This window comes from Bacillus sp. JK62 (assembly GCF_053663455.1).
Map to the genome: position 1 here is coordinate 1 of NZ_JBSJQA010000003.1, position 56971 is coordinate 56971.

The 56971-nt window shown below is 45.7% G+C and carries 56 protein-coding genes, 11 tRNA genes, 2 pseudogenes and 1 riboswitch (1 of these 70 cut by a window edge); of the genes and pseudogenes, 57 read left to right on the plus strand and 12 right to left on the minus strand.

The features are described from left to right. The first annotated feature begins 61 nt into the window (after positions 1 to 61). The 14 genes from ACWJJ4_RS09515 (at position 62) to ACWJJ4_RS09580 (ending at position 8094) form a co-directional block, all read left to right on the plus strand. Positions 62 to 137, plus strand: a tRNA-Phe gene (locus ACWJJ4_RS09515). Between the two features lie 3 nt (positions 138 to 140). After that, positions 141 to 213 (plus strand) — tRNA-Thr (locus ACWJJ4_RS09520). 11 nt (positions 214 to 224) lie between these two features. Then, positions 225 to 309: transfer RNA gene (locus ACWJJ4_RS09525), tRNA-Tyr, on the plus strand. 10 nt (positions 310 to 319) lie between these two features. After that, positions 320 to 393, plus strand: a tRNA-Trp gene (locus ACWJJ4_RS09530). Between the two features lie 29 nt (positions 394 to 422). Then, positions 423 to 498 (plus strand) — tRNA-His (locus ACWJJ4_RS09535). 9 nt (positions 499 to 507) lie between these two features. Continuing rightward, positions 508 to 579 (plus strand) — tRNA-Gln (locus ACWJJ4_RS09540). A gap of 54 nt (positions 580 to 633) precedes the next feature. Beyond that, positions 634 to 708: transfer RNA gene (locus ACWJJ4_RS09545), tRNA-Gly, on the plus strand. Positions 709 to 714: 6 nt separating this feature from the next. Beyond that, a tRNA-Cys gene (locus ACWJJ4_RS09550) sits at positions 715 to 785 on the plus strand. Between the two features lie 7 nt (positions 786 to 792). Beyond that, positions 793 to 881: transfer RNA gene (locus ACWJJ4_RS09555), tRNA-Leu, on the plus strand. Positions 882 to 1127: 246 nt separating this feature from the next. Next, positions 1128 to 1209, plus strand: a tRNA-Leu gene (locus tag ACWJJ4_RS09560). A 323-nt stretch (positions 1210 to 1532) separates the two neighbouring features. Next, complete coding sequence (locus ACWJJ4_RS09565; protein ID WP_454021647.1) at positions 1533 to 2846, plus strand: hypothetical protein; 1314 nt, start codon at positions 1533 to 1535, stop codon at positions 2844 to 2846. After that, positions 2822 to 4243, plus strand: coding sequence for a hypothetical protein (locus ACWJJ4_RS09570; protein WP_454021614.1), 1422 nt, complete (start codon positions 2822 to 2824; stop codon positions 4241 to 4243). The genes ACWJJ4_RS09565 and ACWJJ4_RS09570 overlap by 25 nt, the downstream gene beginning before the upstream one ends. Next, positions 4191 to 4898 carry a hypothetical protein gene (locus ACWJJ4_RS09575; protein WP_454021615.1) on the plus strand — a complete coding sequence of 236 codons (708 nt, stop codon included), beginning with the start codon at positions 4191 to 4193 and terminating at the stop codon, positions 4896 to 4898. The genes ACWJJ4_RS09570 and ACWJJ4_RS09575 overlap by 53 nt, the downstream gene beginning before the upstream one ends. Beyond that, on the plus strand, positions 4879 to 8094 hold the full coding sequence (locus tag ACWJJ4_RS09580) for an AAA family ATPase (RefSeq protein WP_454021616.1): 3216 nt from the start codon (positions 4879 to 4881) through the stop codon (positions 8092 to 8094). The genes ACWJJ4_RS09575 and ACWJJ4_RS09580 overlap by 20 nt, the downstream gene beginning before the upstream one ends. A gap of 292 nt (positions 8095 to 8386) precedes the next feature. Here ACWJJ4_RS09580 and ACWJJ4_RS09585 read toward each other — a convergent pair. Then, positions 8387 to 8675: pseudogene (locus ACWJJ4_RS09585) on the minus strand (sporulation protein); the annotation flags it as partial. A 162-nt stretch (positions 8676 to 8837) separates the two neighbouring features. Between ACWJJ4_RS09585 and ACWJJ4_RS09590 the strand changes: the two are divergent. Then, on the plus strand, positions 8838 to 9041 hold the full coding sequence (locus ACWJJ4_RS09590) for a hypothetical protein (RefSeq protein WP_454021648.1): 204 nt from the start codon (positions 8838 to 8840) through the stop codon (positions 9039 to 9041). A 47-nt stretch (positions 9042 to 9088) separates the two neighbouring features. Here ACWJJ4_RS09590 and ACWJJ4_RS09595 read toward each other — a convergent pair. Further along, positions 9089 to 9265 (minus strand): annotated as a pseudogene (locus tag ACWJJ4_RS09595) (spore coat protein); the annotation flags it as partial. 88 nt (positions 9266 to 9353) lie between these two features. On the opposite strand from ACWJJ4_RS09595, the gene ACWJJ4_RS09600 reads away from it, so the two are divergent. Together ACWJJ4_RS09600 and thiC are read left to right on the plus strand one after the other, a co-directional pair. Continuing rightward, positions 9354 to 10046, plus strand: a complete 693-nt coding sequence (locus tag ACWJJ4_RS09600) for a Type 1 glutamine amidotransferase-like domain-containing protein (RefSeq protein ID WP_454021649.1) — start codon at positions 9354 to 9356, stop codon at positions 10044 to 10046. Positions 10047 to 10114: 68 nt separating this feature from the next. Beyond that, positions 10115 to 10225: riboswitch (TPP riboswitch) on the plus strand. A 121-nt stretch (positions 10226 to 10346) separates the two neighbouring features. After that, on the plus strand, positions 10347 to 12119 hold the full coding sequence (gene thiC, locus ACWJJ4_RS09605) for a phosphomethylpyrimidine synthase ThiC (RefSeq protein WP_069473211.1): 1773 nt from the start codon (positions 10347 to 10349) through the stop codon (positions 12117 to 12119). Between the two features lie 40 nt (positions 12120 to 12159). On the opposite strand, the gene ACWJJ4_RS09610 is transcribed toward thiC, so the two are convergent. Then, entirely contained in the window at positions 12160 to 13515 is a 1356-nt protein-coding gene (locus ACWJJ4_RS09610) for an FAD-binding oxidoreductase (RefSeq protein WP_071392594.1), read from the minus strand. Between the two features lie 254 nt (positions 13516 to 13769). Here ACWJJ4_RS09610 and ACWJJ4_RS09615 point away from each other — a divergent pair, with 254 nt between their 5' ends. The 6 genes from ACWJJ4_RS09615 to ACWJJ4_RS09640 all read left to right on the plus strand — a co-directional run bounded on the left by ACWJJ4_RS09615 (position 13770) and on the right by ACWJJ4_RS09640 (position 19557). Next, the gene (locus ACWJJ4_RS09615; RefSeq protein WP_058906655.1) at positions 13770 to 13949 is read left to right on the plus strand and encodes an FbpB family small basic protein; all 180 of its coding nucleotides are present in this window, start codon (positions 13770 to 13772) and stop codon (positions 13947 to 13949) included. Between the two features lie 2 nt (positions 13950 to 13951). After that, positions 13952 to 15673, plus strand: coding sequence for an ABC transporter substrate-binding protein (locus ACWJJ4_RS09620; RefSeq protein WP_454021617.1), 1722 nt, complete (start codon positions 13952 to 13954; stop codon positions 15671 to 15673). A 68-nt stretch (positions 15674 to 15741) separates the two neighbouring features. Beyond that, the gene (locus ACWJJ4_RS09625) at positions 15742 to 16698 is read left to right on the plus strand and encodes an ABC transporter permease (protein WP_007610211.1); all 957 of its coding nucleotides are present in this window, start codon (positions 15742 to 15744) and stop codon (positions 16696 to 16698) included. Between the two features lie 12 nt (positions 16699 to 16710). Then, on the plus strand, positions 16711 to 17616 hold the full coding sequence (gene opp4C, locus ACWJJ4_RS09630) for an oligopeptide ABC transporter permease (protein WP_058906657.1): 906 nt from the start codon (positions 16711 to 16713) through the stop codon (positions 17614 to 17616). Beyond that, on the plus strand, positions 17613 to 18599 hold the full coding sequence (locus ACWJJ4_RS09635) for an ABC transporter ATP-binding protein (protein ID WP_454021618.1): 987 nt from the start codon (positions 17613 to 17615) through the stop codon (positions 18597 to 18599). The genes opp4C and ACWJJ4_RS09635 overlap by 4 nt, the downstream gene beginning before the upstream one ends. Further along, positions 18592 to 19557 carry an ABC transporter ATP-binding protein gene (locus ACWJJ4_RS09640; RefSeq protein WP_454021619.1) on the plus strand — a complete coding sequence of 322 codons (966 nt, stop codon included), beginning with the start codon at positions 18592 to 18594 and terminating at the stop codon, positions 19555 to 19557. Before ACWJJ4_RS09635 ends, ACWJJ4_RS09640 begins: the two co-directional genes overlap by 8 nt. Before the next feature lie 71 nt (positions 19558 to 19628). Here ACWJJ4_RS09640 and katA read toward each other — a convergent pair whose 3' ends face one another. Then, a complete protein-coding gene (gene katA, locus ACWJJ4_RS09645) occupies positions 19629 to 21074 on the minus strand; it encodes a catalase KatA (RefSeq protein ID WP_003155420.1) in 1446 nt (481 codons plus the stop codon). Between the two features lie 256 nt (positions 21075 to 21330). On the opposite strand from katA, the gene ACWJJ4_RS09650 reads away from it, so the two are divergent. From ACWJJ4_RS09650 to rpsN, 6 genes are all read left to right on the plus strand, one after another. Next, positions 21331 to 22260 (plus strand): amidohydrolase family protein, encoded by a 930-nt coding sequence (locus tag ACWJJ4_RS09650; RefSeq protein ID WP_454021620.1) that lies wholly within the window; start codon positions 21331 to 21333, stop codon positions 22258 to 22260. A 222-nt stretch (positions 22261 to 22482) separates the two neighbouring features. Continuing rightward, positions 22483 to 23250 (plus strand): ABC transporter ATP-binding protein, encoded by a 768-nt coding sequence (locus ACWJJ4_RS09655; protein ID WP_146283692.1) that lies wholly within the window; start codon positions 22483 to 22485, stop codon positions 23248 to 23250. A 15-nt stretch (positions 23251 to 23265) separates the two neighbouring features. Continuing rightward, positions 23266 to 24255, plus strand: a complete 990-nt coding sequence (locus ACWJJ4_RS09660; protein WP_454021621.1) for an aliphatic sulfonate ABC transporter substrate-binding protein — start codon at positions 23266 to 23268, stop codon at positions 24253 to 24255. Beyond that, positions 24255 to 25088, plus strand: coding sequence for an ABC transporter permease (locus ACWJJ4_RS09665; RefSeq protein WP_146276391.1), 834 nt, complete (start codon positions 24255 to 24257; stop codon positions 25086 to 25088). Before ACWJJ4_RS09660 ends, ACWJJ4_RS09665 begins: the two co-directional genes overlap by 1 nt. A gap of 24 nt (positions 25089 to 25112) precedes the next feature. After that, positions 25113 to 26249, plus strand: a complete 1137-nt coding sequence (gene ssuD / locus ACWJJ4_RS09670; protein WP_048368061.1) for an FMNH2-dependent alkanesulfonate monooxygenase — start codon at positions 25113 to 25115, stop codon at positions 26247 to 26249. A 174-nt stretch (positions 26250 to 26423) separates the two neighbouring features. Beyond that, on the plus strand, positions 26424 to 26693 hold the full coding sequence (gene rpsN / locus ACWJJ4_RS09675; RefSeq protein ID WP_021494887.1) for a 30S ribosomal protein S14: 270 nt from the start codon (positions 26424 to 26426) through the stop codon (positions 26691 to 26693). A 20-nt stretch (positions 26694 to 26713) separates the two neighbouring features. On the opposite strand, the gene ACWJJ4_RS09680 is transcribed toward rpsN, so the two are convergent. Together ACWJJ4_RS09680 and ACWJJ4_RS09685 are read right to left on the minus strand one after the other, a co-directional pair. Beyond that, positions 26714 to 27181, minus strand: a complete 468-nt coding sequence (locus ACWJJ4_RS09680) for a hypothetical protein (protein ID WP_012117138.1) — start codon at positions 27179 to 27181, stop codon at positions 26714 to 26716. Further along, a complete protein-coding gene (locus ACWJJ4_RS09685; RefSeq protein WP_003155407.1) occupies positions 27178 to 27381 on the minus strand; it encodes a helix-turn-helix transcriptional regulator in 204 nt (67 codons plus the stop codon). Before ACWJJ4_RS09685 ends, ACWJJ4_RS09680 begins: the two co-directional genes overlap by 4 nt. A gap of 188 nt (positions 27382 to 27569) precedes the next feature. On the opposite strand from ACWJJ4_RS09685, the gene ACWJJ4_RS09690 reads away from it, so the two are divergent. After that, positions 27570 to 27643: transfer RNA gene (locus tag ACWJJ4_RS09690), tRNA-Gly, on the plus strand. Positions 27644 to 27732: 89 nt separating this feature from the next. Here the strand turns inward: ACWJJ4_RS09690 and ACWJJ4_RS09695 are convergent. Then, positions 27733 to 28356, minus strand: a complete 624-nt coding sequence (locus tag ACWJJ4_RS09695; RefSeq protein ID WP_022552809.1) for a hypothetical protein — start codon at positions 28354 to 28356, stop codon at positions 27733 to 27735. An 84-nt stretch (positions 28357 to 28440) separates the two neighbouring features. On the opposite strand from ACWJJ4_RS09695, the gene queG reads away from it, so the two are divergent. From queG to ACWJJ4_RS09785, 18 genes are all read left to right on the plus strand, one after another. Further along, positions 28441 to 29601: a tRNA epoxyqueuosine(34) reductase QueG gene (queG, locus tag ACWJJ4_RS09700; protein WP_029973233.1), complete on the plus strand. Its 1161-nt coding sequence runs from the start codon at positions 28441 to 28443 to the stop codon at positions 29599 to 29601. A gap of 76 nt (positions 29602 to 29677) precedes the next feature. Beyond that, positions 29678 to 30589: an amidase domain-containing protein gene (locus tag ACWJJ4_RS09705; RefSeq protein WP_025852208.1), complete on the plus strand. Its 912-nt coding sequence runs from the start codon at positions 29678 to 29680 to the stop codon at positions 30587 to 30589. 36 nt (positions 30590 to 30625) lie between these two features. Further along, positions 30626 to 31108, plus strand: coding sequence for a tRNA (uridine(34)/cytosine(34)/5-carboxymethylaminomethyluridine(34)-2'-O)-methyltransferase TrmL (gene trmL, locus ACWJJ4_RS09710; protein WP_007610253.1), 483 nt, complete (start codon positions 30626 to 30628; stop codon positions 31106 to 31108). A 137-nt stretch (positions 31109 to 31245) separates the two neighbouring features. After that, a complete protein-coding gene (locus ACWJJ4_RS09715; RefSeq protein ID WP_167340576.1) occupies positions 31246 to 31878 on the plus strand; it encodes a YhbD family protein in 633 nt (210 codons plus the stop codon). Beyond that, positions 31869 to 32582 carry a polymer-forming cytoskeletal protein gene (locus ACWJJ4_RS09720; RefSeq protein ID WP_238703868.1) on the plus strand — a complete coding sequence of 238 codons (714 nt, stop codon included), beginning with the start codon at positions 31869 to 31871 and terminating at the stop codon, positions 32580 to 32582. The genes ACWJJ4_RS09715 and ACWJJ4_RS09720 overlap by 10 nt, the downstream gene beginning before the upstream one ends. Positions 32583 to 32593: 11 nt before the next feature. Beyond that, entirely contained in the window at positions 32594 to 33304 is a 711-nt protein-coding gene (locus ACWJJ4_RS09725; protein ID WP_102422631.1) for a hypothetical protein, read from the plus strand. Positions 33305 to 33662: 358 nt separating this feature from the next. Beyond that, complete coding sequence (gene prkA, locus ACWJJ4_RS09730; RefSeq protein WP_069473222.1) at positions 33663 to 35558, plus strand: serine/threonine protein kinase PrkA; 1896 nt, start codon at positions 33663 to 33665, stop codon at positions 35556 to 35558. Between the two features lie 190 nt (positions 35559 to 35748). After that, on the plus strand, positions 35749 to 36927 hold the full coding sequence (gene yhbH / locus ACWJJ4_RS09735) for a sporulation protein YhbH (protein ID WP_014417268.1): 1179 nt from the start codon (positions 35749 to 35751) through the stop codon (positions 36925 to 36927). Positions 36928 to 37112: 185 nt separating this feature from the next. Further along, on the plus strand, positions 37113 to 37577 hold the full coding sequence (locus tag ACWJJ4_RS09740; RefSeq protein ID WP_003155389.1) for a MarR family transcriptional regulator: 465 nt from the start codon (positions 37113 to 37115) through the stop codon (positions 37575 to 37577). Positions 37578 to 37613: 36 nt separating this feature from the next. Then, complete coding sequence (locus ACWJJ4_RS09745) at positions 37614 to 38279, plus strand: HlyD family secretion protein (RefSeq protein ID WP_007610259.1); 666 nt, start codon at positions 37614 to 37616, stop codon at positions 38277 to 38279. Between the two features lie 40 nt (positions 38280 to 38319). Continuing rightward, positions 38320 to 39915 carry an MFS transporter gene (locus tag ACWJJ4_RS09750; RefSeq protein ID WP_003155387.1) on the plus strand — a complete coding sequence of 532 codons (1596 nt, stop codon included), beginning with the start codon at positions 38320 to 38322 and terminating at the stop codon, positions 39913 to 39915. Positions 39916 to 39939: 24 nt separating this feature from the next. After that, positions 39940 to 40473 (plus strand): NAD(P)H-dependent oxidoreductase, encoded by a 534-nt coding sequence (locus ACWJJ4_RS09755; protein WP_003155386.1) that lies wholly within the window; start codon positions 39940 to 39942, stop codon positions 40471 to 40473. Positions 40474 to 40485: 12 nt separating this feature from the next. Continuing rightward, entirely contained in the window at positions 40486 to 40857 is a 372-nt protein-coding gene (locus ACWJJ4_RS09760; protein ID WP_003155385.1) for a hypothetical protein, read from the plus strand. Positions 40858 to 40976: 119 nt separating this feature from the next. Further along, a complete protein-coding gene (locus ACWJJ4_RS09765) occupies positions 40977 to 41744 on the plus strand; it encodes a hypothetical protein (protein WP_454021622.1) in 768 nt (255 codons plus the stop codon). Positions 41745 to 41746: 2 nt separating this feature from the next. Beyond that, positions 41747 to 42124: a GntR family transcriptional regulator gene (locus ACWJJ4_RS09770; RefSeq protein WP_454021623.1), complete on the plus strand. Its 378-nt coding sequence runs from the start codon at positions 41747 to 41749 to the stop codon at positions 42122 to 42124. Then, complete coding sequence (locus tag ACWJJ4_RS09775; RefSeq protein WP_326375003.1) at positions 42114 to 42830, plus strand: ABC transporter ATP-binding protein; 717 nt, start codon at positions 42114 to 42116, stop codon at positions 42828 to 42830. The genes ACWJJ4_RS09770 and ACWJJ4_RS09775 overlap by 11 nt, the downstream gene beginning before the upstream one ends. Continuing rightward, on the plus strand, positions 42831 to 43748 hold the full coding sequence (locus tag ACWJJ4_RS09780) for an ABC transporter ATP-binding protein (protein WP_003155379.1): 918 nt from the start codon (positions 42831 to 42833) through the stop codon (positions 43746 to 43748). Further along, on the plus strand, positions 43741 to 44688 hold the full coding sequence (locus ACWJJ4_RS09785) for an ABC transporter permease (RefSeq protein WP_454021624.1): 948 nt from the start codon (positions 43741 to 43743) through the stop codon (positions 44686 to 44688). Before ACWJJ4_RS09780 ends, ACWJJ4_RS09785 begins: the two co-directional genes overlap by 8 nt. Positions 44689 to 44779: 91 nt before the next feature. Here the strand turns inward: ACWJJ4_RS09785 and cspB are convergent, their stop codons facing one another. After that, positions 44780 to 44980, minus strand: coding sequence for a cold shock-like protein CspB (gene cspB / locus ACWJJ4_RS09790; RefSeq protein ID WP_003155376.1), 201 nt, complete (start codon positions 44978 to 44980; stop codon positions 44780 to 44782). A gap of 382 nt (positions 44981 to 45362) precedes the next feature. Between cspB and ACWJJ4_RS09795 the strand changes: the two genes are divergently transcribed. Beyond that, entirely contained in the window at positions 45363 to 46193 is an 831-nt protein-coding gene (locus ACWJJ4_RS09795) for a MetQ/NlpA family ABC transporter substrate-binding protein (protein ID WP_454021625.1), read from the plus strand. Between the two features lie 16 nt (positions 46194 to 46209). On the opposite strand, the gene ACWJJ4_RS09800 is transcribed toward ACWJJ4_RS09795, so the two are convergent. Continuing rightward, on the minus strand, positions 46210 to 47289 hold the full coding sequence (locus ACWJJ4_RS09800) for a GGDEF domain-containing protein (protein WP_102422636.1): 1080 nt from the start codon (positions 47287 to 47289) through the stop codon (positions 46210 to 46212). A gap of 151 nt (positions 47290 to 47440) precedes the next feature. Between ACWJJ4_RS09800 and ACWJJ4_RS09805 the strand changes: the two genes are divergently transcribed. Continuing rightward, positions 47441 to 48832, plus strand: a complete 1392-nt coding sequence (locus tag ACWJJ4_RS09805) for an L-cystine transporter (RefSeq protein ID WP_003155366.1) — start codon at positions 47441 to 47443, stop codon at positions 48830 to 48832. 57 nt (positions 48833 to 48889) lie between these two features. On the opposite strand, the gene ACWJJ4_RS09810 is transcribed toward ACWJJ4_RS09805, so the two are convergent. Continuing rightward, on the minus strand, positions 48890 to 49462 hold the full coding sequence (locus tag ACWJJ4_RS09810; RefSeq protein ID WP_454021626.1) for a hypothetical protein: 573 nt from the start codon (positions 49460 to 49462) through the stop codon (positions 48890 to 48892). Between the two features lie 144 nt (positions 49463 to 49606). Here ACWJJ4_RS09810 and ACWJJ4_RS09815 point away from each other — a divergent pair, with 144 nt between their 5' ends. Beyond that, a complete protein-coding gene (locus ACWJJ4_RS09815) occupies positions 49607 to 50146 on the plus strand; it encodes a YhcN/YlaJ family sporulation lipoprotein (protein WP_003155362.1) in 540 nt (179 codons plus the stop codon). 120 nt (positions 50147 to 50266) lie between these two features. Beyond that, a complete protein-coding gene (locus tag ACWJJ4_RS09820; RefSeq protein ID WP_003155360.1) occupies positions 50267 to 51211 on the plus strand; it encodes a hypothetical protein in 945 nt (314 codons plus the stop codon). On the opposite strand, the gene ACWJJ4_RS09825 is transcribed toward ACWJJ4_RS09820, so the two are convergent. Beyond that, positions 51171 to 51836 carry a spore coat protein gene (locus ACWJJ4_RS09825; protein WP_014304688.1) on the minus strand — a complete coding sequence of 222 codons (666 nt, stop codon included), beginning with the start codon at positions 51834 to 51836 and terminating at the stop codon, positions 51171 to 51173. The genes ACWJJ4_RS09820 and ACWJJ4_RS09825 overlap by 41 nt on opposite strands. A gap of 193 nt (positions 51837 to 52029) precedes the next feature. Here ACWJJ4_RS09825 and ACWJJ4_RS09830 point away from each other — a divergent pair, with 193 nt between their 5' ends. Together ACWJJ4_RS09830 and ACWJJ4_RS09835 are read left to right on the plus strand one after the other, a co-directional pair. After that, positions 52030 to 54084: a 5'-nucleotidase C-terminal domain-containing protein gene (locus tag ACWJJ4_RS09830; RefSeq protein ID WP_454021627.1), complete on the plus strand. Its 2055-nt coding sequence runs from the start codon at positions 52030 to 52032 to the stop codon at positions 54082 to 54084. Then, positions 54081 to 54677, plus strand: a complete 597-nt coding sequence (locus tag ACWJJ4_RS09835; protein WP_167860013.1) for a class D sortase — start codon at positions 54081 to 54083, stop codon at positions 54675 to 54677. The genes ACWJJ4_RS09830 and ACWJJ4_RS09835 overlap by 4 nt, the downstream gene beginning before the upstream one ends. Here ACWJJ4_RS09835 and ACWJJ4_RS09840 read toward each other — a convergent pair. Further along, positions 54674 to 55582: an RluA family pseudouridine synthase gene (locus ACWJJ4_RS09840; RefSeq protein WP_003155350.1), complete on the minus strand. Its 909-nt coding sequence runs from the start codon at positions 55580 to 55582 to the stop codon at positions 54674 to 54676. The genes ACWJJ4_RS09835 and ACWJJ4_RS09840 overlap by 4 nt on opposite strands. A 109-nt stretch (positions 55583 to 55691) precedes the next feature. Between ACWJJ4_RS09840 and ACWJJ4_RS09845 the strand changes: the two genes are divergently transcribed. The 3 genes from ACWJJ4_RS09845 to ACWJJ4_RS09855 form a co-directional block, all read left to right on the plus strand. Next, the gene (locus ACWJJ4_RS09845; RefSeq protein ID WP_007408448.1) at positions 55692 to 56087 is read left to right on the plus strand and encodes a DUF5365 family protein; all 396 of its coding nucleotides are present in this window, start codon (positions 55692 to 55694) and stop codon (positions 56085 to 56087) included. A 131-nt stretch (positions 56088 to 56218) separates the two neighbouring features. Beyond that, the gene (locus ACWJJ4_RS09850; RefSeq protein WP_063174151.1) at positions 56219 to 56641 is read left to right on the plus strand and encodes a CBS domain-containing protein; all 423 of its coding nucleotides are present in this window, start codon (positions 56219 to 56221) and stop codon (positions 56639 to 56641) included. A 127-nt stretch (positions 56642 to 56768) separates the two neighbouring features. Continuing rightward, positions 56769 to 56971: the 5' end (the start) of an HAD family hydrolase gene (locus tag ACWJJ4_RS09855; RefSeq protein WP_003155347.1), read on the plus strand. It continues 487 nt past the right edge of the window; only the first 203 of its 690 coding nucleotides appear in the window; it begins with the start codon at positions 56769 to 56771; the stop codon falls past the right edge of the window.

Sequence of the window (56971 nt, forward strand, 5' to 3'; positions counted from 1 at the left end):
GCCTGCCTGTCACGCAGGAGGTCGCGGGTTCGAGTCCCGTCCGGACCGCCATTTATAAAAAGGCTCGGTAGCTCAGTTGGTAGAGCAACGGACTGAAAATCCGTGTGTCGGCGGTTCGATTCCGTCCCGAGCCACCATTTGCCGGTCTAGCTCAATTGGTAGAGCAACTGACTTGTAATCAGTAGGTTGGGGGTTCAAGTCCTCTGGCCGGCACTCTAAATGATGGAGGGGTAGCGAAGTGGCTAAACGCGGCGGACTGTAAATCCGCTCCCTCAGGGTTCGGCAGTTCGAATCTGCCCCCCTCCACCATTTTATAAATAGGGGCATAGTTTAACGGTAGAACAGAGGTCTCCAAAACCTCCGGTGTGGGTTCGATTCCTACTGCCCCTGCCACTATATTATTTATTCATCTTCAGATTATGGCGGTTGTGGCGAAGTGGTTAACGCACCAGATTGTGGCTCTGGCACTCGTGGGTTCGATTCCCATCAATCGCCCCATATTATCATTGGGCTATAGCCAAGCGGTAAGGCAACGGACTTTGACTCCGTCATGCGTTGGTTCGAATCCAGCTAGCCCAGTTGCATTTTTTTAAAAACAACAGCATAAGATGTAATAAGTTCTTTTTACATGTTGCGGAAGTAGTTCAGTGGTAGAACATCACCTTGCCAAGGTGGGGGTCGCGGGTTCGAATCCCGTCTTCCGCTCCAAATTACGGCGGCATAGCCAAGTGGTAAGGCAGAGGTCTGCAAAACCTTTATCCCCGGTTCGAATCCGGGTGTCGCCTTTCTATTGCCGGGGTGGTGGAATTGGCAGACACACAGGACTTAAAATCCTGCGGTAGGTGACTACCGTGCCGGTTCAAGTCCGGCCCTCGGCACCAATTTAACTTTGAGCGAATTATGTTAAATTGGTCATCAATTATATTATTATAAAACATATATGAGAGTGATTTGCATATTGCAGGTCGCTTTTTTTATATAATAAAAGCGTGAAGACTATCAATATAAGTTTCTTGCTTGTATCGTATATACTGCATTACCATTTGAAAAAACTTTACTAAAACCATTGACACTTTATAAAATGCATGTTATATTTATATACGTCGGTTGAACACGACACATTATATGCCGGTGTGGCGGAATTGGCAGACGCGCACGACTCAAAATCGTGTTCCTTCTGGAGTGCCGGTTCGACCCCGGCCACCGGTATACAATCTAAGTACAAAATTTATTAAATACTATTATAGAAAAAGACAGGGAGTAATTCCCTGTCTTTTTTTGTTATAGTTAAAAGATCTATTATAAGTATAAAAGAATTAGTATTGAAAATTTTAATTTACATAAATGTGTTTGCACCGATGGATAAAATAATGGAAGTGAAGAAATGGATGACATGAAGGATATTCGTTCAAATAAAGGTTACGACTTACCATTAAGTGAATTCCTAATATTCCCTTCCTACCCCATCGTACTACCACCTAGACCCATGGTAAAATAAAGGAATAATAGAGGGGGTTTGTACCTTGGTTTCTGTGGAGTTACAAGATTATTTGCAATACCATATTGTATTAAAAAATGAGAGTTTACATGTTAGTGACGCATCGGAAGAGAACGGCATTATTCATATACCGGTAATTAAGCGAACGGCGAGAACAAGAAGGACTGTTGCAAGGCTAATGATTGGGATTAATACGGACTTACAGGGAATAGATAAAATTCCAACAAAACTAACCAACAGTTTTAAAAGTCCGAATACGAAAAAGCAGGTTGATCTTTCTGATGAAACCTATGAATGGATTCGTTTTGGGTGGATAATTCGTGAAATTCGTTTAGAAAAAGATGAGAGAACAGTAAAAACAGAACGATATCGAATGGGCTTTATACTTTATCAACTGAGCTTAAAGGCAGAAGCTGAAGCAGAAAAGGAGAGTAGAAACTGGATACTTGATTGGAATAAGCAGTGGGAAGTTGCCAGGCGTAGCGATGTGCCAGGTTTTGAACAAGACCAGCGCGCAGATGTTGTTTCCCTATTAGCCAAGCACATAGATGAAATTGCAAGTGAGACAGAAAGGGTTTTAGCTGGAGAGGCAAAATTAATTAAGAGTATTCATCCTTCTTGGCGTTTAAGGAAACAAGTAGTATTTCTACATTTTTTGATTGCTTTATACCAACTGGCATGTACTGAAAAACATTTTGATTGGAAGCAAATAGGTGCTACCTACTATCGGATGATAGGTGGATCAAAGCAGTTTGATGCTTATAAAAAGGAATTTATTGAAGAAACAGAAAACCTCCTTCATCGCCCAATTCAATTGTTAGGTCTGGCAAGTATGGGGACAATTACACCATTGTTTTTTACTGGGCCAATGCAAGGGGACTACGTGGATTATTGTTATGGTACTGTCCACGCAACAACAGATCTAGCTGTTTTTTCCGAGACATTTAATACGGATGCAGATGTGTTGTGGCTGGTTGAAAATAGAGGCGTGTTAATACGTATGGCCTACGAGGAAGAATTTTTAAGAGATACGAAAAGCTTTGTATTGGGTGTGGATGGACAAGTTAGGTCTGCACATAGACTACTAATTTCGCAAGTAGTAACGTGTGTCAGTCAAGTTATTATTTGGACCGACGTTGATGAAGCAGGTTATCTGATTGCCGAGCAATTATATAAGTTAACACAGGATGAACATGTCCTAACAAAGTGGATAGTACCACCATTAACCGTGGTGACTGAATGGGAAACTTTTGCAAACAAATACCAACAATCCATACAAATGAGGAAAGAAGAGCAGGAACAAGAAATTGGAGGAGCAGAGCTGTGGAAAAAGTGGATCAATCATTAATTTCGATCTTTGATGTTACAGATGATAAACCTGAGCTACTACAATCGATGCGTGATATTGCACAACTTTCGGGTGTATTAACGGAATTAAGTGATAAGGAATATTTTCAGTCACCAATCCACGTACTTCGTTTCCTCCGAGTGTTAAATATTATTAATCAAGAAGCACTCGGTATCGCAGAACCAATTGAAAACGAGGGAACATTATTTTATCGCTATCGCAATGTATATGGCTATGATGAAGCAATTACGCAAGGTTACATGAAACATCTTGTGTTCGTTTTGGGAAAATTCAATTGGGTAGCAAAAACAGCAAAACGAATTAAAATGCGTGATGTAGGAAAACGAATGATGGATGTACTGATTCGTTTAGCTAATGATTCTCTTGCGTATTATCTTAATGATGATGTGGCAAGGTCTCTCTTTCAAGCAAAAAGAGATGCAGAACTAAGTGAAGCATATGATGATAAAGGGATTTCTGGTGGGAATAAGCTTGCTAGTATGATTAAAAACGTGGAAGAAGCTGTATTGCTTCTCCATGAGAGGGAGCTTGAGTATTTAGCAGACCGAAATGCATTAACACAAGTAGAAGTGATTCATCATCTGATGACAGAGCTAGAAGGTAAGATGGCAGAACGAATGGAAAAATTTGAAACAGTAGATCAAGAGCTTGTGTTTTCCGATATAAAACAACGAGGTACGGCTGCGATTAGTGATGGGACAAAAATTAGCCTTGGGACAATTAATAAAATTCTAAAGTTCGCCCACCTACAAGAAACGGATTTTAATCATAGAATCCGGCCAGAAGAGTTTCGCACGTTCATTATAAAATCGTTTGATCCGCCCCTTGGTTCTGAAATACCGAATGCACATCAAATACTAAGTTTCATGGAACAAGGACAATACGAGGACGAAAAAATAGATGGTCTATGGGCGCCAGTGAAATTTGCCAGCCCGTTATCACCGAGGGCCATTGATGAGGGAATTAACTATATCGAAAACTATGAACCTATTACAGAAGAGATAGAGGAAACAGTGGAAGAAGAATTTCCAGGCACAGAAGAAATAATGGAAGATCAGTTGGATGAAATAATGGGTGATTCGAAATGGCAAATGACGAAACAAATGATACACACAGAGCGAATTGAAGCATATCTGGAGGAAGTAGAAGAAGCTGGCCTTGACGAACTAATTATTCGGTCTGGATCATCCAAATGGAGTGACGTACTCAACGGATTAATTGGTGTTTCAGCACTAGTGGCCAATAAAAAAGCTGACATTGATGAACATGCGAAAAAGAAACTGTCCGATAACAAAGATCAACGTGACTGGAGGTGGGGTGAGGATGAACAAGGAACATATGGAATTAGAAAACGAGGAAGAAATCACGAACGTTAATCCATTAGCAACCCTACAATCGATAAAAGGATTTTTAACTACAGAGGAAGAGCTTGCATTTATGCAAATCCTGTTCTCATCGTCTGCTACAATTCGAAGTGGGAATTTTGGACTTTCACGTAAGGAAGTAGAAAAACTAATTGGAATTACAGATGATGATCAAGCATTTTTTTCTTTTCTCAAGCGAGTAAACCAAGCTGTTAGTCGTTATATGAAAGTGATTTATGATGAGCGGAGAAATCAAGTGGTAGCCCTCATGCGTGTGCCCGCAAAACAAGCAAAAACACTATTAAATAAAGAAAGTCTAGCTATTCTCATGTTTATTTTTTATCACCAAGAAGTACTACAGAATGAATATACACTCTTTTCCCAATTGATTAATAGTTTTGGTCACGAATCATTGCAGGTAACACGAAAAATTCAAGCTAACTTGGATCCGCTGAAAAAGATTGGGGCAATTGAATTATATGATTCGAACTCAGAGGAAGAAGCCTATCAACTTACATCTATCGGTGCTAATTTGTTTTCGAATTCCTTTTTACGAAGATACACCGAGTTTAGTCAATCGAATCAGTTGCACATGGATGATATCTTACGGTTCTTTAAACGCTACAATATGAATGGAGGCACAAGTAATGATACCATGGAGACTTAAATTTTCAGGAATACGGGATTATACGTCGACAGTTATGGATTTCTCTGATAAAGATCACCATATTTTAATATCTGGACCAAATGGTGCTGGAAAATCAACGGTTACGTTTTGTATGGGCGGCGTTCTTTATTCAAGTAAAGTTGATCTTGAAGGGTTAAAGTCAAACAACCTTCCAACAGACCAAACGTGGCGAGCAAAGATTGAATTGCTGTTTAAAAATGATGGGCAAATCAAGGTTGATGCGCCACAGTTTGTGCAGTTTCGATTAGACATTGAACAGAAACCGGGTGATCCGGTAAAAAGAGAATTTTATATTCAAGAGGGGGAAGTCATTGACAAGTGGGAACGGGAAACGAAATATTCTTCTGGAGATCGGAACTTTAACTTTACTGAATATAAAAACCAGATTCTCTATAAATATGCTGTTGATCCGGATGAATTTTATTTGATTTGGTATCAAAAAGAGGTAAACCAATTTGCAGTGATGCATCCAGAAGAACGCTTCCGTATTTTCAGTGAAATGAATGGTATTGATAGAATCCAGAAAAACTGGGAAGAAAGCAAAGAACTTGTAAAAGAAACGGAGCAGACCTTGCAGGAAGCGGAGAGTAAACAAGGTCTTAACAAACTCCAGTTAATCCAAAAGAAAACGGAATTAGACAGGTATTATAATCGAAATGAGCGGTTAGAAGACGGATTCAAGCAGTATCTTTCAGCTCTTAAATGGCTGGAAAAACATCATCTTAATCAAATGAATACTTTAAAAGGTCAAATAGAGACACTGAAAGCAGACAAAGAAGAGAAAATTACAGACAAGCAGCAAGATTTAATTTTACAAGCAGACCAGAGAGAAGAGCATGAAAAGTTTCAGTCAGCAATCACTCAAATGGAGTCCCGTGAAATCGGGCTAGTCGATGAGCTAAATCATTTGCAGAAAGAGATAACCAGTTATAATGATAAAGTGAAGGCTATCTCAAACGAAATCGAGGAAATTGCGAAGAGAGTAGAACGAATGGGCATGACTGAAGAAGAAGTAAATGAAGCTTTGGTTAATGCGGAGGAAAAGTATGTTTCTATTGATGCTTCAATGGAAGAAAAGCAACAGTTGTTGAAAAGAAATAAACAAAAATTAGATGACATAACCCCGCAAATTGCTGAACTAAAAGTGAAGATTGACCAAGACAGTGCTAGGGAACAAGAAATGCGTAAACTTATTGATGCATATAAAAGTAGTCAAGCTGTGCAAGAAGAGATGGAGTTCAATGAGCAACGACTAGAAAATGCAAAAAATGAAAAAGGGAAACTCATAATTAAAAAAGACAATTTAGAAAAAGAACTAGAAAGTCTTAGAATGAATCGCGTTTACAGTTCTCGTCAGGAAGTGTCTATCCAATACTTCAAAAAGCGAAATATAGAAGTCTATCCTTTGCGGGAGCTTGTTGAATTAGATGAAACAGCTAAGCCGAATGATGAAGATTTGTTTGATGCGATAAAGTATACGTTGTTTGTGAACCAAAAGGATTTTCATGCGCCAAGTGATTTATACCATGTCCCATTGCCAAATATTGTTCCGAAAAAAACAATTACACAACTTCCGGGTAAACATTTGCAGATAAAAAATAAATTAAGCAATAATCTTTATCCACTTGCGGTAAAAGCACTCTGGTGGGTTAAGAGCTTTTTTGAAAATGAAAAACCACAGATTCAAAATGGGGTGCTTCTCGATGCGAGAGGGATAAGAGGTCCTCAAGAGGAAAAGCGGATTATTCTAAGTGAAAAAGTTTTGAAAAATTATCAACTACAAGTAGAAGATGAACTTGATCGGGTTGGCAATGACATTAGCATTCTATCCAATGAAATAGATGAATTAACACATAGAAATAGTACACTATTTCGCAGACAAGAATCTTTAAAAGATGCGGAAGCCTTTTTGATAAAAGAAACTGAACGAGAATGGCGAAAGAGTAAGCATTACAATCTAAGTAATGAAAAACTTGAACTCGAGGAAAATAGGGATGAGATTCAGGGAGAGTGGAATAGGCTCAATGAAGAGCGTGCTGACTGGAAGCAAAAGGTAGAAACCTTTAAAAACTATCAGGGAATTTTTATTCAGTATGAAAAAGAGAAGGGAAAAATAACAGAAGTACGCCAATTGAAGCAATACTTAATTGAGTTAGAAAAAGAGAAGAAGAATAAAAATGCACAGTTAGAACAACTTGGTTCTCTTTTAGATGAGAAGCGACGTGAAGAAAAGAAGTTAAATCGGGACATAGAGGATTTGGACGATAGCCTCCTGTACAAAGACCGAGAAATTGAATCAATAGAAAGACAAATCAAACATCGGTCTGAAGAATATTTAACGAATGAAGAGAACTATTCAACAATCAAACATGACATCCAAAGGTTATTAGATTCTGTAAAACAGGAATTAAAAGATTTTGCATTAGAGCTCACAGAACTACCTAATGTAACTAAATCTGAGGCAGAAGACATGCGAGAAAGTGGAAAAATTAAATACTCTCATGCAGCAAATGAAACAGGGATTGATGAAGCTGCTCCAGAAAATTATCAAAAAATGAAAGAAGAGTATGATCGTTCCGCAACAGAAGTGAAGACATCCAAACTATTGTTAGAGGAATATACAGAGCGTATGGAACGTCTAAAAGAAGACTTAGAAAGCACAATTAATAGTAAAGTTATTGGTGTTAATCAAAAGTTTGTCAATTATATGTCTCTGTTTGGCTTTCAAGGGGAGATAGATTGGGATATGAGGACAGACCGACGTCATCAAATGCACTATGCTTTATATATTAAAGCACGTAAAGAAGGACATCGAGGAAAATTAGAGGATGTAAGTGTTAAAGCAAGAGGCGGCAAAGTAGGAAAAGGGGTATCTGGTGGGGAAGAGTCTCTTAGTTCCTTACTATTTGCTTTGGCATTATTACAAACGATTCAAGCAACACCAGGCTATATCGTACTCGACGAGTTTGATAGTGCACTCGATGAAGGACGTAAAGATAAAGTGTTTGAGTTATATGAACAGGAACTACAGCGGAAAATGATAATCTTAACTCCTAAGTCTCATGAAGCAGAGTACCTATATCGTTTTTCTAAAGCATATGTTGTTCATCACAATCCCAATATTCCGCAGAGTAAGATCTTTAAGGTGAAAAGAAGTGAAGAAGTGCTAAAATGATTTACAGTAATTGAAATGATCTCGTTGGCCAGAGCATCTATTGGACAAATATTCAGGAAGATGGTTAGACTCATTTTTGCAATTTAAATTTTATTACTTATGAAAGGACACTATTGTGGGGATTTTATACATAGTGAGTTATTATAAACCAAAAACGTCACTTGATTTAGAGAACGTATTGACAACAATACGAAGCTGCTTTTCATCAATGTGTGTATAACGTAGAATACAGTCCGCCGGTATATTGAAAAACCCGTTTCTTCATATAAGAAACGGGTTTTTACATTTGATCCCCTACAGTGATCGGTGTATCAAGAGGGAGGGTGAATGAGATCGGAAATTGATGCTCTTCTCCAGGCTGAATGGTGAATGAACCAGTGACTCGGAAAGAATGGATTGTAGCGTATTTCCGGTGCTCTTCATCATCTTTTACAATGACGTACCGTGTGTTAAGCTGTAAATCAATATAGCGGATGTCCTGAGAGATTTTCCCGCCGTTGACATGTACAAGTTCCTCTTACTTCTTCTCCTGGATAATATGCGTCTTTCTCTAAAATTGTATCTACTTTTGCGGCACCGATTCCTGCACTTGCCGCAAGTTTTTTAAAATGACATGTTAAATTTTCCCCTTTTTCTTTTTCTCAACAGATATACGTAAGAAGGAGGAAAAAAGATTCATTTAATTCATGCTTTTTTTCTATTATTTGTCCGCCTTCGGACAGACTAAGAAAGCAAAGGAGCGGATTGAAACGGATAAAGAAAGTATGGTTGCTGATGAATTACATAGAATGTTTTTGGCCGGTGAGCTGCAAATTACGGTAGAGGAGGATATAAACAATATTTCTGAAAGGCTGAGAAACGGCGATCTCAATTTAGAGCGATTAAGCGGTGAAGACGCGATTATAAAAGAAACGGTAAATGAGGCTTTAAGAAGAGTGGAGAAATAAAACAAAGAGACGGGATCTCAAGACATCGTCTTTTTTGTATGACTTTGTTACAGTTCTCTGCAAGATAAAAGCGAATCGATCTGAAATTGTTTATCCAGGAGCCAACCTTTTCCCAACAGGAGTTCTGACAGTTCTCCATGCAGATGAACAGCTGCATCTAATTGATCATGCAACGCTGTTCTAAGGCCGGGATTTGTGGTTTCTGTTATTGCGGCAGTATACTTTTTTACGCTGGTCTGTTAAGAAAATACTTATCTCTGCATGTATACAACTGCTATAATGAATAACAAATTTTCCGGGGGAAGCGGGATGATGAAACAGATTATTGCGATGGGCGGCGGAGGATTCTCGATGGAGCCGGAAAATTTATCCCTCGATCAATATGTCATCAAGCAATCAGAGCGAAAGTCGCCTCGTATTTGTTTTTTGCCGACGGCGAGCGGGGATTCCCAAAACTATATTCAGCGGTTTTATCGTGCATTTCAAACACTTGATTGTGTGCCGTCTCATTTATCGCTGTTTAAGCCGCCGTCAACAGATTTAGCTTCGTTTCTAATGGAAAAGGACGTGATTTATGTCGGCGGGGGAAATACGCGGAATATGCTTGTGTTGTGGAAGGAGTGGGGATTGGATCGTATTCTGAGAGAAGCATGGAAGAGCGGTGTGGTGTTAGCCGGATTAAGCGCAGGTGCAATCTGCTGGTTTGAAGAAGGAGTGACAGATTCAGCCGGGCCGCTGACCAGTATGAAAAGTTTAGGTTTTTTGCAAGGGAGCTTTTGTCCTCATTATGACGGGGAAAAGGATCGGAGACCGGCATACCACCAGCTGATAGCTAACGAATTCTTGTGCAATGGCTATGCGGCGGACGATGGAGCGGCTCTCCATTTCATAAATGATCAGCTGTTTCAGAGAGTGAGTTCAAGACCGTACGCAAAGGCATATCAGGTGATGAGGGGTGAACATGGGATATCTGAAATCCCGCTGCCTGTCAAATATTTGGGTTGAATTAGCTGAATATTTTCTATATTTCACTTTTTTTTCGATTGGTTTTATGTTAAGATGAGTCCGAAATCAATAGTTACTGGGGGTGCCCGTCTGAGCGGGCTGAGAGAGAAGCGGCGGCTTCTTAACCCTTTGGACCTGATCTGGTTCGTACCAGCGTGGGGAAGTAAAGGTTTTATTATTGTTGATGAAAACAATAATAGTTTCTTTCTGACTGCAAAACCGGGTTCTTCTTTGAACCCGGTTTTTTTGTGCTGGTGCTGAGCTTGGTTCTGTTATTCAAATGATAAAGGAGAGATTTGTATGCAAAATCAATCAGTACAGCAAGCGAACATTTCCATTATGTCGAGCTTTTCCGGCAGTAAAAAGGTTTATGCAGAAGGTTCTTCGCCCGACATACGAGTGCCGATGCGGGAAATCAGCCTTAGTCCGACAACGGGGGCGTTCGGGGAAGAGGAGAATGCGCCGGTCCGTGTTTATGATACGAGCGGACCGTATACAGACCCGGATGTACAGATTGATATTCATGAAGGTCTGGGGGCGCTCCGCACAAAGTGGATTACCGGGCGTGGAGATGTAGAAGAATATAACGGCCGGACCGTGAGACCTGAAGACAACGGCTATAAAAAAGAGGGCCGTGCCGCCGAATACCCCGGCCTGCAGCGGAAACCGCTTCGGGCCAAGCCGGGGAAAAATGTAACACAATTGCATTATGCGAGAAAAGGCATCATTACGCCGGAAATGGAGTTTATCGCAATTCGCGAGCATGTGTCTCCCGAATTTGTCAGAGACGAGGTAGCCAGCGGCCGGGCGATTATTCCTTCTAACGTCAACCACCCGGAAAGCGAGCCGATGATTATCGGCCGGAATTTTCATGTGAAAATTAATGCCAATATCGGCAACTCGGCTGTTACATCTTCTATCGAAGAAGAAGTCGAAAAAATGACGTGGGCGATTCGCTGGGGCGCCGATACGATGATGGATTTATCCACGGGAAAAGACATTCATACGACGCGTGAATGGATTATCCGCAACTGCCCCGTGCCTGTGGGGACGGTGCCGATTTATCAGGCGCTTGAAAAAGTTAATGGCATTGCCGAGGATTTAACGTGGGACATTTATCGTGACACATTGATTGAGCAGGCGGAGCAGGGCGTGGATTATTTCACCATCCATGCCGGCGTATTGCTTCGTTACGTCCCGTTAACGGCCAAACGCACGACGGGAATCGTATCCCGCGGCGGGGCGATTATGGCGCAATGGTGCCTGGCTCATCATCAGGAAAGCTTTCTGTACACGCATTTTGAAGAAATTTGTGAAATCATGAAGACCTATGATATCGCTTTTTCACTTGGTGACGGGCTTCGTCCCGGTTCGATCGCGGATGCCAATGATGAAGCGCAGTTTGCGGAATTGGAGACTCTCGGAGAATTGACGGAGATTGCGTGGAAGCACGATGTGCAAGTGATGATCGAAGGACCGGGTCATGTGCCGATGCATAAAATTAAGGAAAACATGGACAAGCAGCTGGAAATTTGTAAAGAGGCGCCTTTTTACACGCTCGGCCCATTAACGACGGATATCGCTCCGGGCTATGACCACATTACTTCAGCGATCGGCGCGGCGATGATCGGCTGGTACGGGACGGCGATGCTTTGCTATGTCACGCCGAAGGAGCATTTGGGGCTGCCGAATCGTGATGATGTAAGAGAAGGCGTCATTACGTACAAAATCGCGGCACATGCCGCAGACCTTGCTAAAGGGCATCCGGGTGCACAGATCCGTGACGATGCTCTGTCTAAGGCGCGGTTTGAATTCCGTTGGCGTGATCAATTTCATTTGTCACTTGATCCTGAAAGAGCAATGGAATATCATGATGAAACACTGCCGGCTGAAGGCGCAAAAACGGCTCACTTCTGTTCGATGTGCGGCCCGAAGTTCTGCAGCATGAGAATTTCTCAGGATATTCGTGATTATGCGAAGGAAAACGGACTTACTGAAGACGAGGCCGTCAATGAAGGGCTGAAAGAAAAAGCAAAAGAGTTTGCAGAGAAGGGAAGCCGCTTATATCAATAAAAGAAAAGATGAAGATGGAGTGTGTCCATCTTCATCTTTTTTAGAAAAACGGTGAACGGCGAAGCGGCGGAATGCTCTGCTCGAAGCGGAATATATTTTCCGGATCATATTTCGTTTTGATTTGACGGAGGCGGTGAACATTTTCTCCGTAATACGTTTGCAGCCAGTTTCTGATTTCTCTATCAGGCCAATTCACATAATCTCCCATCGTTTCTCTTGATAGGGACGTTCTCAGTCCTTCGATCCAGCGGACATTTTGTCTTTCTTCTTCAGCAGATGTCCAAGTTGTAATATATTCTTGGGCAATGATTGCGTTGCGATAGTAGAATGCCGTTTGGTCCGGAGCGATCCGTCCGGCCGCCCCGCCGAGAGATTGCTGCCAGACACTGGCGTTTTCGTTCGGAGCGTGCTCTAAATAGCGCTTTAAAGTGGATATTGCGCGTGTTGATAATGGTTTTTCAATAAAGGATCCTGACCGCTTCATCTTTTGCGGCTGATTGCCTCCCGGGCTGTTAAAAAAGGCTGCCGCTTTAATAAATGGCACTGTCTTGACCATGCCGCTTGTCGGTTTTCCCGCTTTCATTAACGGAGCCAGCAGTTCTTTCAGCTCCTCTTTTGTCCCGGTAAATTGACCGAGCGCTTCTATGCGGTTGACTTCCTTAGGCCAAAACTGAATTGATGAGGTAAGCCGGTTGTCTGTAAATGGAGCCCAACGCTGCCACGTGTTAAATACTTCCTCGAAATCATCCCAGCCCCAAGTGACAGAAAAAACAGACACGCACGAGATCGGCACGGCTTTAAACATCATGGATGTGACAATGCCGAAGTTGCCTCCCCCTCCGCCCTGAGATGCCCAAAATAGATCAGAGTGCTTTGAGCGGTTGACCGTGATCAAGTCAGCACCCGCTTTTTCGTCCGCTATGATCATTTCGAGCTGGAGGAGACGATCGCAAGTCAGTCCGGCAGTCCTTGTTAAATATCCGATTCCTCCCCCGAGCGTCAGCCCCGTGATTCCCACATTCGCAATGGTTCCCGCAGGAAGGGTCAAGCCGTACCGCCAGAGTGTCCGGTAGACTTCCCCCAATTCGGCTCCCGCTTCAATCGAGACCAGCCGCTTATCCTCATTTACTCTTATTTTCTTCATTTCACTGAGATCAATGACTAGTCCGTCATTTAACAGAGAAAAATTTTCGTAGCTGTGTCTTCCGCCTCTGATACGGAAGGGCACATTGTTCTCACGCGCCCATCTCACCGCATTGAGGGCGTCATGTTTGTTTTGACAAAACACAATGATGTCTGGATATCTTTGCAGGCTTAAATTGATATTGGTTCTTGCAGCATTATAGTCCGGGTCATCTTTTTTGACGATGCGACCGGTCAATGTTGTCTTTTCCACATTCTCACTCACTTTCACTTGTAATCTGCTATGTTTTCTAGCATATGCGGAAAAATGAGAGAGTGTATGAGGAAAACCCCCGGAAGGACACGATATTTTAAATTATAGTTGACAGGTAGGGATTGTATGAATTAACATAATCATTACATATTTCCAAACGATGGCTGATCGGATCACCGAAGGCTCTTATCTATTAAACAGATAAGGGCCTTTTTTGCGTGAAAGTCATTAAATGAAAAGCGGAGGGATGAAAAGTGGGTTTAAAAAAGGTGACACATGTGCGCAAAAAGAGCAAAAAACGGAAAAAGTACAGAAAACACACATTGAATTTCGAACTGCTTGTAGAGAAAAACAAACGGGAGATTATGAGAAATGAGGAACAGATGGAGCAGATTTATATAAAGATAGATGAAAAGCATGCGGGGGTTCGATAAAGATGAAGGAGAGAAAATGGAGGATAAAAACAACGGTACTCGCGCTGTCGGTATCCATCGTGTTATCAGGGTGCGCGTTAGGGAGTGCCGGGGAAGAACCGTCATCTGAGGCTGATAAAAAGGAAGAAACACGTATCGCCCATGTCAAGACAAAGGAATTTAAAGCTTCTCATCCGGCGGCGATTCCCGCTAAATCGAAAGCCAGAACTGACACTTTTGTTGCTGGGATTTCCGCGCCGGGCGGCGTGTTTCTGCCGTACTTTTACGAAAACGGCTGGGATGGAAATGCGACAGATCCTATTTTTGAACCGTTAGTCAAACTGGATAAAACGGGGAAGCCTGCTCCGGCTCTTGCGGAAAGCTGGAAAATTTCCAAAGATCAGCTTACATACACGTTCCGTTTAAGAAAAAATCTCGTTTTCAGCGACGGTTCACCGCTGACCGCAAAGGATGCCGCATTCACTTTAACACTGCTGCATGATCCTGCATACGCGGGCTATGAAGATATCACCACGGCTTATATTAAAGGCGGTAAGGCTTACAAAGAAGGAAAGGCAAAGACGATAGAGGGCATTCGCGTCCTTGATGACAGAACCATTCAAATCACGACTGAGAAAGTCAGTGCGAAGTCGCTGCTTCTTTTGGGCGGGCAGGTGCTGTCAGAAGCCTACTACGGGAAGAAATATCAATTCGGCAAACTGGACTATTTAAAAGAGCTTTATGCCAAACCGCTCGGAGCGGGACCTTATCAATTTACAGAATACCTTCCGGGACAGGAAATACGCTATCAGGCTAATGAACACTATTATGCCGGAAAACCGAAAACGGAAAAGCTGATTTATAAAATTATCGATCCGTCAACTTCCCTTCAGCTGTTTGAAACGGGTGACCTTGATTACGCTTCTTTCTCACCTGATGATGATACGGTTCAGCATTTAAAAAGTCTCGGTTTTGCCAATATAAGCGTATCTGTCGTGAATGATTACGGGCTTGTATACGTCAATCACAAGCGTCCGCCTTTTCAAGATAAGAAAGTGTCCCAGGCGCTTATTTACGGACTTGACCGTCAAAAAATCGTCGATGTCCGCTTTAAACGCTACGGAGAGGTCGCGAATGTTCCGGTGTCTCCGGTTTCGTGGGCTTATGATGACAAGGGTGTCAATCGGTACGCGTTTAACCCTGAAAAAGCCAAAAAGCTTCTTGATGAAGCAGGCTGGAAAACGGGCAAAGACGGTGTACGTGAAAAAAACGGCAAAAAGCTTGAAATCAGCTATTACACGTCTAAAGCGGATGATGATTTCATCCCGATAGCGAAAGAAAATTATGCGGACATCGGAATCTCATTAAAACCGGAAGTGATGGATTTTAATACAGAAGTAGCGAAAATCAATGACAAACAATATGACCTTGCCGCCGTTTCCACCTCGCAGATCCTTGATCCGAATGACACGGTGGAAAAGCTGGCTTCCGGCCATCCCAATAATGTGACGGGGTATTCCAATCCGAAAGCGGACCGGCTGATAGAGAAAGGAGCCGGCACGCTTGATATCAGCGAAAGAAAAGAGATTTATCACCAGCTGTACCGGGAGCTCGGGGAAAACCCGCCTTACATTCTGATTCATTACCGTCAGAGCGCAAGGGCGGTCAGCGGAAAAATAAAAGGGCTTGAGCCTGACAATTATTCTGGAATCAGTTCAAGTCTCTCAAATGTCATAATTCGATAGAACGGTTGGGCAAAATACCCGATGCATCCTGGGGATTTTGCCCTTTCAGCGGAAAGGAGGGGCTTTTTATGAAACGGTATGCCGCAGAACGATTCATTCAAATGCTTGTGATCTTATTCGGTACGTCCTTTATTATTTTTTTCTTATTCGCCATGCTGCCGGGCGATTATATTGATTCCAATGTAAATCTGACTCCGGAAAGAGCGAAGGAGTTAAAAGCGCTTTACGGGCTGGATCAGCCGATTTGGCAGCGTTATGTGACATGGCTCGGAAATGTGCTCAGCGGAGATTTTGGGTTTTCTTTGAAATATCAGGAGAACGTCCTGTCACTGCTTCGGAAATATGTCTGGAATTCGTTTTTTGTCGCGTTTTTGGCGTTGCTTGTCACATGGTCAGCCGCGATGATAACGGGTGTCATATCCGCTGTCAGGAAATACTCATGGTTTGACGGGATCGTGACGTTTCTTGTTTTTGCTTCCATGGCGTTTCCGTCTTTTTTTATCAGCCTTCTGTTTATTAAGTGGTTTGGGGTGGATTTGAAAATATTGCCTGTCGGCGGGATGATTGATACCGGCAGCACGAGTACAGGTTTTTCGTACGTGCTTGAAGCCGCCAGACATATGATTCTTCCGGTCGTGATTTTATCTATGCTCGGCATCGGCTCGCTGACAAGGTATTTCCGCTCCGGCATGCTGGACGTGATCAGACAGGATTATATCAGAACGGCGAGAGCGAAGGGATTGAAAGAGCGCACCGTCATCTGGAAACATGCGTTGAAAAACGCGCTCATTCCGGCCATCACCCTGCTTGCTTTTGAACTGCCGGGACTGTTTTCCGGAGCCATCATTATTGAACAGATTTTCGGGTGGCCGGGTGTCGGCCGTATTCAGCTTGAATCCGTGCATTATCGTGATTATCCGGTTTTGATGGCGTTTACCTTGTTTTTGTCTTGTTTAACGATTGTGGGGAACTTCTTGGCGGATATCGCTTATGCCGCGGTTGATCCGCGGGTCAGGCTGAAATAGGGGGTGTTCGGAATGAAAAAACAAAAAGGGGTGCCGCCTTCTCTTTGGAAGCAGACGTACCGCCGCCTGCTGCAGCATAAGCTGACGGTCATCAGTCTTCTTTTCTTATGTTTTATGTTTTTATTGTGCTTTATCGGGCCGTCTTTTTCTCCGTACATAACAGATCGGACGGATATTTCAAATGCCAATCAGCAGCCGGGGGTTCATCATTGGCTTGGAACCGACCAGTACGGGAGAGATGTGCTGACGAGGCTGATGCTGGCAGGGCAGATTTCTCTGACCGTGGGGCTTGCTTCAATGGTGCTGTCGCTTGTCATCGGCTCTTTACTCGGGGCTGCGGCCGGGTTTTATCGGGGAGCCGCTGATATGATCATTATGCGCATTGCTGATATGCTCATGTCCATCCCGGGCCTGCCGCTGCTTTTGATTTTGGCTGCGGTGATGTCGGAGTGGAAAGTGCCTTCTGAATACAGAATGTACCTGATTATGATGATGTTAAGCCTGATCGGATGGCCCGGTTTGGCGCGGCTTGTACGCGGACAGATTTTGTCGCTGAAGGAGCAGCCGTTTATGATGGCCGCGGAAGTTTTGGGGCTTAGTGATAAACGGAAAATCCTCTATCATTTGCTTCCCAACACATTGCCGTTATTACTGGTAGCGGCGACTTTGCATGTGGCGGGAGCGATGCTGAGTGAATCTGCGCTGAGTTTTCTCGGGCTTGGCGTTGCTCCGCCGACACCTTCTTGGGGAAACATGATGGAAGCGGCGAATCATTTTATGGATTTTACACTCCGCCCGTGGCTGTGGATTCCGCCGGGAACGGCCATTTTTCTGACCGTTGTGGCGATTCATCTGCTTGGAGACGGTTTAAGAGACGCTTTTGATCCTAAGGTAAAACGGCAGGTGAAAATGAAATGAAAAAACCGCTTTTAGAAGTGAGGCATTTGGAAACGGCTTTTTATACAGAGGAGGGTGCGGTAAAGGCCGTGGCCGGTGTCAGCTTTACGATACATGAGGAGGAAACGGTTTGTATTGTAGGAGAGTCCGGCTGCGGGAAAAGCATGGCGTCATTGTCCATTATGCAGCTTATTCCCGAGACGGGGAGAATCGAACGGGGAGCAGTGCATTTTTCCGGACGGAATCTGTTGGAATTGAAACCAAAAGACATGCAGAAAATCCGCGGCAGCGAAATCGGGATGATTTTTCAGGAACCGATGACATCTTTGAATCCGGTATTTACAATCGGTGAGCAGCTGACCGAACCGATTCGCGAACATTTGTTTCTGAGTAAGAAAGAGGCATGGCGGAGGGCCGTTGAACTGATCACGTTAGTGGAGATCCCGAATGCCGAGCAGGTTATGCACCGATATCCTCATGAGCTGAGCGGCGGCATGCTGCAGCGCATCATGACGGCTGTCGCGCTAAGCTGCGATCCGAAACTGATCATTGCCGACGAGCCGACGACAGCGCTTGACGTAACCATTCAGGCGCAGATATTGGATTTATTGCGGGATATGAAAAAGCAATTTCGCACGTCTATTTTATTCATTACTCATGACCTTGGCGTGGTTGCTGAAATGGCTGATTATGTGATTGTCATGTATGCGGGAAAAATTGTGGAGGAAGGACCGGTTGCAGAGCTGTTTTCTGATCCGAAGCATCCGTATACGAAAGGGCTGCTCGCGGCCAAGCCGGTTATCGGTCAAAAAAGGGAGACGCTTTACACCATTCCGGGGCAGGTCCCCGAGCTTGCGGACCTGTCCGGATCGTCTTGTTATTTTGCGGAGCGATGTGAACACAGCACAGAAATATGCCGGAGATCGAGCCCGCATTTTACTGAATTCGGGAAGGGGCATCAGGCGGCGTGCTGGCTTTACAGAGAGGAGAAAGCAGATGAGTGATGTGTTGCTGGAGGTCAAGGGGCTGAAAAAATATTACGAGGAGCATGGGGGGATGAGAAAGACTCATAAAAAACCCGTAAAAGCGGTCGACGGCGTCAGTTTTACGATAGGAAAGGGAGAAGTGTTCGGCTTAGCGGGAGAATCGGGCAGCGGAAAGTCATCAATCGGCAAGACCATTTTGAGGCTTCATGAGAAAACAGGGGGAGAGGTGTTTTTTCAGGGGCGTGATGTGTTTCGGATGAGCCGGCGCGAGCTCAAAACTTTCAGATCGGAAGCGCAGCTCATCTTTCAAGATCCGTTCAGTTCTTTAAACCCCCGGCGCCGGATCGGAGAAGCCATCGGTGAAGCGATGATCGAGCATCAATTGGCGGTGAAGCGGAATGCGCGTGATAAAGCGGCGGAGGTTCTTGAAGCCTGCGGACTTTCCGCAACCTTTATCGACCGATATCCGCATGAATTTTCCGGAGGGCAGCGGCAGCGGATCGTGATTGCAAGAGCGATGGCGCTCAAGCCGCAATTTATCATTATGGATGAACCCGTGGCGGCGTTAGATGTCTCCATCCAGGCGCAGATGATCAATTTGTTCAGCAGCCTTCAAAAACAGCACGGGCTGTCATATTTGTTCATTTCTCATGATTTAAGCGTGGTGGAGCACTTATGTACGAAGGTCGCCATTATGTATTTAGGGACGATTGTGGAATACGCGTCAAAGGAGGAGCTCTTTTCACGGCCGCTTCACCCTTATACGAAAGCGCTGTTATCGGCCGTGCCTGTTCCTGATCCCGGATCGAAAAGGGAGCGGATAATTTTAAAGGGTGATATACCGAGCCCCTCTGATCCGCCTTCAGGCTGTAAATTCCGAACGAGATGTCCGGCAGCCAAGAAGATATGTGCTGAGAAAAGTCCGGCGCTGTCAGAAAAAGGGCTTCATCATTTTGCGGCATGCCACTTCGTGTAATTGAGAAAAAAACGGTTTTATTGATAATAAACAGGAAAAACCTGCCGGGCAGACCGGCAGGTTTTTTGATGTTATTTTGGTGACGGCAGTCCGAGTCCTTCGGCAACGCGTCTGCCGTATTCAGGATCAGCCTTGTAGAAGTGGCCGATCTGGCGCAGCTTAATTTCTTCTTTTTCCACAGGTTTCATCGCACTGACGATATTGGCGACAAGGCGCGCGCGCTCTTCCTCGCTCATCAGGCGGTACAGGTCGCCGGCTTGTGTGTAATGATCATGATGATTATAGCTTACACTGTCAGCGAAACCTGATACAGGATATGCCGCCTGTTTATCTTCAGGTGACTCTTTCGGGCCCCCGAAGCTGTTAGGCTCGTAATAGACGGAGCGGCCGCCGTTATCATCAAAACGCATTTGTCCGTCACGCTGATAGTTTTTCACTTCATTGCGGGAACGGTTGATCGGCAGCGCCTGATGGTTCGCGCCGACACGGTAGCGATGCGCGTCATGGTATGCGAACAACCGGCCTTGAAGCATTTTATCAGGTGAGACGTCCACGCCGGGGACTAATGTGCCGGGAGAGAACGTCGCCTGTTCTACTTCCGCAAAGTAATTTTCCGGATTGCGGTTCAGAACCATGCGGCCGACTTCGATCAGCGGATAGTCTTTTTGAGACCACACTTTTGTGACGTCAAACGGATCAAAGCGATATGTGTTTGCATCTTCTAACGGCATGATTTGAACATATAATTTCCATGCGGGGAAATCGCCGTTTTCAATCGCATTGAACAAATCTTCCGTATGGTAATCGGGATTTTCGCCCGCGATTTTTGCGGCTGTATTAACATCAAGGTTTTTCACGCCTTGCTCTGTTTTAAAGTGATATTTAATCCAGACGCCTTCGCCTTTATCATTTGTCCATTTAAATGTATGGCTTCCGAATCCGTGCATATGGCGAAGAGTCGCCGGAATGCCCCGGTCTGACATCAGAATGGTTACCTGGTGCAGGGATTCGGGTGACAAAGACCAGAAATCCCAAACGGCCGTCGGATTTTTCAGATGTGTTCTCGGATCTCTTTTTTGTGTATGGATAAAGTCAGGGAACTTGATGGCATCGCGGATGAAGAACACGGGTGTATTATTTCCGACGATATCGTAGTTTCCTTCTTCTGTATAAAATTTAACGGCAAATCCGCGCGGGTCGCGCACTGTGTCACTAGAGCCCAGTTCGCCCGCAACGGTTGAGAAACGGATGAAAAGCGGCGTGCGTTTACCGACTTCTGACAGAAAAGCGGCTTTCGTATATTTTGTAACGTCATTTGTGACTTCAAAATAACCGTGTGCGCCCGCGCCTTTTGCGTGAACGACACGCTCCGGAACGCGTTCTCTGTTAAAGTGCGCCAATTTCTCAAGCAGATGGACGTCTTGTATTAAAGCAGGACCGCGATCGCCGGCCGTCATTGAGTTTTGGTTATCTCCGACAGGAGCGCCCCAGCTGGTTGTCAATTTATTTGAACTCATGTGATCACCTCTTTAGATTTATAAGAACATAATATCACCTATCAGTAAAAAGTCAATATTATTTTATAATGATTATAAAATAATTATTTTTATTATCGGAAAGAAAGTTTGGGTTTAAAAGACCACTTGACTGACAGGAATAATGGGTTTAATATGAGAAAAAATAGAAACCGCTGACTTGGACACAAGAGGCTCTTATTCTTCACTGGATAAGGGTCTTTTTTTATTGTCAGGCGGTAAGGGAGGCGGCGATTGTATGCTTTTCCGGCAGCATTTTAAACCTGTCGATATTCACGGTCATCTGCCGTACAGCCTTAATTTCGGCAAAAACGATAAGACATTTTCCGATTATAACCGGGAGCGGTCGGAAAGAATGAATCTCACTTGGGATTTTCCTGATCCGCATGAGGCTGATGACGGGGAAATCCCTTTGATGACAAGATGGGAGAAAGAATTAGATAAGTACGGCATTGACGTGCTGAATTTTTTAACAGCAGAGAGCAATGACCGGATGGCGGCGTTTATTCAAGCCAATCCCGCGAGGTTTACCGGATTTGCATATCATCCTTTGGAACAAAAGGATGCGTATGAGGAGCTGAAAAGAGCGGTTGAAGAGCTCGGTCTGAAAGGATATAAACTGTTCGGGCCGCTGACAGACATCGAGTTTCATGATCCGTCGCTGAAAAAGCTGTGGACGTATTTGGCTGACAAAAGACTGCCTGTATTAATTCACTTCGGACTTTTAGGGAGAGCGGGGGGCATTGTCAGCCATCGCAACATCAACCCGCTCTCCATCTATCGCGTCGCGAGAGAGTATGCTGATATACCGTTCATCATTCCGCATTTCGGCGCCGGATATTATCAGGAACTGCTGCAGCTGTGCTGGAGCTGCCCGAATGTGTATATTGACACGTCCGGCTCAAATCAGTGGATGAGGTGGATGCCGTACCCGCTTGATTTGGAAATTCTGTTTCGAAAGACATCTGAATTAATCGGTGCTGATCGGATCATCTTCGGGACGGATTCGAACGGATTTCCGAGAGGATATGTATACAGATATCTTCAGGAGCAGGTGAGGACCTGCCGGGAAATCAATATGCGGGAAGAAGATATAGAAAACATTTTCGGCAACAACGCGCGGACATTGCTGAAAATCGACCAGCCGCAAAAGGAAATAAATACGTGATACAGCTGATGCGCTCTTTGGCAGGTTTATGCCAGAGGGCGCATTTTTAATTCTTACAAAAAACAGTTGACAAGTCGGAATAATTTGAATTAACATGATATTCAAATTTAAAAACAAACGGGCAGCTGATCGGACCGCCGAAGGCTCTCATCTCTACAAGCAACGGAGATGGGGGCCTTTTTGTTTTTCGATCGCATGCGGCAGAAAGAGAGGGGAAGACAGATGGCTGTAACCATCAGCATACAAGAAAAAGCTTTTGAGCATGAAGGCCGGAAAACACCGGTGCTGAATGATATTGAGCTGTCAATTGCATCGGGAGAATTTTTGACTGTCATCGGGCCGAGCGGATGCGGCAAAAGCACGCTTTTAAAATTGATTGCCGGTCTTGATACCGATTATAAAGGCTCTGTCGCAATAAACGGCCGCAATGTGTCGGGACCGGGCATCCGGCAGGGATTTATCTTTCAGGAGCACCGGCTGTTTCCCTGGCTGACGGTGAAACAAAACATCGCTGCCGATCTCAATATGAACGACCCGGCCGTTCGTCAAAAAGTGGATGATCTGATTGAGGTTGTCAGGCTGCAGGGAGCAGAGGACGCTTATCCGCGCGAATTATCCGGCGGCATGTCGCAGCGGGTCGCCATCGCCAGAGCCCTGTTGCGTGAGCCCGAGGTGCTGCTTTTGGATGAACCGTTCGGAGCGCTTGACGCTTTTACGAGAAAACACTTGCAGGATGTGCTGCTTGATATATGGCGCGAGAAAAAAACGACGATGATTCTGGTTACGCATGATATTGACGAATCCGTCTATTTAGGCGATAAGCTGGCAATTCTCAGGGCAAAGCCCGGCCGGCTGCACAGTCTGGTGCCGATTCAGCTTCCGCATCCGCGCAATCGGACGTCAGCTGATTTTCAGGCCGTCCGGCAGAAGGTGCTTGCTGAATTTGAGAAAACGGAAGACCTCCGGTTTGCGGACGGGTCCGGGATATAGAAGGGACGAAGCGAAGTGAAAAAAATCATCATTCTTTTAGCCGCAGCAGTCATGATGTCAGCCGGATGCAGTGCAGACGGGACAGGGGGGAGCGGGAAAACGGTGAAAGAAATCCGGATCGGCATCCAGCAGAGTTTAAGCCCGCTTCTCATTGCCAAGGAAAAAGGCTGGTTTGAAGAGGCCTTCAAAAAAGACGGAATAAAAGTAAAATGGGTCGAATTCCAAAGCGGTCCTCCGCAATTTGAAGGTCTTGCCGCCGATAAGCTTGATTTTTCCCAGGTCGGCAATTCACCGGTCATTTCCGGTCAGGCGGCAGGAATTGATTTTAAAGAGATCGGGCTGTCTCAGGACGGATTAAAGGCAAACGGCATTCTCGTAAACAAGGGCAGCGGGATTCAGAGCCTGAAAGAATTGAAAGGTAAAAAAATCGCCGTAGCCAAAGGCAGCAGCGGCTTTGATTTCCTCTATAAAGCTTTAGATAAAGCGGGGCTTTCCGCCGATGACGTCACCCTCATCCAGCTTCAGCCTGATGAGGCGGTTTCCGCTTTTGAAAACAAGTCAGTTGACGCATGGTCCATTTGGGAGCCGTATTTGTCGATTGAAACGCTGCAGCACGGGGCGGAAATATTGGCGAACGGAGAAAGCACAGATTTATATTCTCCCGGTTTCACATTAGTCAGAACGGGATTTTCCAAAGAACACCCGGATGAGGTTGTCCGTTTTCTGAAAGTGTTCAATAAAGCAGTTACATGGCAAAAGGAACACAAAGATGAAGCCGTCTCCTTATATGCGAAAATCAAACATCTTGATCCGAAAGTCGTCAGAAACGTGCTTAACAATACTGAGCCTCTCAATGAACCGATCAATGATGATATTGTCAAAGCCCAGCAGGAAACCGCTGATTTTCAATATCGAACAAAAGCGATTCGTAAGAAAATTCATGTAAAAGACGTTGTCGACAATTCATTTATTAAAAAAGCGCGTGAAACGGGGGATGGCAAGTAATGAAAGCAGAAGCACCAACGGCTGCCGGCGCAATAAGCCAATCAGAAAAGAAAGCTCTGGCAAGATCCCGGAAGTATTCATACCAATGGATGAAAGGGATTGTACTCCCGGCTGCGGTCATCGCAGTATGGCAGTTTATCGCAAGTCTGGGCATCGTCTCTGCAACGGTGCTCCCGTCACCTGTCGTCATCTTGCAGACGTTTCAGGAACTTCTTCTTTCAGGTGAGCTGTGGGGTCATTTAGAGATCAGTTTATACCGGGCGGCTGCCGGATTTCTGCTTGGCGCGGGCCTCGGACTTGTTTTCGGGCTGCTGGTCGGTTTCTCAAAGCGGACGGAAGCGTATCTCGATCCGTCTCTGCAAATGCTCAGGACGGTTCCGCACTTGGCGGTGACCCCGCTGTTTATTTTGTGGTTCGGATTTGATGAGACATCAAAAATTCTGCTGATCGCATTGGGGGCTTTTTTCCCTGTATACATTAATACGTTTCTCGGAATCCGCAGCGTGGACGCAAAGCTGTTTGATGTCGCCCGGGTGCTGGAGTTTAACTGGTATCAGCAGATGGCGAAATTGATTCTTCCGGCGTCTCTGCCGAATATCCTGCTCGGCATCCGGCTCTCTCTCGGTATTGCGTGGCTCGGCCTTGTGGTGGCGGAACTGATGGGATCGAGCGCGGGCGTCGGCTATATGATTATGGATGCGAGACAATTTTCACAGACAAATAAGGTGTTTGTCGGCATTATCATTTTTGCGGCTGTCGGCAAGCTGACAGATGCATTGGTCAGAATGCTCGAGCGGAAACTATTAAAATGGCGGAACAGTTATGAAGGGTAACCTATTAAAAAAGGAGAGATTCATATGGAGATTCTTTGGTTTATTCCGACGCATGGTGACGGCCGGTATTTAGGGACGCAAACGGGAGGGAGAACGGCGGATCATCTTTATTTTAAGCAAGTGGCACAGGCGGCGGACAGACTCGGGTATACGGGGGTTCTGCTGCCGACGGGGAGATCATGTGAAGACCCGTGGCTGACGGCTGCCGCTTTAGCGGGGGAAACGAGTGACTTGAAATTTTTAGTGGCGGTCCGGCCGGGACTGATGCAGCCGTCTGTCGCCGCGAGAATGGCGTCGACAATGGACCGGCTGTCAGACGGCCGTTTGCTTGTAAATGTCGTAGCAGGCGGAGATCCTTATGAACTGGCGGGAGACGGCATGTTTATCAGCCACGATGAACGTTATAAGGCGACTGAGGAATTTTTAACCGTCTGGCGCGGACTCATGCGGGGCGAAACGGTGACATATGAAGGGGACCATATCAAAGTGGAAAACAGCAACCTCCTGTTTCCGCCAAAACAGTCTCCGCATCCGCCATTATATTTCGGCGGTTCATCACAGGCGGGAATTGAGGCTGCGGCGAAACATACAGATGTCTATTTAACATGGGGAGAGCCGCCGGAGCAGGTAAAAGAAAAGATTGAAACCGTTAAAAAACAGGCTGCCAAGGAAGGAAGGACGATGCGTTTTGGCATCAGACTTCACGTGATTGTCCGGGAGACTGAGGAAGAGGCATGGGAAGCGGCTGAACGATTAATCAGCCACTTAGACGAAGAGACAATTGCGAAAGCGCAGGCTGCGCTCCGGCGCGCTGATTCATCGGGACAAAAACGGATGGCCGATCTTCATAACGGTGACCGCTCGAAGCTTGAGATCAGCCCGAATCTCTGGGCCGGCATCGGACTGGTCAGAGGCGGAGCGGGCACGGCGCTTGTCGGTGATCCGCAGACTGTCGCTGATCGAATTTTAGAGTATCAGGCACTCGGCATTGAGTCGTTTATCTTTTCAGGCTATCCGCATCTGGAAGAAGCTTATTATCTGGCTGAACTCGTGTTTCCGCTTCTGCCGTTTCAGAATGAACGGACTAAAAAGCTTGAGCGCAGACTGGGTGAAGCAATGGGAAACGACCATTTTGCAAGAGGAAATAAAGCGACAGTCTGATGACGTCGCAAGGCGGATCATTGACGGCGGGCGCTTTCTGCGGATTCATTTCCGGGGAAATGCCGGCAGTGAAGGCGGGTATTCACCCGCCTTTTTAAGCGCTTAGCTTGCACGATGCTCCTATGGATGATATGATACAAAACGTAATTATTACGATTTGTTAGGAGTGCTGAAATGGCAAAAAAATCAAAAGTGATCAAAGAGCTCAAGCGGCAGAAGCTTGTTGAACAATATGCGGACATCCGAAAAGAATTAAAGGCAAAAGGAGACTGGGAAGCGCTGAGCAAACTGCCGCGTGATTCTGCTCCGGCCAGGCTTCATAACCGCTGTACGGTGACGGGGCGGCCCCGCGGATATATGAGAAAATTTAAATTGTCCAGAATCGCATTCAGGGAGCTGGCCCATAAAGGCCGGATTCCCGGGGTGAAAAAAGCGAGCTGGTAATGTAAAAAACTCCGGATCTGTCATGAACCGGAGTTTTTGCCGTGCTTATGAAATGTGAAAACATAAGCCAAATGCTGAATCATCATCAGAATGAAAATCAAAAGAATCGGAAAAAAGGGAAGATGCGGCTGAATCAGCGGATAAAACAAAAGCAGAACGGCTGCGGCCGGCAATGAGAAGTAAACGGCAATATACGAGGAACGGCAAGCTTTAGCCGTCATCATTCGTTCTCTTTCATCCTGTTCCTCAAATTCATCGGGCACAAGCCTGTGCTTTTTGCCGTTTCGTTTTTTCTTTTCGGCATAGATATACAATGCGGCACAAACGGTAAACAGCAGAAACGGAGTGATATTCAGCTCAAATGAACCGCTCCCCTCCGTTTGGAAAAACTGAGCGATCCGCGGCGCCGCTTCCATAAAGGAAATAAGCGTCCAGCAGGCCAATCCGTAGAGTGCAAGGTGAAAACACGCTTTTCTTTTCAAACTCATTTTTTCTCCTCCTCCAGCCAGAAAACTTCCTCCATCGGCAGGGAGAAAGCCCGGCAGATGTTAAGCGCCAATAAGAGTGAAGGCACATAATCTCCTTTTTCAATCGCTGCAATCGTCTGTCTGGTGGCTCCGGCTTCTTTTCCGAGCGTTTCCTGAGAATAGCCGAATCTGGCTCTCAGCTCTTTTACTTTATTTTTCATCATCAGGGCGTACCTCAAGTTTTCTTCTTTTTTATATTGTATGATATTCTTAACAAAATGTAAACCTAACTTAACATGTGGACAAAAAAAGAATTTTTTTCGACAAATTTTTTAACATTCCCTTGACGAAAAAAAAATATACATGTAATATTAGAAACATCAAATCGGTACTGACAAAAAACTTTGATGCGGGTGTAGTTTAGTGGTAAAACCTCAGCCTTCCAAGCTGATGTCGTGAGTTCGATTCTCATCACCCGCTCCATACATACGTTATTAACGCAGTGTTTCGTTTCTCTGATAAACGAAGTATTGCGTTTTTTTATGTGAAAAAAGACACGAAGGCGTGTCTTTTTATGAAAGCCAAGAGACGGTATGCGTGCCTCCGTGAATTTGTTCAAACATTTTGGTTAAAGATGATAGCAGCTCATCCGCCGCGTCGGCATGAAATGAAGGCGGGAAAAAGATCAGCTGCAGCATTTTCTTTGTGCCGGTTGTTACAGGGCGGGTGTTGATATGTCCGGTAAGGCCGCCGAAAATGCCGCCAGAGTCGGAGAAAGCAAGTACGTGTTCTTTTTCTCCGATTGTAATCGAAATCGGTTCATCTATTTCTGCGGCGTCATACGCCATGATGGGCAATGAATATTTCAAGGAGAAAAAAAGTATGGTATCATGGGCTGAATTCACACTTTCAATGAATCGTTCCCGGGAAATATCGCCGAGCATAAGCTCCATCGGCGTTTTTTGTCCTGAAAAGGCGGGACTGAGCTGTTCCATCATACGCGCCCACTCTTTAACAAAAGGCTGCTCATCTATACCGCCGTCAGCATAATCAAAGTAAAGAGATTCTTGAAATAAACGGAGGCGGCCTTTCAGCATTTGCGGAGCAGGCCCGACTTCGATCTGTTCATATAAGACGGCTGCCGCTTTGATCCCCGGCACCCGTTCAGCAATAAGTGGATCTAAACTGATGTTCAAGTGTGTTCACTCCATTTCGGGATGATAAAACTCTATTATACCCGTGCGGGAGCCTGATCACAAAGAAAGGAGGCTGTGCAAAAAATGAATATTCATAAACTGAAAGAGGAATTAATCGAATACGCCAAAAGCATCGGAGTTGACAAAATCGGGTTTACAACGGCTGATACGTTCGACAGTCTGCGGGACCGGCTGATTCTTCAGGAATCACTCGGCTATTTATCCGGTTTTGAAGAGCCGGATATTGAAAAACGGGTTACTCCGTCTTTGCTTCTCCCGAAAGCCAAATCAATCGTCGCCATCGCCCTTGCTTATCCTTCCAAAATGAAAGATGCGCCGAGGAGCACGAGGGACGGGCGGCGCGGCATTTTTTGCAGAGCTTCCTGGGGGAAGGATTATCATGATGTGCTGCGGGAAAAGCTTGATCTGCTGGAGAATTTTCTCCAAAGCAAACATGAGGATATCCGCACAAAGTCAATGGTGGATACAGGAGAATTGTCCGACAGGGCCGTGGCTGAACGGGCGGGAATCGGCTTCAGCGCCAAAAACTGCATGATCACCACGCCTGAATACGGTTCTTACGTCTATCTGGCTGAAATGATCACCAATCTGCCCTTTGAACCGGATGTGCCGATTGAAGATATGTGCGGTACGTGCACAAAATGTCTAGACGCTTGTCCGACCGGCGCACTCGTCAATCCCGGACAGCTTAACGCCCAGCGCTGTATTTCGTTCCTGACCCAGACAAAGGGATTTTTGCCGGATGAGTTCCGCACGAAAATCGGAAACCGTCTGTATGGCTGTGACACGTGCCAGACGGTCTGTCCGATTAATAAGGGGAAAGATTTTCATCTTCATCCGCAGATGGAGCCTGATCCGGAAATCGCAAAGCCGCTGTTAAAGCCGCTTTTGACCATAAGCAACCGCGAATTCAAAGAAAAATTCGGACATGTATCGGGATCATGGCGCGGCAAGAAGCCGATACAGCGGAATGCGATTTTAGCTTTGGCTCATTTTAAAGACGCCTCGTCTCTTCCGGAATTAACGGCCTTGATGCACCAAGATCCGCGCCCCGTCATCAGGGGTACGGCCGCCTGGGCCATCGGGAAAATCGGTGATCCTGATTATGCGGAGGAATTAGAAAAAGCGCTTCAAAAGGAGCAGGATGAGGACGCCATACGGGAAATTGAAAAGGGACTGGAGCTGTTATCGGTTTCTGATAAGACTAAAACCGGCCGGTCCTGACATATGTATAGAGAAAAAGCACTTGGCCGGAGTTCAAGTGTTTTTTCTTTATAAAATCGTATGGTGGGTGGAGCGCTTGAAGCATATTATTGAAGATTTAGCGGAGGCCCGGCTTCATTATTTAATCAACGGAACCGAGATGAGGCAGAATGGGCAGGCCGGCGATCTTGAGGTCCTGACGAGAAAAAAAGAGCTGTTTGAAAAACGGAAAGTTGACATCGTGAAAGCGAAGGCAAAAGCCGTCATTGTCAAAAGCAGTCTTGAGGACGACGGCACGTTATGCGTCATGTACACGATTCATTTCGAATATTTGTGCAAGGAGCATGACGGACACCTTTACTTAGAAGAGCAGATTGAGGAACGGACTGCATTTCTCTATGATGAGCTTTTGATTAAAGACCGGGAAGTAAAGAAAAAACCGGCGGGATTTTCTGACGGAAACAGCGTAATTGAATATGAGCGGAGTGAACGGGAAGATTTCGGGCGGGCGTTTCAATACGACCGTCTGGCTGCGGTGCAGTACGCGGAGAAGTTTTGGAATAAACGAAACCCCGCTTATAAAAATTTCAGCGATAATTGCACCAATTTTATTTCCCAATGTTTACATGCCGGAAAAGCACCGATGCGGGGGCATCCGAACAGAGGCTCAGGCTGGTGGATGAAGGCAAGCTCGTGGAGCTACAGCTGGACGGTCGCGCATTCGATGAAGATGTATCTGGCTCAATCCAAGGCAGGGCTTCGCGCAGTGCAAGTATCAAGAGCTGAAGAACTGATGCCCGGAGATATCATTTGCTATGATTTTGAAGGGGACGGCCGTTTTAATCATACGGCGATCGTGGTCGCAAAAGATAAAAGCAATATGCCGCTCGTCAATGCCCAAACGTATGACAGCAGAATGAGATATTGGTCATATGAGGATTCAACGGCGTATACTCCTTCCATCAGATATGCGTTTTTTCATATTACGGATGATACGACAAAAGAGTAATTAATGATATAATGGTGGGCGGAATAAAAAACAGAGGTGAACATCGTGGCATTACATGTCGTTTTATATCAACCTGAAATCCCGGCCAATACGGGAAATATCGCACGTACTTGTGCGGCAACAGACACAACGCTTCATTTGATCCGCCCGCTCGGATTCTCAACCGATGATAAAATGCTGAAGCGCGCCGGACTCGATTATTGGGAGTTCGTCAACGTCGTATATCATGATTCATTGGAAGAATTATTTGAGGCATATGAGAACGGGAAGTTTTTCTTCATTACAAAATTCGGCCAAAAGCCGCACACATCATTTGATTACTCAAATACGGAGGAAGACTTTTTCTTCGTATTCGGCAGAGAAACGAGCGGACTTCCGAAAGAATTGATCGAAAACAATATGGACCGCTGCCTGCGTCTGCCGATGACCGAGCATGTGAGATCATTAAACCTGTCCAACACGGCCGCGATTCTTGTATATGAAGCGCTGCGCCAGCAAAATTACAGAGATTTGACGTGAGAAAAAACGCCCGCATCCGGGCGTTTTTTTATTGAATAAAAAAGACGGGCAGCAGCGGTTCACGGCATTTTTATATTTTCAGGCTTAACAACGTAACAGTGTTATGTTACAATACATTCATCGAAGGAGCTGGATTCATGGAGGAACAACTGATTTCTAAAAAAGAATTGCTGGAAGAAACATCAATTTCATACGGGCAGCTGTACCGGTGGAAACGGAAAAATTTAATTCCTGAAGAATGGTTTATCCGAAAATCGACGTTTACAGGCCAGGAAACATTTTTTCCGAGGGCGGAAATATTAAAACGCATCTCAAAAATACAGAAAATGAAAGAAAATCTGTCTCTGGATGAAATGAGAGAAATGCTGTCTCCGCAAATGACTGATGTCAATATAACGTCTGCGGAACTGCTTCAAAAGGGACTGATTTCAAAAGCCGCGCTGCAAGTTTATGGCGAAGACGGCGTGACATTCACGTCCCGCGCGCTGCTGTCTTTATATGTGCTTGAAGGGCTTTTGCAATCGGGCAATATCAGCCTTGAGGAAGGAAAATTGGCAGCAGGGGTGCTGAAAACGTATGAGGCTTCCGAGCTGAAAACGAATACGGAGCTTGTCATGCTCCGAAAGCTTGGCGTAACGACGTGCTTCATCGCAGACGCGGAACATATTTTGTTTGAACCGACTGTCAAAGTGGTTGAACGGGTGGCGCTTGCTGCGGCATCGGAAGAATTAAAAACGAAATGGATGCAGGAGGACCATCAATGGAAGTAACAGATAAATTAGTCATCAACGGTTCAGGAAGTTCAAAAGGAGGCCGTTTTCATACAGTGGAGATCAACGGAAGCGGCACGGTGTCAGGTGATGTGGAGTGCACGAGCCTTTTGTTTAACGGCAGCGGAAAAACAGACGGACATGTCAAGACGCAAACGCTGACGATCAGCGGTTCGGGGAAAATTTCCGGCAGCACCGAAGCTGAATCCATCCGTATCAACGGAACGGGTGTCATTAAAGGTGATGTCAAAACGGAGCGGCTGAACGTCGCGGGATTTTCATCTTTCGGCGGCGGTGTGAAAGCTGATGATATTTTCATATCCGGGAAAGCCGGGATTGAAGGCGATTGCGAGACAGAGACGTTCCGTTCGGAAGGCAAATGCAAGATCGGCGGCCTGCTGAATGCTGATGAAGTCAGTATTCAGCTGGCGGCGGGAGAGAGCCGGGTGAAAGAGATCGGCTGCCGCCATTTGAAAGTGATGAGCAGAAAGAGCGTGCTTACGCGTTTTAAGCTGATGCCGGCTCCGGTGCTGACAGCAGAGCTGATTGAAGGTGACATCATTGAATTGGCGGACACGAACGCGAAGACAGTCCGCGGGAATCATGTGCGGATCGGCGCAGGCTGCACCATTGGGACGGTGGAATACAGCGGCGATTTTACATGTGATCCTTCCGCTTTGGTTAACAAAGTTGTGAAACGATAGGAGGAGCTGCGATGGAAACGACAAAAAAATTGAGTCATTTAAAAATGTACGGAGCCGGACACGCCTCCGGCGGTTCCTACCAAAATGTAAGTATTAAAGGGGAAGGAACTGTCGGCGAAGGACTTCAAAGCGAACGCTGCCGGATATTCGGTACGGGACTTTTTCTCGGAGATGCCGAGATCAGCAGGCTGAAAATTTTCGGAGAGCATGAAGTTGCAGGAGATTTATCAGCACATTCAGCAAATGTGATCGGCACATTGAAAGTCGGCGGCTCCATGCGTTTCGCCAGGATGAGGCTGAAAGGACTTGCTGAAATTGGCGGCGGGGCCGCGGGAGAGCAGTGTCATATAAAAGGCAGTCTCACCGTCGGCGGCGATTGCGAGACGGAGCTGCTTCATGTAACAGGATGTATCAATGTGGCGGGATTGTTAAACGCAGGGGACGTAAACATCCATTTGCGTTATGACCGAAGCCGTGTGAAAGAAATCGGCGGCACATCGATCACCGTCAGACGGAAACCCGGTTTTCTTAAACGGAAAGCCGGCATGCTTTCTGCTGAATTGATCGAAGGAGACGCAATTTACCTCGAATACACGGAAGCGGACATTGTCAGAGGGAAGCGTGTGGAAATCGGCCCGGGGTGCAAAATCGGAAAAATCGAGTATCAAACAAGCTGCAAGTCTCATGAAAAATCAACTGTCCAAGAACATATTCAAATATGAAACATTGTTATGTTGTACAGGAAAGGGTGCTCTCCATAAAGAGCACCCTTTTGCCGTTATTTGTTTTCAGGTTTGCTGTCGTAACCCGCCGTAAAAATGGATACTAAAAAAGTGAGAATGACCCCAAGTAAAATGATCGTTTTCATCATGTCTCCTCCTCTTTGCTTTTCCATTTGATGTCCGAGTCTGGATGAAACTGTATTTCTTTCATTATGAACGGTGCACCGGACCCTTGTCAATGACGGCCTTATAACGTCTTTATTTTTAAGAAACGAAAAGCATGTATTATCACGTCACCGCATAGATTGTAACAAAGTACCTTATTTCTAGTGCATTAACCATGATAGAGGAGGTTCTTATGGATATATTAAAGAAAATTGAAAAGTACAGAGAGGAAGAGCAGCGTCTCAAATGGGAAGGGACGTTCGCTGATTATTTGGAGATCATAAAAGAAAATCCATTGGTCGCGCAGTCTGCTCATTCTCGCGTTTTTAATATGATAAAAGACAGCGGAATCGAAGAGGATGACGGGAAAAAGACATACAGCTTTTTCTCGAGGGAGCTGTTCGGCCTTGAGGAATCTCTGGAACGGCTCGTGGAGGAATACTTTCACCCGGCCGCCAAGCGGCTCGATGTAAGAAAAAGGATTTTACTATTGATGGGACCCGTCAGCGGCGGAAAGTCAACTCTTGTCACCATGCTGAAAAAAGGGCTTGAAGCCTACTCATTGACAGACAACGGCGCTGTTTACGCCATTAAAGGCTGCCCGATGCATGAAGATCCTCTCCATCTCATTCCCCATCATCTGCGCGACGACTTCTACAGAGAATACGGCATCAGAATTGAGGGCAGCCTTTCTCCGCTTAATGTCATGCGGCTTGAAGAAGAATACGGCGGCAGAATTGAGGATGTTAAAGTTGAACGTATATTCTTCTCGGAGGATAAACGTACCGGAATCGGAACCTTCAGCCCGTCTGACCCGAAATCACAGGATATCGCCGATTTGACGGGGAGCATTGATTTTTCGACGATTGCCGAATACGGCTCGGAATCAGATCCGCGCGCTTATCGGTTTGACGGTGAATTAAATAAAGCGAACCGCGGAATGATGGAGTTTCAGGAAATGCTGAAATGCGATGAAAAATTTCTGTGGCACCTTCTGTCACTCACGCAGGAAGGGAATTTCAAAGCCGGACGGTTTGCGCTCATCTCCGCCGACGAATTGATTGTTGCGCATACGAACGAAACGGAGTACCGCTCGTTTATTGCCAATAAGAAAAATGAAGCCCTTCACTCCAGGATCATCGTGATGCCTGTTCCTTATAATTTAAAGGTGTCAGAGGAAGAACGGATTTATGAAAAAATGATTTCTGAAAGTGATGTTTCTGACGTACACATCGCCCCCCATACATTAAAAGTGGCCGCGATGTTTTCTATTTTGACCCGGCTGAAGGAACCGAACCGCTCTGATATTGATCTCGTCAAAAAAATGAGGCTCTATGACGGAGAAAGCGTTGAAGGTTACAATTCCGTTGATCTGGAGGATATGAAGAAGGAATTCCATGATGAAGGAATGAGCGGAATTGACCCGCGCTATGTCATCAACCGCATTTCCTCAACGATTATCAGAAAAAATATGGAATCCATCAATTCGCTTGACGTGCTGCGTTCCTTAAAAGAAGGACTCGACCAGCATCCGTCCATCTCCGCCGAGGACAAAGAGCGGTATATGAATTTTATTTCCGCCGCCAGGAAAGAGTACGATGACATCGCCAAAAAGGAAGTGCAGAAGGCGTTCGTCTATTCATATGAAGAATCCGCGAAAACTCTCATGGACAATTATTTAGATAATGTGGAAGCGTACTGCAATAAAAATAAGCTTCGCGATCCGCTGACGGGTGAAGAAATGAATCCTGACGAAAAACTGATGAGATCCATTGAAGAGCAGATCGGCATTTCAGAAAACGCCAAAAAAGCGTTCCGCGAAGAAATCTTAATCCGCATATCCGCCTATGCAAGAAAAGGAAAACGCTTTGACTATAATTCGCACGAAAGACTCCGCGAAGCGATTCAGAAAAAGCTGTTCGCAGACTTAAAAGATGTAGTGAAAATTACGACCTCCACCAAAACGCCGGATGAACAGCAGCTTAAAAAGGTCAATGAGGTAGTGGCAAGGTTAATAGATGAACATGGCTATAATTCGACAAGCGCTAATGAACTGCTGAAGTATGTCGGAAGCTTGTTAAACCGCTGATATTTGATTTCATCGAGAGGCCCGTCTGTAAAAGGACGGGTTCTTTTGTCTGTTTTTCGCAATTGTTTGTCAATTGGAGAGTCCGGCCGGCATAAGATAAAAATAAATCTTTTCGCCGGACTTGTTTCATAAACAGGACCAAGCCGGAATACACATGTAAAACGACCATAACGGTTAAGGAGGGGAATTCATGTCCCGTAATGACAGCGGAAATTTTTTGATTTCAGAGGAAGACTGGTCCCTCCATCGCAAAGGCTTTGACGACCAGCAGCGCCACCAAAAGAAAGTGCAGGAAGCGATAAAAAACAACCTTCCGGATCTTGTCACTGAGGAAAGCATTATTATGTCCAACGGAAAAGATGTCGTGAAAATCCCGATTCGTTCGCTTGATGAATATAAAATCCGTTATAACTATGATAAAAATAAACATGTCGGCCAAGGCGACGGCGACAGCGAAGTCGGCGATGTCGTCGCAAGAGACGGCGCAGATAAAAAGCAGGGTGCCGGAAAAGGCCAGGGAGCAGGCGATCAGGCAGGCGAGGATTATTATGAAGCGGAAGTTTCATTGATGGATCTGGAAGAAGCGCTGTTTCAGGAATTAGAACTGCCGAATCTGCAGCAAAAGGAAAGGGACAATATCGTCCATACCGATATCGAGTTCAATGATATCCGGAAAACCGGGCTGACAGGGAATATCGATAAGAAAAGGACGATGCTGTCGGCCTATAAACGAAACGCTATGACAGGCAAGCCATCGTTTTACCCTATTTATCCGGAAGATCTGAAATACAAAACATGGAATGATGTGACGAAGCCGGAATCGAAAGCTGTCGTTTTAGCCATGATGGATACAAGCGGTTCGATGGGCGTATGGGAAAAGTATATGGCGAGGAGCTTCTTTTTTTGGATGACACGATTTTTACGGACAAAGTATGAAACGGTTGATATCGAATTTATCGCCCACCATACGGAAGCGAAGGTTGTGTCGGAAGAAGATTTTTTCTCGAAAGGCGAGAGCGGAGGCACCATCTGTTCCTCCGTTTACCGGAAGTCTCTTGAATTAATTGATGAAAAATATGACCCCGCCCGCTACAACATCTATCCGTTTCATTTTTCAGACGGAGATAACCTGACTTCGGATAACGCCCGATGCGTAAAGCTCGTCAATGACATCATGAAAAAATCGAATCTGTTCTGTTACGGTGAGGTCAATCAATATAACAGGCATTCCACCCTCATGTCCGCCTATAAAAATGTCAAAGATGATAAATTTAAATACTACATCCTGAAACAGAAATCGGACGTATTTCAAGCGCTGAAAAGCTTTTTTAAAAATGAGGAAGCCGGTATAAGCAAAGCATCGTATTAAATATAAAGCCGAGTGAAGAATCGTGCGGCGCGGTTCTTCACCCGGCTTTTTTAAATTAAAAATAAAGAGAAAAAACGGCATAAAAAAAATCCTTAAAAAATGAAACTTTTCTCTTTACAAACCTTCTTTCATTTATTAATATTTTATCTTGTGAACTATTATTAAGGGAATGAGGTGAAAATACGGTGATTGAATCAGAGCTCGCTTTGCTCAGTTTTGAACAGCTGTTTGATACTTCCAGATCGATTTACAAAAAGCAGAAAATGATTCTGGAGACAGTGCTTGAACCTTTTGATATTACAGTGCTGCAGTATCTGCTGATGTTCAAAATACATAAGAGCAAAAGCACGCAGCTTTCAAGGCTGGCTTTGTCGCTTGATCTGAAACCGGCGTCTGTCACGAGAATGACCGATATTCTGTATAAGCGCCGCCTAATGGTTCGGAGCGACTATCACGACGACCGGCGTGTTGTTATGATTCAGTTAACCGAAGAGGGGGAAGAACTTCTAAAGAAAGCTGCTGTTCAATATGCCGAAAAAGCGGCGGTCTTATACCGGCAGCTCAATACCGCTGAACTGCAGTACCTGCGCAAGCTTGCGGAAAGTTTAACGAAGCTTGCAAACGGCTGTGCAGTGAAAAACGGAAAATAAAAAAATCCCCACATATTTTTATCATCATTCCACAAAATGATAGAGGAAGAAACGAAAGGAGAAAACAAAATGAACAGAGGACGTTTAATTCTGACCAACATTATCGGTTTGATTGTTGTTCTTGCAATTATAGGCGGAGGTGCTTACTACTATTATCAAAGCACACACTATGTAAAAACCGATGAAGCGAAAGTTGCCGGCGACATGGCTGCTATCACAGCTCCTGCTGCGGGTAAAGTAACTGACTGGAACCTTGATGAGGGGAAAGAAGTAAGCAAAAACGACGTTGTTGCAAAAATTAAAGGACAGCAAAATGCTGACGTAAAAGCCATCATGGATGGAACAATCGTGAAAAACGAAGTGAAAAACGGCCAAATGGTGCAAGCCGGTACGACAATTGCCCAAGAAATTGACATGAAACACCTTTACATCACTGCAAACATTAAAGAAACAGACATTAGAGACATTGAAGTAGGAAACAAAGTAGACGTAATTGTTGACGGCGATCCTAATACAACATTTGACGGAACAGTAGAAGAAATCGGTTATGCGACAAATTCAACATTTGATATGCTGCCTTCTTCAAACTCAAGCGGCAACTACACTAAAGTAACGCAAAAAGTTCCTGTTAAAATTTCACTCAGCAACCCATCTGACAAGGTGCTTCCTGGTATGAACGCATCTGTAAAAATCTCTGAATAATACAGATCAGTCATCAAACCATGAAGGGAGGTTGTCTTAGGTGGCTAAATCAGATAATCAAGTAAAAAGTCCTAAAACATTGCTTATTGTGCTTATGGCCGGGTTATTCCTGGCGATCTTGAACCAAACGCTTCTTAACGTGGCGATGCCGCACTTAATGACCGAGTTCGGTGTGAGTGCGACGACGATTCAGTGGCTTACGACCGGATACATGCTGGTCAACGGTGTTTTGATTCCGTTATCTGCGTTCTTAATTACCCGGTTCGGACAGAGAAGCCTCTTTCTCGTAGCCATGTTCTGTTTTACAGCGGGAACGTTAGTCTGCGGAATCGCGCCTAACTTCTCAACCATGCTGATCGGCCGGTTAATTCAGGCGGTCGGCGGCGGTATCCTGCAGCCGCTGGTCATGACAACCATTCTGCTTATCTTCCCGCCTGAAAGCAGGGGGAAAGGAATGGGGATTTTCGGTCTTGCGATGATGTTTGCTCCGGCGGTCGGACCGACTCTTTCCGGCTGGATCATCGAGCATTACACATGGCGCATTATGTTCTACGGCCTTGTTCCGATCGGGGCAATCGTTATTATCATAGCGTTTTTCCTCTTTAAGAACTTGGTGGAACCGCAAAAAATCAAACTCGACAGCTTGGGTGCGATTCTATCTATTGTCGGATTCGCCTCATTGCTTTACGGAGTCAGTGAAGCGGGCAGCGACGGCTGGGGAGATCCGATCGTGCTGTCTACCGTCATTGTCGGTGTCATCGCGATTGCCGCGTTTGTCATTCAGCAATTGCGCTCTGAAAAACCGATGCTCGACTTCCGGGTATTTAAATATGATATTTTCTCACTTTCCAGTGTCATTAATATCATTATTACCGTTGCGCTTTACACAGGAATGTTCCTGCTTCCGATTTACCTGCAGAACTTAGTCGGCTTTACGGCGCTGCAATCGGGTCTCTTGCTATTGCCGGGCGCGATTGTCATGCTGATCATGTCGCCGATTTCCGGTATTCTGTTTGACAAAATCGGTCCGAGACCGCTTGCGATTATCGGGCTGGTCATCACGGTCGCAACGACATTCCAGTACACAAAATTGACAATTGACACACCTTACACGCACATTATGCTTGTCTATGCCATCCGCGCATTCGGTATGTCACTGTTAATGATGCCTGTTATGACAGCCGGAATGAACCAGCTTCCGGCACGGTTGAACAGCCACGGCACGGCGATGAGCAACACGCTCCGCCAGATCAGCGGATCAATCGGAACAAGTTTGATCACAACGATTTATACGAACCGTACGACAATGCATTATTCGCAGATTGCGGATAAAACAAGCACGGCTGATCCAAGCTTCATGCAGTCGTTCCAAAGCGCGGTTTCTAATTTAATGGTCAACATGAACATGTCGCTTGATGCGGCGAAACAAACCGTTTATTCATATCTCTACAAAACAGCTTCACTTAATTCCAACGTTATGGGGATTAATGACGCGTTTATGTGGGCGACGATCTTTGCGGTTATCGGCGTAGTCCTGAGCCTGTTCTTGCGTGACGTACGGAAAGACAAACAGCGGGCGAAGAAAAAAGAGGAGCTGTCATTGCTTCCGGCCCCTAAAGAAGTGAAGGAATCTTAATCATCTGAATGGGAGGTTTCCTGAATGAAAATTTACGTAGTGTACGATAGTGAAGGCGAACACACAAAACACCTTGCTGAAGCCATTGCCGAAGGAGCACGAGAAAACGCTGAGGCTGAAGTCCTGATCGACCATGTCGATCAAGCAGACATCCGCAAGCTGAAAGACATGGATGCCATTATCTGGGGATGCCCGGGACACTTTGGCACCATCAGTTCAGGCTTAAAAGCGTGGATCGACAGACTCGGCTATCTGTGGGCTGAAGGCGAGCTGATTGATAAAGTCGGCGCTGTATTCTGTACGACGGCGACAACACACGGCGGATTAGAAATGACAATGCACAATCTGATCACTCCTATGTTTCACCAAGGCATGATTGTTGTCGGTCTTCCCGGCAACGTTCCTGAAAACGCGCTGTACGGCTCTTACTACGGCGCGGGCGTCACATGCCCGGTTGACAGCGATGTGCTGATGACGGAAGAAGGCCTTCAATTAGGCCGTGCGCTTGGCAGACGTGTCAGCCAGGTCACTGGTAATCTAACTGCCGGACGACAGTAAGGAGAGGGTTATATGGCCATTATTATAGCGGTTATTGCTGCTGTCATTGTGATTGCACTTCTTATCACATTCAATGTCCGCAGCACTTCTGCAGGACAGGATGTCAAAGAAGAAAAGAGAGAAGCGATCGGCACTACAGCCGAACAGCCGGAAAAGCATGATCCGGCCGAGGAGCGCTCAGCCGAGCATGCTCCCGTCGTTGTAAAATCTGAATCTCCCCGTGAGAAAAAGAATACAATGGGCGATGATGTGTACCGTCAGGCGCTTCAGAAGTTTAAGACTTCTGAGACGGATCAGGAACCAAACGATCCTGATAGCGGCGGCAAAATGCAGGATAGCAGCTATCGTGATGCGCTGCTCTCCTTAAAAAACAAAAAGAAGTAATTGAAAAGGCAAATCCGCGTAAGAGCGGATTTGTCTTTTTTTTATTGAAGATATTGTAATACATGATGATCTAGTGTACTATGTTACTCATACACTTGATCCGAATGGAGAGAGAAAGAATGACATCGTTTTTAGGTTTGCTGAAAAAAGATGCGAAAGTTTCATGGATTTGGCTCGCGGTGTGGCTTTGCGGCATGATTTGCTGGGCGTTTGCAGCCCACATCATCGCTGCCCGTCAGAAAGAACCGCTCGTCATTTTCGGCTTTTTTACGGCAATGGGGTTTTTTCAATTTCTTGTAGCGCCGCTTTTTATGTACTATCACCTTCATAAAGAAGGAAAAAATCAGCTGTGGCTTTACAATCCGAATGGGGGATTTTATCTGCTGGCTTCCAAACTGACGGCCTCACTGCTGTATCAGTTGATCGGGCAGCTGGCGCTGACCGGTTACGGCATTTGGATGTACCGGATGCTTTCTGCAAAAGGAGCGCTGGAACACACCATTCCCCTGGCCGGCACATTAACCGGGCTGAATGCTTACCTGCTGATCAGTTCAGCGTACTTATCTGTGATCGTGGCCGTATTTTGGACTGTTTTTCACTCATTAAAACATTTTCCCGTCCTCCGTTGGGTGATCTGCATCGTGCTTGCGTTTGTCTGGACCTATATTGACGATAAAATCATTACGCCTTTCACTTCATCTCAACATGATTTATGGCCGGTAAAAGTGTATGCGAATTTTCATTTTCATTATACGAAATTGTCCGGATGGACGATGGAGCTGAAAGCCGTCCACATTTCGCTTTTCAGCTTCCTGGCAGTGATCGTGCTTGCAGCGCTCTGTCTCGCGCTGGCCTCTATGCTGCTGAATCGAAAGGTTGAGGTGTAATGATGGAGAATGAATTTCAGTCATCCAAGCCCATTTATCTGCAGATTGCCGATCGTATATATTACCGGCTGATCCGAAGTGAGCTTTCACCGGGGGGCAAACTGCCGTCCGTAAGGGAGATGGCCGTACAGATGAAAGTGAATCCGAACACGATACAAAGAACGTACAGTGAAATGGAAAGGCTGGGGATCGTGGAGACGAGAAGAGGACAGGGAACCTTTATAGCGGAAAGATCCGATCTGAAAGCAGAGCTGAAAGACAGGCTGACAAAAGACGTTTTCAAACGCTTTATTCAGGAAATGGCGGAGCTGGGGTTATCTCCTGAGGAAATGCTCGACGGGATCAAACAATATGCGGAGGAAGCAAATGATGAATCTTGATTTTGAACGCGTAACAAAAAAATACGGCCGCAGGATCGCGGTCAGCGATGTATCATTTTCATTGTCTCCGGGTAAAATCTACGGAATTTTAGGGCCGAACGGAAGCGGTAAATCAACAACGCTTAAAATGCTTGCCGGGCTTGCGTTCCCGACATCGGGCGCCGTCCGGATGGGAGACTGCGCAGTAAGCAGGAACATGCTGTTTCGTACGGCTTATTTAACCGAACATGATATGTTTTCCGCCCGGACGACTGTCGGTGATATGCTCACATTTTATCATTCGCAATTCTCGGATTTTCAGCTGGAAAAAGCACATAACCTATTAGCGGAAATGAATCTTTCAGCGGAGCAGAAGATAAAAGAGCTGTCCAAAGGCAGCCGGGGCAGGCTGAAAATCGTTTTGGCCCTGTCGAGAAAAGCATCGGTCATTCTGCTGGATGAGCCGTTTTCAGGTCTTGATCCGGCGGTCAGGGAGTCGATTGTCAACAGTCTCGTATCTTATATTGATTTTGACAGCCAGATCGTCGTCATCGCCACGCATGAGATCGGCGAGATTGAGACGCTGTTAGACGAAGTGATGGTTTTCATAAAAGGGAAAATCGCTGAACGGCGCGAGGTCGAAGAAATTCGGGAACAGGAAGGAATGTCTGTGCTGCAATGGTATAGAGGCGTCATGCAGGCGCACGAAATAGAAGGGGGATTCTAATTGGAAACCGTATTAGAACTGCAACAGGTAAAGAAAACGATAAAAGGACGAACGATTATTCATGATCTGAGCTTCTCCGTCCGGGCGGGCGAAGTGTTTGGATTTTTAGGGCCGAACGGAGCGGGGAAAACCACTACGATCAGAATGATGGTCGGATTAATGAAACTGTCTCAGGGAGACATCGTAATCTGCGGGGAATCCATTACGAAAAACTATGCAAAAGCGGTCAGGCACGTCGGAGCCATCGTGGAAAACCCGGAGCTGTACAAATTCCTGAGCGGCTATAAAAATTTACAGCAGTACGCAAGGATGGTAAAAGGCGTTACGAAAGAAAAAATAGATGAGGTCATCGAGCTCGTCGGGTTGCAGGATAGAATACATGACAAAGTAAAAACCTACTCTCTCGGAATGAGACAGCGTCTCGGCCTCGCCCAAAGCCTGCTGCATAATCCTAAGGTGCTGATTCTGGATGAGCCGACAAACGGCCTCGATCCCGCCGGCATCAGAGAAATCAGGGACCATCTGAAAAAGCTGACACGTGAAAAAGGAATGGCTGTCATCGTCTCAAGCCATCTTCTGTCAGAAATGGAGCTAATGTGCGATCGAATCGGCATTCTGCAAAAAGGAGAGCTTGTCGATATTCAAAAAGTAAGGGATGAAGGAAAAGAGGATAAAGATACATACTTCTTCCATATTGAACAAAGAGAAGAGGCTCTTGCCGTTTTGAGTCAGTTTGACTGTGTGAAGAAGACAAACGGCATTGAGATCCAGCTGTCCAAACAGGAAGTGCCTGATGTGATATCACTGCTCGTCCGTGAAAACATCCGCTTATATGAAGTGAAAATCATGACAAAATCTTTGGAAGACCGCTTCTTGGAAATTACCGGCGGAACGAAAGAGGAGGTTCAATATGTTTAAGCTGATCTATAATGAATGGATTAAAATTTTCAGCCGCGTCGGGACGTGGGCTATGATTGTGATTTTAGGCGTTTCGATGATCGGTTTTGCGCTTTTGTCAAACCATTTCACCTCGAGTGAAGCCAATCCGAATTGGAAACAGGAGCTCCAGGCCGAAAACAAAGAAATGAAACAGCAGATGAAGGAAACCGGAAATCAGACGCTCATTGATAACCTGAAACAGAATGTCGCGATAAATCAATACCGTATGGATCATAACATCCCCGAGGATACAGGGTACACAGTGTGGTCATACGTAGCTGATTCTTCGATGATGACTGTTTTGACCGGGCTGTTTACGATTATCATTGCCGCAGGCATCGTGGCGAATGAGTTCAACTGGGGGACGATCAAGCTGCTGGCCATCCGTCCGCTCAGCCGTTTTCAGATTTTGCTATCTAAATATATGACGGTGCTGCTGTTCGGACTGCTGATGCTTGTGATTTTATTTGCCGGCTCCGCTCTGTTGGGATTGGTCTTTTTCGGTACAGGCGGAGATACTGCGGCTGATGTTCATCTCGTATACAAAGACGGCCATGTTTTTGAGCAAAATATCATCGCTTTCCTCGCTAAAACATATGTCTATGAATCTGTCTCCGCTTTTATGCTTGCGACGATGGCGTTTATGCTGTCTGCGGTATTCCGGAACAGCTCATTAGCGGTCGGATTTTCTATTTTTCTATTGGTTATGGGGAACACGGCGACGGTATTTCTTACTGCGAAATTTGAATGGACCAAATATATTTTATTTGCGAACACGGATTTGTCGCAATATATGAACGGGACTCCTTTAGTAGAGGGGATGACGATGACATTTTCTGTTGTGATGCTTGTGATTTACTTCGTTATTTTTCTGGCGCTCGCATTCGGCGTCTTCTTAAAACGGGATATTGCCACCTGATATAAAAAAGCTGTTTTGCCTTTGCAAAACAGCTTTTCGTTTTAGATGAAAAAAACCTGCCGGCGTACACCGGCAGGTTTTTTAAAACAATTTATGCTTTTGTTACGTTAGCAGCTTGTGGTCCGCGGTTTCCTTCAACGATTTCGAAAGAAACAGATTGGCCTTCTTCTAAAGTTTTGAAGCCTTCGCCTTGAATAGCAGAGAAGTGAACGAATACATCGTCTTGACCTTCTACTTCGATGAATCCGAATCCTTTTTCAGAGTTGAACCATTTTACTTTACCTTCTAACATGAAATTTCCTCCTAAAGCGACATAACGCTTAAATTCACTATTCTTGCTCTAAAACAAACTTCCAAGACGAAAACTCTTACAAAACTTTCTTCTTAAAGATAGTTCGAACAAAAATAATTACCTTTACTCTACCAGCAATCCGAAGAAAAAACAACTGCTAAATGTAACTTTTTTCGAAATAACATGTTTTAAGAGGAAAATGCTCTGATACGGAAATCTGATTTGAGACCAGAACGGCCCATTTTCAGCTGATAAAAACCGCATTGCAGCCTCTTAAGGAAGCAATTGACAACCCTTTTTTTAATCGGTATTGTATGTAATCATGAGCCCGAATACCATGGTGCAGCTTCTGTACATAAAAATAGATAGGGAGTAGGTCAACTTGAATCTGCGGCTTATAAACAGTCTGTTTCTTTTCATTTTGATCATGTCACTTACTTCATGCCATTATCCTGATGGGAACCGGACCATTACTATCGGAATCAATGAATCTGATCAATCGATCTGGGAGTTTGTCGCGAAAAAAGCCGGTGAGGAAGGATTGCGGCTTTCTTTGGTAACGTTTTCGGATTATGCCGAGGCCGATTTGGCACTTGCCGGCGGGGATCTCCACGCCAATGCGTTTCAATCCGTTACTAATTTTAAATCTTTGCCGCCTCATGTGAAAAAGAAGCTGGCTCCTTTAGGAACGACATATGCGGCATCGCTGGGGGTGTATTCCAAGCAGCATAAACGGCTGAAGGATATACCGGACGGAGCGGTCATTGCCGTGCCTGATGAAGCGGCGGCCTTCGGCAGGGCGCTTTTTCTCATGCAGGAGGCCGGACTGATTACATTGAAAAAGGGATTCAGCGGTACGGGGTCAACGGATATGATCAAGGACAACCCGAAGCATCTGACCTTAAAAACGGAAACAAAAAAGAACGCCTATCAGGCGGCGGAACATGCTGACGCAGCAGTTCTCAGTCAAAGCGAGGCGAAAAAAGCAGGATTTCATGCGGAGAAGGACGCGCTGATCCGATCGGCGCAAATGAAGGAAGCGTATATTCATCTGATCGCCGTCAAAGCTGAGGATAAAGATGATGAACGGATGCAAAAACTCCTGTCTTTGTATCAATCAGACGATACCGCGGCGTTGATTGAAAAAGAATATGAGGGCAGCCTGATTCCCGTTTTCCTGAGGGGCGGCTTTCTCACTGAAAAGAAAGAATGATTTCCTCTTCGGGCGATCATTCTTTTTTTTCAGTGCTGCACACTTGATTGCGCCCTGATGTTTTCGCTTTGTACAGCATCCGGTCCGCGATCAGGGGCAATGTCTGAGGATCCGGTGTATTTGTCGGATAATGCGCGATGCCGAGGGAAACGGTCACGGGAATTGTATCTCCGCTCGTCAGCAGAATCGGGTTCGCGTCAATCGTGTGCCTGATTTCCTCTGCAAGGTGAAGCCCTTTTGTATACGTGCAATTGGGCATAAGCACGGCAAATTCTTCCCCGCCGATGCGGGCTGACGTATGAGAACTGCTGAGTAAGAACCTCAGGCGCGCCCCCAGTTCCTTAAGCACTTGGTCCCCTTCATAATGGCCGTATTGATCATTGATCTGCTTAAAGTGATCAATATCCAAATAAATAAGCGCGAGCTGAGACGAGGGGGATTGAGACGCCCGATCGTACAGAACGCGCGAGACGTCCTCGAATTTTCTCTTATTAAAAATCCCCGTCAGAAAATCATAATTCGCTTGAAACTTGTATTGCTTGAACAAAACGCGGGCATCGGCTTCGTGTTTGATGATATACAGTGACAGCATTCCGCCCAAGATGGAAATGAGCCAATAATAAACGAGGGCCCCGGCAGGCTGTTCAGGCATAAGAAACAGCAGCGTCAAGGTGAAAATAACATTTGAAAAAAGCAGCATAACGAACGCCTTTTTGTGATCCGGCTTTTTTCCTCTGAGGACGGCTGCCGAAAGTATCGCAATAACCCCGACTGCGGCGATGGAAAAAATGGCGCTTGCATTGAAATTGATCAGGATACGGCCTGCGACGATAATCGCAAAGGCGGATGCTGTAGACACCCAGCCTCCGTAAAGAGCGGCGATGATAATGGGGATATTTCTGAGATCAATGATGGAATCGGAGTAAGAAAAGCCGAAAACAATCAGAAAAACCCCTAAAAGCCCGCAGACCGTTCCCTTCAGTAATTGAAACATCGGACGGTCTTCTTTATACGAAAGCGACTCTTTAAAAAGAAGGGTGAACAGATAATTAAATGTGATTAAAATCGTTAAATTAAGAAACAGTTCCTTCAGCATAACAATCACCCTTATATAAGTTACTAGAGAAAGGGTGGAAAGAAAAGAGAAAAATCAATAAAAATACATATATTGTCAATCCTTACTTGACCGATCGGAATTGATATAATATAGTGTTAAAGGATAATGAGCAAGGGAGTGTTTACCTGTTTTGGAGAATTTATTTGTAGTCTTACATGTTTTTATTATGCTTTTGCTTATAGCAGGTCTGTTTGTCATGCAAAAAAAACACGTTTCCTTTTCTAAACGTGTCTTTACCGCGCTCGGACTAGGCATTGTATTCGGTTTTGCACTGCAATTGATTTACGGGCCGGCTTCACATATCGTGACACAAACGGCTGATTGGTTTAATATCGCCGGCGGCGGTTATGTCAAATTGCTTCAGATGATCGTCATGCCGCTAGTCTTTATTTCTATTCTCGGCGCATTTACGAAGCTGAAACTGACCCATAACATCGGGAAAATCAGCGGACTGATCATCGGAATTTTGATCGCCACGACAGCAATTGCCGCGGCAGTCGGAATTGTTTCGGCGCTTTCCTTTGATTTGAAAGCCGTTCATATCGACCAGGGAAGCACCGAGTTATCAAGAGGCCAGGAGCTGCAGCAAAAATCTGAGGATATGACGGCCAAAACGCTGCCTCAGCAAATTGTTGAGCTTCTGCCGGGAAATCCGTTTCTTGATTTCACGGGAGCCAGACCGACTTCCACCATCGGAGTCGTTATTTTTGCCGCTTTCCTCGGCATCGCTTTTCTGGGCGTGAAACGGAAGCAGCCGGAGCACGCTGCGACATTCAGCGGAATTGTCGATGCGGTATACGCGATTATTATGCGCGTCGTGACATTAATTTTAAGACTGACGCCTTACGGGGTATTGGCGATTATGACAAAGACGATCGCGACAAGCGACATCGACAGCATTGCGAAACTGGGGATGTTTGTGATCGCTTCATACGCCGCGCTTATCGTCATGTTTATCATTCACTTGCTGCTGATTACGTTCAGCGGTTTAAATCCGATCACATACGTGAAAAAAGCATTTCCTGTCATGGTGTTTGCGTTTACGTCCCGTTCAAGCGCAGGGGCTTTGCCGCTTAATATTAAAACGCAAAAAAGCATGGGCGTCCCGGAAGGAATTGCGAACTTCGCCGGTTCATTCGGTTTATCGATCGGTCAAAACGGCTGTGCCGGCATTTACCCGGCGATGCTCGCGATGATGATTGCGCCGACAGTAGGGCAAAACCCGTTTGAACCGGGATTTATCATCTCCGTCATCGCCATCGTGGCAATCAGTTCATTCGGTGTAGCAGGCGTGGGAGGCGGCGCGACATTTGCGGCTCTGCTCGTCCTATCCGCTTTGAACATGCCTGTCGCGCTTGCCGGGCTGCTCATTTCAATTGAGCCGTTAATTGACATGGGGCGCACCGCCTTAAATGTCAGCGGCAGTATGACCGCAGGGCTGTTAACAAGTAAAATGACGAAGGAAACCGATACCGCGGTGTACAATGATTCCTCAATCGTCATTGAAGCTGAAGAAGCTTAAGTAGCGCTAAAACGAAAAAATCCTTCAACGTTGAACGAATGAAGGATTTTTTTGTTTCTAATGATTTCCGGGTTCAATTTCTTCCAGCATATTCATCACGGTGCTGTCATTTAAAACATTCACCGCGCTTTCTTCGAAGTGAATCGGCTCGGTATAGTGAGGCTTCGGCGAAGTTTTTTTACTGCGGTCTGCCTGTCCGTCCGTATGGGATGAGCCGGAGTGGTTGCGGGAAGTCTGCTCATGCTGCTGTCCGCCGGATTCCCCGCCGAAAGCCTGTTTGATCAGCTCGGCAGGCTGCATGGAGCCGGTTTGTGAATGCCGTGCTTTGTCCGTGTGCTGCTGTCCGCCGGATTCCCCGCCGAAAGCCTGTTTGATCAGCTCAGCAGGCTGCATGGAGCCGGTTTGTGAATGCCGTGCTTTGTCCGTGTGCTGCTGTCCGCCGGATTCCCCGCTGAAAGCCTGTTGAATCAGGTCAGCAGGCTGCATGGAGTGTGTACCATCTTTATGCTGCATTCGGCCTGAAACCATTCCGGAGATTTTCCGGCGGAATTCGGGTGATAAAGCTGCAATCAGAATCGATGATCCGATCAGCAGCGCTGTCGGGCTGATGCCGCTTTTTTGTCTGAACAAGTTAAATCCCTCCTCATTCAATTGATTACGCTTACCTTTCCCTATCCTTCTGATATTTATCCAAACCGCTCAGAATGCAAACGGCGTGCATAAATCCCGCCGAATAGAAAAACCTATACGTAAAGTGAGAAAGGAGGAATTCACATGATAAAAAAACAAGCAGTTATTTCTGCCCTTCTTCTGCCGATGCTGATTACCGCAGGGTGCAGCATGGGGAACCAGGGAGAAGGAAAACGAAATGACAACCGCACCCAGAATGTAAATTACCGCAACACACCTAACGACGGTGCGACAAATATGAATACAGTGAACCGTCATAACCAAAACACCGATCACAATGACAACCGTAACCTGAGAGTGGCTGATAAAGCCGCCGACAAGGTGACTGATTTAAAAGAAGTTAAAAATGCGACTGTGATCGTTGCCGGAAACAGCGCTTATGTAGCCGTTGTTCTGACAAACGGACAAAAAGGCGCCATCGCCAACCATTTGAAAAATAAGATTACCGATAAGGTGAAATCAGCCGATAAACATGTCCGGACTGTATATGTATCAGCGAACCCGGACTTCGTTGAACGTATGCAAGGCTACGGAAAACGAATCCAAAACGGCCATCCGGTATCCGGACTGTTTGATGAATTCGGCCAAATGGTGCAGCGTGTATTCCCAAACCCCAATAAATAAATGAATGGAAAAGCCGCATTTGCTGCGGCTTTTTTATTTTATCTGCCGTCACGACCCAGCGCTCCTGAGCATAAAGTAAAGAATGAGATGAAAATTAAAGGATCGGGGAGGGGAGCTTGTTTGCGTGACGGCATGGGGAAACGGGCGGCATTCACTCTGATCCTGTGCGGAGTCCTTGTCATATTGGCTGTCAGTTCAGCCGTTTCAGTAAGTATGATGTACGTCCTGTCAGGCCAAAACAGCCGCTCTGTTCCGACGAAGGAACAAGTGACTGAACACATGAATAAAGAAATTTACAAACATACAGCGATTTACTATACGGCGGATGAAAAGCCGCTCTTGGATCTGACCAAGCTTACGCTGGACCACGCAAAGCGTATCAACCAAATCATTGTCGGCTATAAAGGAGCGGCGCCTCTTGAACTCATTTTCTTTTCAGATGAAGCTGAAATGGAGCAATACTCAGGATTGAAAAATGTAGTCGGTTTTTATTCAGAGCAGGAGCAGATGATGGGGCTTTTGCCTGAAGAGAAAAAACAGCTTTTGAAAAAAGATGAGCTGGCCGTTTTCATGTATAAGCAATTGATTATACATGAATATACACACTACGCGTTTCATCAAAAAACGCGGCAATTGGGGACGGATACGTCTGTATTTCCGCTTTGGTTTCATGAGGGGCTGAGCGAGTGGGTTGCGCATTATGATGTGGTCATTGATCCGATTGCATTTTCCGTCGTGCCGTTTGATCAATTAACGACCGACCGAAAATGGCAGAAATCGCGTATGGAATATGAAACGGATGTTTATTTGCAAAGTTTCTATATGATAAAGGATTTAACCGAAACATTCGGAGAAGGCATTATCTTAACCATTATCAATAAAACCGCCGAAACACAGGATTTTGAAAAAGGCTTTGAAGCAGCTACGAAAGAAAGTCTGAAACAATTTGAACATGATTTCACAAAAGCATATGAAAAAAAGAAAACGGCATTGGAGAGTCAGGTTTCCAACGCCGTTTTTTTCATTAATGGAGGTTTTGCTGCTGCTGTCCCATTTGTCCTTTAATCGGAGGCATTTGCGGCTGTCCCTGCGCCGGCGCAAATGAATTCAGCATGGTCTGCATATCTTGTGCATTGAGCTGAGGAACCTGATAATAACCGTGTTTGTTTTGGTATAAAAAGATTTCATACGCCATTTCGACATATTGCTGAATTTGGGCGGAGAGCACTCTTCTTGTGACGGGATTGGTCATTTCAAGCGAGCTCATCGTCAAGAGAGAAGCTTGAGCTTTAATCAGGCCGAGCATATGGCCGCTTATTCCGAGATCTTTGACATCATTTAATGATTGATTCGGTTTTTTCGGCTGAGTCGGTTTTATACCGTAGACGGCCTGGTTCTGTTCCTCCATCATATATGTCGACGTTTCCTGAGAAGGTTTTTGGCCGGTCTTAAAGCATTCTGCCGTCAGATTATAGAGTCCGAGAATGAATTGATACTGGCGGTCAAGAATGTCGGCCAGCTGCTGATCCTGAATAAACTGTCTGAGCATCATAAATTGATCCAAAACGCCGACTGTTCCGGCCAGCACTTCATGCATATCGAAAAGCTCATGTCCTCCGTGATTCACTTGCGGTGAACCCGGAATCCCCTGATTTACTGGCGGCTGCTGCTGATTCTGCTGCTGTTCCACTGGTTGTTTTCCTCCTTCATGTCAAATCACATTTAAGATGTGAAAAAAGCCGATCCGTTATACATCAAGACATATTTCGTTACATGGGGATTATTTACTATTTTGCGCCAGCGAAGACAATCTTTACAAAAAAGTGATGTGATTCTTAAGAAAATAAGCTAACGTATTTCTTAGAAGACAAGGGGGGAAATGAATGAAGAAAAAAAGGGGTTTGCGTCTTTCGTGCTGTTTGCTGACGGTTTGTTTTATGATGTTCAGCGTGAAAGATGCGGAAGCAATCGGGCAAGCCGGATCACTGAATGAAGCTGGAACGGATAAAGCGTATAAAGAACGGCAGACTGAAGACTCAGGCCGTGTCCCGCTCAGAATCATCAGCATGAATGATCTGCACGGAAAAATTGATCAGCAATATGAGCTTGACCTTAACGGAGACGGTAAACCGGATGGCACTTTCGGACGGATGGACTACGCCGCCGCGTACATTAAAAAGGCGAAAGCCGAGAAAGAACACGCCTTTGTCGTGCATGCGGGCGATATGATCGGGGGCAGCTCTCCCGTGTCAGCCCTTTTTCAGGATGAACCGACAGTAGAACTGATGGAAGACATCGGTTTTGATGTCGGAACTGTCGGCAATCACGAATTCGATGAAGGAACGAATGAGCTTAAACGGATCATCAATGGAGGAGATCATCCGGACGGTAAGGGGACAAGCGGTTATGACGGCCAAAATTTCCCGCTCGTCTGCGCCAACTGTAAATTGAAGTCAGGGGAGTCCTTTCTGCCGCCGTATGAAATCAAATACGTTTCCGGAATTCCGGTCGCATTTATCGGGGTTGTAACCAGATCGGCCGCGGGCATGGTCATTCCGGACGGAATTAAAAATATTACGTTTACGGATGAGGTAAAGGCCGTCAATGACGCCGCCGCTGACCTGAAGAAAAAAGGAATTAAAGCAATCGCCGTGCTCGCCCATATGTCTGCTGAACAAAATGGCTCAGCCATCACGGGAGAATCCGCAAAGCTTGCAAGCGGAACAGACTCAGAGATTGACGTGATTTTCGCCGCGCACAATCATAAAGTCGTAAACGGAGAAATCAACGGCAAGCTGATCGTGCAGGCATTTGAATACGGAAAAGCAATCGGAATCGCCGATCTCGAACTAGATAAAGAATCGAAGGATATCGTGAAAAAATCAGCGGAAATCCAATATATCGATCAAAGTAAAATCAAGCCTGATCCGGATGCGGCAGGCATATTAAGCAAATATGAAGAGAAAGTGAAACCGATTATCAGCGAAGCGGTCGGGGAAGCGGCCCATGATATAACGGGCGGGTATTCAAATGACGGCGACACGGCGCTCGGAAATCTGATTGCCGACGGTATGAAAGCGAAGATGAAATCCGATTTTGCGCTTATGAATGGGGGAGGCATCCGGGACGGCATAAAAAAAGGGACGATCACATGGGGAGACCTATATAATGTACAGCCGTTCGGCAATGTGCTGACGAAGCTTGAAATCAAAGGAAAAGATTTGCGGGAGATCATCAACGCGCAAATATCTCCGGTGTACGGACCGGATTACAGCATCAGCGGATTTTCCTATACATGGAACCCGGAAACCGGACAAGCGGTGGATATGAAGATGGCGGACGGCACAGACATACAGCCCGAAAAAGGATATACAGTAACAGTCAATCAATTTATGGCGACAGCGGCGGGGGCAAAATACGGTCCGATCGGGAAACTCGGCAAGAATCCGGTGACGGGGCCTGAGGATTTGGAAGCGACAGTAGACTATGTCAAAAGCTTTTCCGCACCGATTTCTTATCAAACCGACGGCCGCATCCGCACGGCATCAGCCGCCGAAACACCTGATGACACCGGCAATCAGCCGGGAAGCGGGGAAACACCGGGCGGCACCGGGCCTGATAAAGGAGAAAAACCTCAAGCGGAAAAACCCGCTAAAAAACCGGATGCAGCAGAACAGCCTGATCAAGCCAAAAAACTTGAACGTCCTGTCGCAGAAGAAACAGCATCCGATACAGTGCAGTCAATTCCCGAATCCCGTCCGGCGTCTGCTGCAAATTCGGAACAAAGTACAGAACAGACTGAAAGCGGCACACAAAAAGGCCGCCCATTGCCTGATACTTCAGCGGGCAGCCATCAGACGGCATTGGCCGGCCTGGTGATCACGGGTGCCGGCGTATATTGGCTTTTCAGAAAGAAAAGGGGAGCCCGCACACGATGAACAAACTGAAACATATTCCGCTTCTCGTCATCATCGCAGGTGTTATCATCACATGTTACGGAAGCTGGAAGATCATTGATTCACATATGAAAACGAACCAATCGCTTGAAGAAGCAAAAAAAGCAACAGAACCTGTCTTGGAAAAGAACGAAACAAAAAGCGCTGTGCAGGCACAGCGCAAAAAAGAATTTCACCCTAAAACGGGTGAGGCAAGCGGCATTTTAGAAATCCCTGAAATTGACGCTGAGCTCCCGATCGTCGAAGGGACTGACGCAGATGATTTAGCAAAAGGCGTCGGACATTATAAGGACAGCTATTATCCTGGCGATCACGGCCAAATTGTGTTATCCGGCCACAGGGACACGGTGTTCCGCCGGACCGGCGAACTGAAAAAAGGAGACAGACTGAACGTGATTTTGTCTTACGGCACGTTTTCTTATAAAATCAGCCGTACAAAAATCGTCAGCCGGGATGATACGTCTGTCATCACCCTTCAACACGAGAGGGAGGAATTGATCCTGACCACTTGCTATCCGTTTTCTTACATTGGAAATGCGCCGAAACGATATATTATATATGCCGACCCGGTTTAAGAAAAATACGTTTCGGTAAAATGAGCCAGATCAGCCGGCATCGGCGCCTCGGCAACGATTTCTTCTCCTGAGATCGGATGGACGACACTGACTTTTTTGGCGTGAAGCGCCTGCCTGTGAAACAGCGCCCTGCTTCCGCCGTACAGGTCATCGCCCGCCAAAGGATGGCCGATGCTTGCCATATGCACCCTGATTTGATGTGTTCTCCCGGTTTCCAGTTCAAGCTCTGCCAATGTAAGCTGCGCACCGGGATGATAGCCTTTCACTTTGTAATGGGTGACGGCGGCTTGTCCGCCGGGTGAGACGCGACGTCTGACGGAATGTGACCTGTCGCGGCCGATCGGCGAGTCAACCGTGCCTTTTTTCGGCGTGACTTTTCCTTCCGCCGCGGCGATATAGGTGCGTTTTAATGTTTTGGTTTCGAGCTGACGGTCAAGGATTGCATGAGCCAGGCGGTGTTTCGCAAAAACGACCGCGCCTGACGTGTCACGGTCAAGACGGTGAACGTGGCGCACTTTCGCCTGTTCGCCGTTGATTTGAAAATGGTAAGCGATCAGGTTGCTGAGGGTTCCGGTCTGACCCTCTTCATTTGGATGAGTCGGCATTCCCGCCGGCTTATTTGCAATCAGCATATGACTGTCCTCAAATAAAATGTCCGGCTCTCCGTATTCAGGAATCACCGAAGAACCCGTTTTTTCCTGAAGATCAATGAATAAGCGGTCTCCGGTTTTCAGTATGATGTTATTTTTCGGGGATGTCCGATTCACCTGAATGCTTTTTTGGTTCATCCATTCCGTTATCACGGGTTTTGACGCCTGGAATTCAGATTTCAGGACTGAAAACAGCCATTGTCCGGCGTGTTTTTCCGTAATCAGGAGTTCCAGACCGCGGTCATTTTGTTTCATATCATAAAGCTCCTTTTCAAGCGGAAAGCGGCTGTTTCAATAGGAAACACTTACCTTAGCTTTCGCGTTTTTTTCTATGCTATTCTTGATAAAGATTAAGGATATTCACATGGCAAGAAAGGTGATTGATGTGAGAATTGTGAACGCAGCGACTGACGGACAAGAAAGCGCGATACAAGAGCTTTCCTCTGAATTGTTTCAAAATGTCTTTCCTCTTTATTTCTCCGAACTGGAAATTCAGCGCTTTAAAAAAAGGGGCGTATTGTCTTTACAAAACCAACGTTACCAAGGAACTTTAAAAGAAGCGTTTCAAATTATGGCTTGTCTGCAAACGGTACATATCATGCTGTCAAAGCCGCACCCCGTATATGACGTCAAAGAGCGGGCGCTGTTTGATAAAAATTGCGCTTTGCTGAATGAATGCGGAATGAATTTTCCCTTTACCTATGATGATTTCGAGACAGGGGCCGGATCAGAAGCCTGCGGTCACAGAAGGCTGATCTGACGGGTATAAAGAGCCTTTTGACAGGCTCTTTTTTGCTTCCTTTGACATGATACCACAATTTCTTTCCTCTAACTCCCTTTATAATGAGTCAAATCCCCGAGCATAATAAAATGCGAAAGGGGTGCTTTACAATGAGTTCAATCAAACAATCAATGACTACCCACGTGGCTACCGTTTCTCCCAACCAAACGATCCAGGAAGCGGCTGAGCTGATGCACCAGCATAATGTCGGAGCAATTCCCGTCGTTGACGGAGGGGAATTAAAAGGAATGCTGACAGACCGTGATATCGCATTGAGAACAACGGCTCAAGGCCGCGACGGCCAAACACCTGTTTCACACGTGATGTCTTCTCAAGTTGTATCCGGAAACCCGGAAATGAGTCTTGAAGAGGCGTCACATCTGATGGCCCAACACCAAATCCGCCGCCTTCCCATTGTCGATCAAAATCATCTGGTCGGGATCGTTGCGCTTGGAGACTTAGCGGTCGATCAGCGTTCAAATGAGTCTGCGGGAGCGGCTCTTTCTAATATTTCCAGTCAAAACACACAGTAACGGATGAAGAGAGCTTGCACTCATGCAGGCTCTTCTTTCCGTGAGAATGTTACATTTTGAATGCAAAAGAAATTCACGGTATAGTGTATACATAGGTCAGTACGTTTAGCTAAAGGAGCTGTAACCATTGATAAAAGCATTAATCTTTGATTTTGACGGGTTAATTTTAGATACAGAAACCCATGAATATGAAGTGCTGCAGGAAATGTTTGAGGAACACGGTTCAACATTGCCTTTATCCGTCTGGGGAAAGGTGATCGGAACGGCCGCGGGGTTTAAGCCGTTCGCATATTTAGAGGAGCAGCTGGGAAGAAAGCTCGATCATGATGA

Excerpts from the sequence above, each read along its gene's own strand:
- ACWJJ4_RS09725 (WP_102422631.1), top strand. The coding sequence starts at position 32,594 with ATGGAAACGACAAAAAAATTGAGTCATTTAAAAATGTACGGAGCCGGA.
- ACWJJ4_RS09655 (WP_146283692.1), top strand. The coding sequence starts at position 22,483 with ATGGCTGTAACCATCAGCATACAAGAAAAAGCTTTTGAGCATGAAGGC.
- ACWJJ4_RS09760 (WP_003155385.1), top strand. The coding sequence starts at position 40,486 with ATGGCCATTATTATAGCGGTTATTGCTGCTGTCATTGTGATTGCACTT.
- ACWJJ4_RS09600 (WP_454021649.1), top strand. The coding sequence starts at position 9,354 with ATGAAACAGATTATTGCGATGGGCGGCGGAGGATTCTCGATGGAGCCG.
- ACWJJ4_RS09815 (WP_003155362.1), top strand. The coding sequence starts at position 49,607 with ATGATAAAAAAACAAGCAGTTATTTCTGCCCTTCTTCTGCCGATGCTG.
- ACWJJ4_RS09620 (WP_454021617.1), top strand. The coding sequence starts at position 13,952 with ATGAAGGAGAGAAAATGGAGGATAAAAACAACGGTACTCGCGCTGTCG.
- ACWJJ4_RS09745 (WP_007610259.1), top strand. The coding sequence starts at position 37,614 with ATGATAGAGGAAGAAACGAAAGGAGAAAACAAAATGAACAGAGGACGT.
- prkA (WP_069473222.1), top strand. The coding sequence starts at position 33,663 with ATGGATATATTAAAGAAAATTGAAAAGTACAGAGAGGAAGAGCAGCGT.
- ACWJJ4_RS09575 (WP_454021615.1), top strand. The coding sequence starts at position 4,191 with ATGAACAAGGAACATATGGAATTAGAAAACGAGGAAGAAATCACGAAC.
- ACWJJ4_RS09635 (WP_454021618.1), top strand. The coding sequence starts at position 17,613 with ATGAAAAAACCGCTTTTAGAAGTGAGGCATTTGGAAACGGCTTTTTAT.
- ACWJJ4_RS09775 (WP_326375003.1), top strand. The coding sequence starts at position 42,114 with ATGAATCTTGATTTTGAACGCGTAACAAAAAAATACGGCCGCAGGATC.
- katA (WP_003155420.1), bottom strand. The coding sequence starts at position 21,074 with ATGAGTTCAAATAAATTGACAACCAGCTGGGGCGCTCCTGTCGGAGAT.
- ACWJJ4_RS09680 (WP_012117138.1), bottom strand. The coding sequence starts at position 27,181 with ATGAGTTTGAAAAGAAAAGCGTGTTTTCACCTTGCACTCTACGGATTG.
- ACWJJ4_RS09715 (WP_167340576.1), top strand. The coding sequence starts at position 31,246 with ATGGAGGAACAACTGATTTCTAAAAAAGAATTGCTGGAAGAAACATCA.
- cspB (WP_003155376.1), bottom strand. The coding sequence starts at position 44,980 with ATGTTAGAAGGTAAAGTAAAATGGTTCAACTCTGAAAAAGGATTCGGA.
- ACWJJ4_RS09720 (WP_238703868.1), top strand. The coding sequence starts at position 31,869 with ATGGAAGTAACAGATAAATTAGTCATCAACGGTTCAGGAAGTTCAAAA.
- yhbH (WP_014417268.1), top strand. The coding sequence starts at position 35,749 with ATGTCCCGTAATGACAGCGGAAATTTTTTGATTTCAGAGGAAGACTGG.
- thiC (WP_069473211.1), top strand. The coding sequence starts at position 10,347 with ATGCAAAATCAATCAGTACAGCAAGCGAACATTTCCATTATGTCGAGC.
- ACWJJ4_RS09770 (WP_454021623.1), top strand. The coding sequence starts at position 41,747 with ATGGAGAATGAATTTCAGTCATCCAAGCCCATTTATCTGCAGATTGCC.
- rpsN (WP_021494887.1), top strand. The coding sequence starts at position 26,424 with ATGGCAAAAAAATCAAAAGTGATCAAAGAGCTCAAGCGGCAGAAGCTT.
- ACWJJ4_RS09765 (WP_454021622.1), top strand. The coding sequence starts at position 40,977 with ATGACATCGTTTTTAGGTTTGCTGAAAAAAGATGCGAAAGTTTCATGG.
- ACWJJ4_RS09650 (WP_454021620.1), top strand. The coding sequence starts at position 21,331 with ATGCTTTTCCGGCAGCATTTTAAACCTGTCGATATTCACGGTCATCTG.
- ACWJJ4_RS09845 (WP_007408448.1), top strand. The coding sequence starts at position 55,692 with ATGGCAAGAAAGGTGATTGATGTGAGAATTGTGAACGCAGCGACTGAC.
- ACWJJ4_RS09830 (WP_454021627.1), top strand. The coding sequence starts at position 52,030 with ATGAAGAAAAAAAGGGGTTTGCGTCTTTCGTGCTGTTTGCTGACGGTT.
- opp4C (WP_058906657.1), top strand. The coding sequence starts at position 16,711 with ATGAAAAAACAAAAAGGGGTGCCGCCTTCTCTTTGGAAGCAGACGTAC.
- ACWJJ4_RS09640 (WP_454021619.1), top strand. The coding sequence starts at position 18,592 with ATGAGTGATGTGTTGCTGGAGGTCAAGGGGCTGAAAAAATATTACGAG.
- ACWJJ4_RS09835 (WP_167860013.1), top strand. The coding sequence starts at position 54,081 with ATGAACAAACTGAAACATATTCCGCTTCTCGTCATCATCGCAGGTGTT.
- ACWJJ4_RS09755 (WP_003155386.1), top strand. The coding sequence starts at position 39,940 with ATGAAAATTTACGTAGTGTACGATAGTGAAGGCGAACACACAAAACAC.
- queG (WP_029973233.1), top strand. The coding sequence starts at position 28,441 with ATGAATATTCATAAACTGAAAGAGGAATTAATCGAATACGCCAAAAGC.
- ACWJJ4_RS09850 (WP_063174151.1), top strand. The coding sequence starts at position 56,219 with ATGAGTTCAATCAAACAATCAATGACTACCCACGTGGCTACCGTTTCT.
- ACWJJ4_RS09625 (WP_007610211.1), top strand. The coding sequence starts at position 15,742 with ATGAAACGGTATGCCGCAGAACGATTCATTCAAATGCTTGTGATCTTA.
- ACWJJ4_RS09785 (WP_454021624.1), top strand. The coding sequence starts at position 43,741 with ATGTTTAAGCTGATCTATAATGAATGGATTAAAATTTTCAGCCGCGTC.
- ACWJJ4_RS09840 (WP_003155350.1), bottom strand. The coding sequence starts at position 55,582 with ATGAAACAAAATGACCGCGGTCTGGAACTCCTGATTACGGAAAAACAC.
- ACWJJ4_RS09685 (WP_003155407.1), bottom strand. The coding sequence starts at position 27,381 with ATGAAAAATAAAGTAAAAGAGCTGAGAGCCAGATTCGGCTATTCTCAG.
- ACWJJ4_RS09800 (WP_102422636.1), bottom strand. The coding sequence starts at position 47,289 with ATGCTGAAGGAACTGTTTCTTAATTTAACGATTTTAATCACATTTAAT.
- ssuD (WP_048368061.1), top strand. The coding sequence starts at position 25,113 with ATGGAGATTCTTTGGTTTATTCCGACGCATGGTGACGGCCGGTATTTA.
- ACWJJ4_RS09580 (WP_454021616.1), top strand. The coding sequence starts at position 4,879 with ATGATACCATGGAGACTTAAATTTTCAGGAATACGGGATTATACGTCG.
- ACWJJ4_RS09665 (WP_146276391.1), top strand. The coding sequence starts at position 24,255 with ATGAAAGCAGAAGCACCAACGGCTGCCGGCGCAATAAGCCAATCAGAA.